Annotated in this window: 57 protein-coding genes (2 of these 57 cut by a window edge); 42 read left to right on the forward strand and 15 right to left on the reverse strand. The window is 36.4% G+C overall.

Annotated features, from left to right (window positions below):
• From MHH95_RS11455 to MHH95_RS11480, 6 genes are all read left to right on the forward strand, one after another.
• Window positions 1-622, forward strand: the 3' end of a protein-coding gene (locus MHH95_RS11455) for an AMP-binding protein (protein ID WP_340727659.1). It extends 1,022 nt beyond the left edge of the window; the window shows 622 of its 1,644 coding nt (coding positions 1,023-1,644); its start codon lies off the left edge, out of view; it ends in the stop codon at window positions 620-622.
• A gap of 12 nt (window positions 623-634) precedes the next feature.
• The gene (locus MHH95_RS11460) at window positions 635-1,996 is read left to right on the forward strand and encodes an acetyl-CoA carboxylase biotin carboxylase subunit (protein WP_340727660.1); all 1,362 of its coding nucleotides are present in this window, start codon (window positions 635-637) and stop codon (window positions 1,994-1,996) included.
• 92 nt (window positions 1,997-2,088) lie between these two features.
• Window positions 2,089-2,301: an acetyl-CoA carboxylase biotin carboxyl carrier protein subunit gene (locus MHH95_RS11465; protein ID WP_191699255.1), complete on the forward strand. Its 213-nt coding sequence runs from the start codon at window positions 2,089-2,091 to the stop codon at window positions 2,299-2,301.
• A 13-nt stretch (window positions 2,302-2,314) separates the two neighbouring features.
• Entirely contained in the window at window positions 2,315-3,235 is a 921-nt protein-coding gene (locus MHH95_RS11470; RefSeq protein ID WP_340727661.1) for a hydroxymethylglutaryl-CoA lyase, read from the forward strand.
• The gene (locus MHH95_RS11475) at window positions 3,220-3,999 is read left to right on the forward strand and encodes an enoyl-CoA hydratase (RefSeq protein WP_340727662.1); all 780 of its coding nucleotides are present in this window, start codon (window positions 3,220-3,222) and stop codon (window positions 3,997-3,999) included. Before MHH95_RS11470 ends, MHH95_RS11475 begins: the two co-directional genes overlap by 16 nt.
• 16 nt (window positions 4,000-4,015) lie before the next feature.
• Window positions 4,016-5,554: an acyl-CoA carboxylase subunit beta gene (locus MHH95_RS11480; protein WP_340727663.1), complete on the forward strand. Its 1,539-nt coding sequence runs from the start codon at window positions 4,016-4,018 to the stop codon at window positions 5,552-5,554.
• A gap of 232 nt (window positions 5,555-5,786) precedes the next feature.
• Here the strand turns inward: MHH95_RS11480 and MHH95_RS11485 are convergent, their stop codons facing one another.
• The 3 genes from MHH95_RS11485 to MHH95_RS11495 are packed head-to-tail and all read right to left on the reverse strand — an operon-like array spanning window position 5,787 to window position 8,174.
• Window positions 5,787-6,527 (reverse strand): DUF4097 family beta strand repeat-containing protein, encoded by a 741-nt coding sequence (locus MHH95_RS11485; RefSeq protein WP_340727664.1) that lies wholly within the window; start codon window positions 6,525-6,527, stop codon window positions 5,787-5,789.
• A gap of 41 nt (window positions 6,528-6,568) precedes the next feature.
• Window positions 6,569-7,267, reverse strand: coding sequence for an ABC transporter permease (locus tag MHH95_RS11490; RefSeq protein WP_340727665.1), 699 nt, complete (start codon window positions 7,265-7,267; stop codon window positions 6,569-6,571).
• A 1-nt stretch (window position 7,268) separates the two neighbouring features.
• Window positions 7,269-8,174: an ATP-binding cassette domain-containing protein gene (locus MHH95_RS11495; protein WP_340727666.1), complete on the reverse strand. Its 906-nt coding sequence runs from the start codon at window positions 8,172-8,174 to the stop codon at window positions 7,269-7,271.
• Window positions 8,175-8,326: 152 nt separating this feature from the next.
• Between MHH95_RS11495 and MHH95_RS11500 the strand changes: the two genes are divergently transcribed.
• From MHH95_RS11500 to MHH95_RS11565, 14 genes are all read left to right on the forward strand, one after another.
• Window positions 8,327-9,043 carry a response regulator transcription factor gene (locus MHH95_RS11500; RefSeq protein WP_340727667.1) on the forward strand — a complete coding sequence of 239 codons (717 nt, stop codon included), beginning with the start codon at window positions 8,327-8,329 and terminating at the stop codon, window positions 9,041-9,043.
• Complete coding sequence (locus MHH95_RS11505; protein ID WP_340727668.1) at window positions 9,040-10,140, forward strand: sensor histidine kinase; 1,101 nt, start codon at window positions 9,040-9,042, stop codon at window positions 10,138-10,140. The genes MHH95_RS11500 and MHH95_RS11505 overlap by 4 nt, the downstream gene beginning before the upstream one ends.
• 149 nt (window positions 10,141-10,289) lie before the next feature.
• Window positions 10,290-10,718, forward strand: a complete 429-nt coding sequence (locus MHH95_RS11510) for a helix-turn-helix transcriptional regulator (RefSeq protein ID WP_340727669.1) — start codon at window positions 10,290-10,292, stop codon at window positions 10,716-10,718.
• 2 nt (window positions 10,719-10,720) lie between these two features.
• On the forward strand, window positions 10,721-11,452 hold the full coding sequence (locus MHH95_RS11515) for an ABC transporter ATP-binding protein (RefSeq protein ID WP_445683008.1): 732 nt from the start codon (window positions 10,721-10,723) through the stop codon (window positions 11,450-11,452).
• Entirely contained in the window at window positions 11,452-12,183 is a 732-nt protein-coding gene (locus tag MHH95_RS11520) for an ABC transporter permease (protein ID WP_340727671.1), read from the forward strand. Before MHH95_RS11515 ends, MHH95_RS11520 begins: the two co-directional genes overlap by 1 nt.
• Window positions 12,184-12,434: 251 nt before the next feature.
• The gene (locus MHH95_RS11525) at window positions 12,435-14,126 is read left to right on the forward strand and encodes an FAD-dependent oxidoreductase (protein ID WP_340727672.1); all 1,692 of its coding nucleotides are present in this window, start codon (window positions 12,435-12,437) and stop codon (window positions 14,124-14,126) included.
• Between the two features lie 37 nt (window positions 14,127-14,163).
• Complete coding sequence (locus MHH95_RS11530) at window positions 14,164-15,210, forward strand: TlpA family protein disulfide reductase (protein WP_340727673.1); 1,047 nt, start codon at window positions 14,164-14,166, stop codon at window positions 15,208-15,210.
• Window positions 15,211-15,505: 295 nt separating this feature from the next.
• Complete coding sequence (locus MHH95_RS11535; RefSeq protein ID WP_340727674.1) at window positions 15,506-16,144, forward strand: nitrous oxide reductase accessory protein NosL; 639 nt, start codon at window positions 15,506-15,508, stop codon at window positions 16,142-16,144.
• Window positions 16,145-16,213: 69 nt separating this feature from the next.
• The gene (locus tag MHH95_RS11540; RefSeq protein WP_340727675.1) at window positions 16,214-17,488 is read left to right on the forward strand and encodes a right-handed parallel beta-helix repeat-containing protein; all 1,275 of its coding nucleotides are present in this window, start codon (window positions 16,214-16,216) and stop codon (window positions 17,486-17,488) included.
• Window positions 17,485-17,946 carry a nitrous oxide reductase accessory protein NosL gene (locus MHH95_RS11545; RefSeq protein WP_340727676.1) on the forward strand — a complete coding sequence of 154 codons (462 nt, stop codon included), beginning with the start codon at window positions 17,485-17,487 and terminating at the stop codon, window positions 17,944-17,946. The genes MHH95_RS11540 and MHH95_RS11545 overlap by 4 nt, the downstream gene beginning before the upstream one ends.
• Complete coding sequence (locus MHH95_RS11550) at window positions 17,922-18,740, forward strand: ABC transporter permease (RefSeq protein WP_340727677.1); 819 nt, start codon at window positions 17,922-17,924, stop codon at window positions 18,738-18,740. The genes MHH95_RS11545 and MHH95_RS11550 overlap by 25 nt, the downstream gene beginning before the upstream one ends.
• A 7-nt stretch (window positions 18,741-18,747) precedes the next feature.
• Window positions 18,748-19,434 (forward strand): ABC transporter ATP-binding protein, encoded by a 687-nt coding sequence (locus MHH95_RS11555; RefSeq protein WP_340727678.1) that lies wholly within the window; start codon window positions 18,748-18,750, stop codon window positions 19,432-19,434.
• A complete protein-coding gene (locus tag MHH95_RS11560; RefSeq protein ID WP_340727679.1) occupies window positions 19,434-19,958 on the forward strand; it encodes a TlpA family protein disulfide reductase in 525 nt (174 codons plus the stop codon). Before MHH95_RS11555 ends, MHH95_RS11560 begins: the two co-directional genes overlap by 1 nt.
• Before the next feature lie 598 nt (window positions 19,959-20,556).
• On the forward strand, window positions 20,557-21,231 hold the full coding sequence (locus tag MHH95_RS11565) for a metal-dependent hydrolase (RefSeq protein ID WP_340727680.1): 675 nt from the start codon (window positions 20,557-20,559) through the stop codon (window positions 21,229-21,231).
• A gap of 262 nt (window positions 21,232-21,493) precedes the next feature.
• Here the strand turns inward: MHH95_RS11565 and MHH95_RS11570 are convergent, their stop codons facing one another.
• Window positions 21,494-22,351 (reverse strand): XRE family transcriptional regulator, encoded by an 858-nt coding sequence (locus MHH95_RS11570; RefSeq protein ID WP_340727681.1) that lies wholly within the window; start codon window positions 22,349-22,351, stop codon window positions 21,494-21,496.
• A gap of 508 nt (window positions 22,352-22,859) precedes the next feature.
• Here MHH95_RS11570 and MHH95_RS11575 point away from each other — a divergent pair.
• The 8 genes from MHH95_RS11575 (at window position 22,860) to MHH95_RS11610 (ending at window position 30,771) form a co-directional block, all read left to right on the forward strand.
• A complete protein-coding gene (locus MHH95_RS11575) occupies window positions 22,860-23,411 on the forward strand; it encodes a sigma factor-like helix-turn-helix DNA-binding protein (RefSeq protein ID WP_340727682.1) in 552 nt (183 codons plus the stop codon).
• Window positions 23,404-23,571 carry a YvrJ family protein gene (locus tag MHH95_RS11580; protein ID WP_340727683.1) on the forward strand — a complete coding sequence of 56 codons (168 nt, stop codon included), beginning with the start codon at window positions 23,404-23,406 and terminating at the stop codon, window positions 23,569-23,571. The genes MHH95_RS11575 and MHH95_RS11580 overlap by 8 nt, the downstream gene beginning before the upstream one ends.
• Before the next feature lie 14 nt (window positions 23,572-23,585).
• Window positions 23,586-23,771, forward strand: a complete 186-nt coding sequence (locus tag MHH95_RS11585) for a hypothetical protein (protein WP_191699239.1) — start codon at window positions 23,586-23,588, stop codon at window positions 23,769-23,771.
• A 594-nt stretch (window positions 23,772-24,365) separates the two neighbouring features.
• Complete coding sequence (locus MHH95_RS11590; protein ID WP_340727684.1) at window positions 24,366-25,949, forward strand: hypothetical protein; 1,584 nt, start codon at window positions 24,366-24,368, stop codon at window positions 25,947-25,949.
• Window positions 25,950-26,075: 126 nt separating this feature from the next.
• The gene (locus MHH95_RS11595) at window positions 26,076-27,062 is read left to right on the forward strand and encodes an NADPH:quinone reductase (protein WP_340727685.1); all 987 of its coding nucleotides are present in this window, start codon (window positions 26,076-26,078) and stop codon (window positions 27,060-27,062) included.
• Between the two features lie 352 nt (window positions 27,063-27,414).
• A complete protein-coding gene (locus tag MHH95_RS11600) occupies window positions 27,415-29,244 on the forward strand; it encodes a hypothetical protein (RefSeq protein ID WP_340727686.1) in 1,830 nt (609 codons plus the stop codon).
• 303 nt (window positions 29,245-29,547) lie between these two features.
• A complete protein-coding gene (locus tag MHH95_RS11605) occupies window positions 29,548-30,201 on the forward strand; it encodes a hypothetical protein (RefSeq protein ID WP_340727687.1) in 654 nt (217 codons plus the stop codon).
• Window positions 30,202-30,225: 24 nt separating this feature from the next.
• The gene (locus MHH95_RS11610; RefSeq protein WP_340727688.1) at window positions 30,226-30,771 is read left to right on the forward strand and encodes a hypothetical protein; all 546 of its coding nucleotides are present in this window, start codon (window positions 30,226-30,228) and stop codon (window positions 30,769-30,771) included.
• 51 nt (window positions 30,772-30,822) lie between these two features.
• Here MHH95_RS11610 and MHH95_RS11615 read toward each other — a convergent pair whose 3' ends face one another.
• The 5 genes from MHH95_RS11615 to MHH95_RS11635 form a co-directional block, all read right to left on the reverse strand.
• Complete coding sequence (locus MHH95_RS11615; protein WP_340727689.1) at window positions 30,823-31,689, reverse strand: ABC transporter permease; 867 nt, start codon at window positions 31,687-31,689, stop codon at window positions 30,823-30,825.
• On the reverse strand, window positions 31,679-32,608 hold the full coding sequence (locus MHH95_RS11620; RefSeq protein WP_340727690.1) for an ABC transporter ATP-binding protein: 930 nt from the start codon (window positions 32,606-32,608) through the stop codon (window positions 31,679-31,681). The genes MHH95_RS11615 and MHH95_RS11620 overlap by 11 nt, the downstream gene beginning before the upstream one ends.
• 2 nt (window positions 32,609-32,610) lie before the next feature.
• The gene (locus MHH95_RS11625) at window positions 32,611-33,021 is read right to left on the reverse strand and encodes a DUF3021 domain-containing protein (protein ID WP_340727691.1); all 411 of its coding nucleotides are present in this window, start codon (window positions 33,019-33,021) and stop codon (window positions 32,611-32,613) included.
• The gene (locus tag MHH95_RS11630) at window positions 33,018-33,470 is read right to left on the reverse strand and encodes a LytTR family DNA-binding domain-containing protein (protein ID WP_340727692.1); all 453 of its coding nucleotides are present in this window, start codon (window positions 33,468-33,470) and stop codon (window positions 33,018-33,020) included. The genes MHH95_RS11625 and MHH95_RS11630 overlap by 4 nt, the downstream gene beginning before the upstream one ends.
• A 161-nt stretch (window positions 33,471-33,631) precedes the next feature.
• Window positions 33,632-34,414 carry a helix-turn-helix domain-containing protein gene (locus tag MHH95_RS11635; protein WP_340727693.1) on the reverse strand — a complete coding sequence of 261 codons (783 nt, stop codon included), beginning with the start codon at window positions 34,412-34,414 and terminating at the stop codon, window positions 33,632-33,634.
• Window positions 34,415-35,127: 713 nt separating this feature from the next.
• On the opposite strand from MHH95_RS11635, the gene MHH95_RS11640 reads away from it, so the two are divergent.
• Both MHH95_RS11640 and MHH95_RS11645 read left to right on the forward strand, forming a co-directional pair.
• Entirely contained in the window at window positions 35,128-36,357 is a 1,230-nt protein-coding gene (locus tag MHH95_RS11640; protein WP_339216083.1) for a dicarboxylate/amino acid:cation symporter, read from the forward strand.
• A 187-nt stretch (window positions 36,358-36,544) separates the two neighbouring features.
• Entirely contained in the window at window positions 36,545-38,770 is a 2,226-nt protein-coding gene (locus MHH95_RS11645) for an S-layer homology domain-containing protein (protein ID WP_339216085.1), read from the forward strand.
• Between the two features lie 371 nt (window positions 38,771-39,141).
• On the opposite strand, the gene MHH95_RS11650 is transcribed toward MHH95_RS11645, so the two are convergent.
• Entirely contained in the window at window positions 39,142-39,669 is a 528-nt protein-coding gene (locus tag MHH95_RS11650; protein WP_339216087.1) for a hypothetical protein, read from the reverse strand.
• Window positions 39,666-40,454 carry a hypothetical protein gene (locus MHH95_RS11655; protein WP_340727694.1) on the reverse strand — a complete coding sequence of 263 codons (789 nt, stop codon included), beginning with the start codon at window positions 40,452-40,454 and terminating at the stop codon, window positions 39,666-39,668. Before MHH95_RS11655 ends, MHH95_RS11650 begins: the two co-directional genes overlap by 4 nt.
• A gap of 527 nt (window positions 40,455-40,981) precedes the next feature.
• On the opposite strand from MHH95_RS11655, the gene MHH95_RS11660 reads away from it, so the two are divergent.
• Window positions 40,982-41,494: a GNAT family N-acetyltransferase gene (locus MHH95_RS11660; RefSeq protein ID WP_340727695.1), complete on the forward strand. Its 513-nt coding sequence runs from the start codon at window positions 40,982-40,984 to the stop codon at window positions 41,492-41,494.
• A gap of 365 nt (window positions 41,495-41,859) precedes the next feature.
• Here MHH95_RS11660 and MHH95_RS11665 read toward each other — a convergent pair whose 3' ends face one another.
• The gene (locus MHH95_RS11665; protein WP_340727696.1) at window positions 41,860-42,804 is read right to left on the reverse strand and encodes a bile acid:sodium symporter family protein; all 945 of its coding nucleotides are present in this window, start codon (window positions 42,802-42,804) and stop codon (window positions 41,860-41,862) included.
• 485 nt (window positions 42,805-43,289) lie between these two features.
• On the opposite strand from MHH95_RS11665, the gene MHH95_RS11670 reads away from it, so the two are divergent.
• Genes MHH95_RS11670 through MHH95_RS11680 form a run of 3 tightly spaced genes read left to right on the forward strand, consistent with a single transcriptional unit; the run spans window position 43,290 to window position 46,294 of the window.
• On the forward strand, window positions 43,290-44,540 hold the full coding sequence (locus MHH95_RS11670; protein WP_191699222.1) for an ABC transporter substrate-binding protein: 1,251 nt from the start codon (window positions 43,290-43,292) through the stop codon (window positions 44,538-44,540).
• A 50-nt stretch (window positions 44,541-44,590) separates the two neighbouring features.
• Entirely contained in the window at window positions 44,591-45,472 is an 882-nt protein-coding gene (locus tag MHH95_RS11675) for a carbohydrate ABC transporter permease (protein WP_339216095.1), read from the forward strand.
• A gap of 12 nt (window positions 45,473-45,484) precedes the next feature.
• On the forward strand, window positions 45,485-46,294 hold the full coding sequence (locus MHH95_RS11680) for a carbohydrate ABC transporter permease (RefSeq protein ID WP_340727697.1): 810 nt from the start codon (window positions 45,485-45,487) through the stop codon (window positions 46,292-46,294).
• A 128-nt stretch (window positions 46,295-46,422) separates the two neighbouring features.
• On the opposite strand, the gene MHH95_RS11685 is transcribed toward MHH95_RS11680, so the two are convergent.
• Window positions 46,423-46,851, reverse strand: coding sequence for a hypothetical protein (locus MHH95_RS11685; protein WP_340727698.1), 429 nt, complete (start codon window positions 46,849-46,851; stop codon window positions 46,423-46,425).
• A gap of 401 nt (window positions 46,852-47,252) precedes the next feature.
• Here MHH95_RS11685 and MHH95_RS11690 point away from each other — a divergent pair, with 401 nt between their 5' ends.
• The 5 genes from MHH95_RS11690 to MHH95_RS11710 all read left to right on the forward strand — a co-directional run bounded on the left by MHH95_RS11690 (window position 47,253) and on the right by MHH95_RS11710 (window position 52,741).
• Window positions 47,253-47,852 carry a DedA family protein gene (locus MHH95_RS11690; RefSeq protein ID WP_191699434.1) on the forward strand — a complete coding sequence of 200 codons (600 nt, stop codon included), beginning with the start codon at window positions 47,253-47,255 and terminating at the stop codon, window positions 47,850-47,852.
• Window positions 47,853-48,233: 381 nt separating this feature from the next.
• Window positions 48,234-50,717, forward strand: coding sequence for a hypothetical protein (locus tag MHH95_RS11695; protein ID WP_340727699.1), 2,484 nt, complete (start codon window positions 48,234-48,236; stop codon window positions 50,715-50,717).
• Window positions 50,717-51,583 carry an ABC transporter ATP-binding protein gene (locus tag MHH95_RS11700; RefSeq protein ID WP_340727700.1) on the forward strand — a complete coding sequence of 289 codons (867 nt, stop codon included), beginning with the start codon at window positions 50,717-50,719 and terminating at the stop codon, window positions 51,581-51,583. Before MHH95_RS11695 ends, MHH95_RS11700 begins: the two co-directional genes overlap by 1 nt.
• Before the next feature lie 467 nt (window positions 51,584-52,050).
• Window positions 52,051-52,491 (forward strand): hypothetical protein, encoded by a 441-nt coding sequence (locus MHH95_RS11705; protein ID WP_340727701.1) that lies wholly within the window; start codon window positions 52,051-52,053, stop codon window positions 52,489-52,491.
• 52 nt (window positions 52,492-52,543) lie between these two features.
• On the forward strand, window positions 52,544-52,741 hold the full coding sequence (locus MHH95_RS11710) for a hypothetical protein (protein WP_340727702.1): 198 nt from the start codon (window positions 52,544-52,546) through the stop codon (window positions 52,739-52,741).
• Between the two features lie 445 nt (window positions 52,742-53,186).
• Here the strand turns inward: MHH95_RS11710 and MHH95_RS11715 are convergent, their stop codons facing one another.
• Window positions 53,187-53,369 (reverse strand): transposase, encoded by a 183-nt coding sequence (locus tag MHH95_RS11715; protein WP_340727703.1) that lies wholly within the window; start codon window positions 53,367-53,369, stop codon window positions 53,187-53,189.
• Window positions 53,348-53,905: a GNAT family N-acetyltransferase gene (locus tag MHH95_RS11720; protein ID WP_445683009.1), complete on the reverse strand. Its 558-nt coding sequence runs from the start codon at window positions 53,903-53,905 to the stop codon at window positions 53,348-53,350. Before MHH95_RS11720 ends, MHH95_RS11715 begins: the two co-directional genes overlap by 22 nt.
• A 507-nt stretch (window positions 53,906-54,412) precedes the next feature.
• Here MHH95_RS11720 and MHH95_RS11725 point away from each other — a divergent pair.
• The 3 genes in view from MHH95_RS11725 to MHH95_RS11735 are tightly spaced (at most 6 nt apart) and all read left to right on the forward strand, a layout consistent with a single transcriptional unit that may run on beyond the window.
• Complete coding sequence (locus MHH95_RS11725) at window positions 54,413-55,132, forward strand: ABC transporter ATP-binding protein (RefSeq protein ID WP_340727705.1); 720 nt, start codon at window positions 54,413-54,415, stop codon at window positions 55,130-55,132.
• Entirely contained in the window at window positions 55,101-57,566 is a 2,466-nt protein-coding gene (locus MHH95_RS11730; protein ID WP_340728752.1) for an FtsX-like permease family protein, read from the forward strand. Before MHH95_RS11725 ends, MHH95_RS11730 begins: the two co-directional genes overlap by 32 nt.
• Window positions 57,567-57,572: 6 nt before the next feature.
• On the forward strand, window positions 57,573-57,671 hold the 5' end (the start) of the coding sequence (locus MHH95_RS11735; protein WP_340727706.1) for a PadR family transcriptional regulator. 408 nt of this gene lie beyond the right edge of the window; only the first 99 of its 507 coding nucleotides appear in the window; its start codon is at window positions 57,573-57,575; the stop codon falls past the right edge of the window.

Here is a 57,671-nt window from a genome sequence, read left to right on the forward strand (position 1 = left end):
CGAGTCTTCACCAGTGTTAACACAAACACGAGTAGATGACCCACTGAATCTGAAAGTAGAGACAGTTGGGCGCGCTTTACCAAATGTGGAAGTGAAAATTATGAAGCCAGGTACAAATGAAGAGGTTCCTCGAGGGGAGCAAGGAGAAATTTGTGCTCGGGGCTATGTCGTCATGAAAGGTTATTACAATAATCCGGATGCGACAAAAGAAGCGATCGACACCGATAACTGGCTGCACACGGGCGATCTAGGAACGATGGATGAAAATGGCTATGTCCGCGTTACAGGACGATTGAAGGATATGATTATTAGAGGTGGAGAGAACGTGTATCCTCGTGAAATAGAAGAATTCCTTTATCAACATCCAAAAGTGCTAGATGTACAAGTGACCGGCGTTCCGGATGAGAAGTACGGCGAGGAAGTAGCGGCATGGATTATCCTGAAAGAAGGGCAGACAGCGGTGGAAGAAGAAATAAGGGATTTCTGCAAAGGGAAAATATCGAGGCATAAAATACCGCGCTATATCTTTTTTGTCGACAGTTACCCAATGACCGCGTCAGGAAAAATACAGAAGTTCAAAATTCGTGAACAGTTTGCAAGTTTAGTGAAAACAATGCATTAGGGAGGTTGAAATATGTTCAAAAAGGTACTCATTGCCAATCGAGGCGAAATCGCGCGCCGCATTATCAGAACGTGTAACCGATTAGGCATCGAAACGGTGGCAATTTATTCGGAGGCTGATGCGAACAGTCTGCATGTAAAAGAGGCAACAGAAAGCTTCTGTATTGGTAAACCACCAGTAACACAAAGCTATTTAAATATAGATTCCATTTTAGATGTGGCAAAGCAAACAGGTGCTGATGCCATTCATCCAGGCTATGGCTTATTATCTGAAAATGCAACATTTGCCAAACGTGTAGAGGAAGCAGGATTAACGTTTATCGGACCAAAATTTGAGGTCATTCAATCAATGGGCAGCAAAATAGAGGCACGAAAAACGATGCAGCAAGCTGGAGTGCCAATTGTGCAGGGGGTTAATGAACCAATCGCTGATACAGATGAAGCTGCAAAAATTGCAGAGCACATTGGGTATCCGGTCATGTTAAAAGCATCTGCAGGTGGCGGTGGAATCGGTATGCAGCTGGTCAACAATGAACAGGAGCTGCGTAAGGCATTCGAAGGAAATCAAAAACGTGCGCAAAGCTTCTTTGGTGACGGGACGATGTTTATCGAAAAATTCATTGCAGAACCCCATCATATTGAAGTGCAGGTGCTAGCTGATGCATTTGGCAACGTTATTCCAGTCTATGAGCGTGAATGTTCTATACAGCGTCGCAATCAGAAAGTGGTAGAGGAAGCTCCTTCTCCGTTCATATCAGAAGAGACACGTAAGAAAATGTTAGATGCCGCAGTGAATGCAGCAAAACATATTGGCTACACAAATGCTGGCACGATTGAGTTTTTAGTGGACTGTGATCAAAACTTCTACTTCCTAGAGATGAATACCCGCTTACAGGTGGAACATCCGGTAACAGAAGAGATTACAGGACTGGATCTTGTTGAGCAGCAGTTGAAGATAGCAAATGGCGAAAAGCTTGCCTTTACAAGAGAGGATATTCAGCAAAAAGGGCACGCGATTGAGGTGCGTATTTATGCGGAACATCCAATAACCTTCTTCCCGTCACCAGGGAAAATTACGAAACTAGTATTACCTGAAGGAGAAGGGATTCGACATGAGGTAGCTGTGGAAACAGGAAGCGAGGTAACTCCTTTTTATGATCCGATGATTGGAAAGCTTGTTGTGTTTGGATCAACAAGAGAGGAAGCATGTGTAAGGTTAGCCGATGCATTGCGCAGTTATGTAGTGGAAGGTATTCAAACGAATATACCGATGCTGCTTGAAACTGTCACACAGGAGCAATTTTTAGCAGGTAGCACTACAACTAAGTTTGTAGAGGAATACTATTTACCAAAAACAAAAGCAGTCGGTAAATAAGTGGAGAAGAGGCGCAAAAGATTGAACTTTGGCGAGATCGTATCTACTGCGTGCCACTTCTCTACACTTTATATTAAATGGAGGAATAATATATGACAATAGTAAAAGCGAGTATGGCAGGAACAGTATGGAAGATTTTGGTGAAAGAAGGCGAACAAGTAACAGCAGGTCAAGATGTTGCTATTTTGGAATCTATGAAAATGGAGATTCCTATTGTAACTGAAGAAGCAGGGACAGTGAAACGAATCATTGTAGCTGAAGGCGATTTTATCGATGAAGCAAACGATTTAGTTGAAATCGGATAAGGGAGTGTAGTCTATGCAACTGCCGAAACAAGTGCAAATAAAAGAAGTAGGGCCACGCGACGGGTTACAAAATGAAACGACTTTTATACCGACGGAAGAGAAAATCCAGCTCATTAATCGTTTAAGCGAGTCCGGGCTCAATTACATCGAAGTCACAAGTTTCGTACATCCGAAATGGATTCCACAGCTGGCAGACGCTGTAGAGGTTCTAAAAGAAATTAAGCGAAATAGCGCTATTACGTATGCTGCACTTGTGCCGAACAGTAAAGGGCTAGCACGAGCACTTGACGTCGGTGTCGATGAAGTAAGTATTTTTATGTCAGCAAGTGAGGGCCACAACAAATCGAATATAAACAAATCCATTGATGAGACGTTTCCTATATTAAAGGAAGTTGTGGATGGTGCACTAGCAGCAGGCAAGACCGTACGAGGGTATATCTCTACGGTCATTGCATGCCCCTATGACGGATATACAAAGCCGGAACAGGTCGTAAATGTGGCAGAAAAATTGTTTGATATGGGCATTTCAGAACTATCGCTTGGAGATACGACAGGCGTGGGTGTACCGACACAGGTAGATGCGTTACTTCATGAAATGCTGCGTCACTTCAAAGCTGAAAAGCTAGCGATGCATTTTCATGACACACGTGGCACAGCCATCGCGAATGTCATGACAAGTCTGGCACATGGGATTACGAAATTTGATAGTGCAATTGGTGGGCTTGGCGGATGTCCGTATGCTCATGGTGCATCGGGCAATGTAGCAACCGAGGATTTATTGTATTTCTTGCATGAGATGGGCATCGAAACAGGTGTCAGCATGGAAAAAATCCAGCAAACAGCCCTTTATGTCGAAGGATTAATCGGCAAAACACTATCTTCAAAGCTAGTTGCTATTGCACGAGAGGAGGGAAAATCATGCCAAATTTCGTAAAAGTAGAGGTGCAGGACGGCGTAGCAGTGGTCACGTTTATGAGGGCAGAGGCCGCTAATGCGCTATCTGTTCAAATGTTACATGAAATTAACGAGGCACTAGAAGCAATTCACGATGATCGTTCTATCCGTGTCGTTATTGTTACTGGGGACGGAGAAAAAGCCTTCTGTGCTGGAGCCGACCTAAAGGAACGTAAAGGGATGAATGAGGGAGAAACTCGAAAAACCATTGCACTAATTGGAAAAACGATGAATCATTTTGAAGCGCTCGCTCAACCAGTTATCGCTGCTATTAATGGTGTAGCATTTGGAGGAGGTCTGGAGCTTGCACTTGCATGTGATATTCGTATAGCTAGCAATACGGCAAAAATGGGCTTAACTGAAACAGCACTTGGCATCATTCCAGGAGCAGGTGGGACACAGCGTCTTCCTCGTCTAATTGGTATAGGAAAGGCAAAAGAGCTAATTTACACTGCCCGCCGTCTATCAGCGGAGGAAGCGTATCAGTACGGGATGATCGAGCATATTGTACAGCCAGAAAGATTGCTTGAACAGGCAAAGGAGCTTGCGTACGAAATTGCTAAAAATGCACCACTTTCACTCATACAGGCAAAAACGGCGATTAATCAAGGAATGCAGACAGATATTTCTACCGGACTCCAAATCGAATCATTGGCATATAGCCGATTACTGCAAACGGAAGACCGGCTAGAAGGATTGAAGGCTTTCCAAGAAAAACGGCCACCAGTTTACAGTGGCAAATAAAAGGAGGATGGAAGAAATGACAAAATTGACAGTTGAAAACAAACACCAAGAAATGAAGAATACTGTGTTAAAGGGCGGTCATGAAAAGTATCATGAAAAAAATCAGGAACAGGGGAAATTATTCGTTCGAGAGCGTTTGGAGCTCCTCTTTGATGAAGGGTTACAGGCAGAGGATGGAACGTTTGCTAATGTACTTGCAGGTGACCTCCCTGCAGACGGCGTTGTCACAGGTATCGGGAAAATTCATGGACGAACTGTATGTGTAATGGCAAATGACTCAACAGTAAAAGCAGGCTCTTGGGGAAAGCTAACGGTTGAGAAAATTATCCGTATCCAGGAGACGGCTGAAAAGCTTAACGTTCCACTACTTTATTTAGTTGATTCATCTGGTGCCCGTATTACGGATCAACTGGAGATGTTCCCCGGACGCCGAGGAGCAGGTCGCATCTTTTATAATCAGGTAAAATTATCTGGCCGTATCCCGCAAATTTGTCTATTATTCGGACCTTCAGCAGCAGGTGGCGCGTATATTCCTGCTTTCTGTGATGTTGTAGTTATGGTGGAAGGGAATGCTTCCATGTACTTAGGCTCACCGCGTATGGCGGAGATGGTAATCGGGGAAAAGGTCGACCTTGAAACGATGGGTGGGGCAAAAATGCACTGTTCAGTTTCAGGCTGTGGTGATGTACTGGCGAAAACAGAGGAAGAGGCAATTGCCTACGCAAGACAATACATCAGCTACTTCCCAGATAACTTTAAAAACAAGCCGAATGTGGAAGAGCCAAAACTGCCAAAAACGTTTGAAAAGTCGATTGAGGAAATTATCCCAGCTAACCAAAATGCACCGTTCAATATGTACGATTTAATTGACCGTATTATTGACGAAGGCTCATTCTGTGAGGTGAAAAAGCTATTTGCTGCTGAAATCATTACAGGTTTTGCGCGTATAAATGGCCAATCTGTCGGCATTATCGCCAATCAACCGCGGGTTAAAGGTGGCGTGTTATTCCATGATTCAGCAGATAAGGCAGCAAAATTCATCAGTCTATGTGATGCGTTCCACATTCCGTTAATTTTCCTAGCAGACGTTCCTGGATTTATGATAGGAACAAATGTAGAGAAGATGGGGATTATACGCCATGGCGCGAAAATGATTTATGCGATGAGTGAGGCGACAGTACCGAAAATTACGGTTATTGTCCGCAAGGCATATGGTGCTGGACTTTATGCAATGGCAGGCCCAGCATTTGAACCAGATGTTTGCATTGCATTAACAGGTGCACAAATTGCTGTAATGGGGCCGGAAGCAGCTATTAATGCGGTATATGCAAATAAAATCGCTGCCTTGCCAAAAGAAGAGCAGGCCGCATTTATCGATCAGAAGCGGGAAGAGTATCAGGAGGAAATCGATGTGTATCGTCTGGCATCGGAGCTAATCATTGATGAAGTGATTGAACCGAACGAACTGCGCAACACACTAGAGATTCGTCTCGATGCATACAAATCAAAAGAACTGACATTCACAGAACGCAAGCATGGTGTCAGTCCAGTATAATCCTATAACGGAACTAAAAAGGGCTAGCTTCGCTGTTAATAGCAATGTTAGCCTTTTGTATTTTAAAAAATAAACATCAAGAGCAACAAATTGGGAATACAAACACGCTTATTTTTAGTTATTAACGAAATAATGAAGAAAGCAGCGACTATAATCATCGCTACTTTTAAAAAGCTTCATTTCCGATATTGACTAATTTGGTTTGAATTTCTAAAAATAAAGACAAAATAAATTACTTTATATTTACTGAAATATCGCCTGTTTTCGTATACAATTCAATGTGAGTTTGACCTTCACCCCAAATGGCACTACTTAACTGTTCGTTATAAATCGCTATTTTTCCAGAATCAGTTTTTCCAGTTATCACGGCATCATTTGGTTTTTTCTTTGTTTGAAGCTGAATGTCACCACTATCTGAACTGATAGTTAGTGGATGTAGAATTTCATCCAATTCCATTTTAATATTGCCTGTCGCGGTAGCAATTATATAGGCGCCAACTGTATCCTTAAAGTGAATGTTTCCTACATCTATTTGAATGAGAAATTCTCCAGCCTTTACATCTTCTATCATTAAATTGCCAGTATCACTTTTACTTTCAATCGTTTGAATGAATTGTTCAGGCACCGTAATAACTAATTTATTGGCGCTAGGTGTAAAGCTAGCATTAATCCAATTTGATTTTTGACCTTCCTGAACTTCTATATTTAGTTGATCTTCGCTTGTTAATGTAACTAATTTCGGTGTAGTTTTTTGTTTTTTATTGCCAATTAATTCAACATGCACAGCAGAGTCTTTCGATGCTTTAATTTCTACATTAATTGTCGAAGTGTTAACAGATAGATGCTCAATGTTTTCAAATGTCTCCTCGTCGATTACTTTTGTCTCAACTGTTAATACTTGATACATATAAAATCCGCCTATCGCCCCGATGATGAGGATGAAAAAGACAGAATATAAAATTGTTTTACGCATAAAGTTCCCGCTCCTTTTTTTAGATTAACTTCTGAAATTAATTAATCAATATCCTGTAAATCAATTTTTCGGAATGCAAAGTATGCAATCAGCATACCAATCCCCCCTAAAATGAACGGGATCCCAATTAGGTCCATTAAGTTAAGCGATTCGCTACTAGAGTTAAATGTAGAGTTGATTAAAAATGCAATTAGGGTTGCGGAAGTAATCGTTGTTGCAGTCGATTTTTTACGCATACCGAATAATAGTGGAATCAACGCAATTGCCCCCATACATAAGGCATTCGTGATTGTTTTTGGCATCGAAGCTAGTAACTCACTCGCATTAACGCTCTCTTCAAAAAGCCCTAGCCAAGACTGTAAAAAGAATGTCAATCCTTGAGTAAACCAAATACAAATAAATAAACTAGCTGCTGTATAGAAAAAGACAATACTTAATTTTGCGCGTATTATTTTTTTACGTGCGATTGGATACGTAAACATCGCTTGCATCGTCTTTGTTTTAAACTCTGAAATGATGAGGCGAGAGAGTAAGACGCCACCAAAAACAATAAAGATGATATTAGATGAAATATAGGCAATGGCCATAAAGTCAGGAAACAGAAGGGATTCACCACTATGTTTACTATCGAAGGCCATTAAAATGACAAAACCGTAAATCCCGATGCAGCAAATAAGCAAAGGAATGATATAACGAGATAGCTGATGTTTCATCCATTCGAGCTTCATTAGCTTAAACATTTTAAAAACCTCCTTCGATACGATCGACAAAGTATTGTTCTAACGTCTGGTGATGGCTTTCTACCTTTTCTACTTCAATTTTGTGCTCCACTAAAAACTTTACGATGGTAGACGGCTTGCCAGAAAAATGCTCGATATAGAGTGTGTCATCTTGAGTATGAATCGATAGTGAGAATACTTCTTCTAATAGCTGTTTCGCTTCATTCCCATCATTTACGATTATTTCAAGCGATGTAGCATTTTTCTTTGTTAATGCTTTCATCGAGACCTCTTCGATTAGCTGACCATCTTTTAAAATGCCAATCGTATCTGCAATCGATTCAATTTCAGCGACGATATGACTTGAAATTAAAATCGTCATTCCTTGTTGTTTTAATTGCAGCAATAATTCACGCATTTCTTTAATACCGATTGGATCTAATCCATTGATTGGTTCATCCAATATTAAAATATCTGGCTTCGTCACAATCGCTTTGGCAATCGCTAAGCGTTGTCTCATCCCGAGCGAATAGGACTTCACTTTTTTAGCACCAACATCCTTTAAACCAACGAGTACTAGTACTTCTGGAATGTTGGAAATATGCTGTTCACCCATGTACATACAGTGCAGCTCTAAATTTTTTAGTGCACTTTGCTCCTCATATAAAATGGGATATTCAATTAAATTACCGATATTTTTTAAATAATTATAAGAAGTAGCTTGAACTGACTGGCCTTGTATGAAAATTTCTCCTGAAGTAGGCTTTAATAGGTTGAGTAGCATCTTCATGACCGTCGTTTTGCCAGAACCATTGGGCCCTAAAAACCCGTATATTTCCCCTTTTTGAATCGTCATTGTGACATTTTGTATAACAATGTCTTGTGCAAAATGTTTTGTTAAGTTATTCGTTTGAATAATTGCTGTCATCACTGTTCCTCCTGTTTCACTTGCTATCCATAGTGTAAAGATTGAAAGTAAAAATAAAGTAAACAGAGAGCAAAAGCGCAGTAACATTTATAGGTAAATTAAGTCCTTAAGAAAAAATATTGTTAAAATGGATGTAGAAATGAGGGGGATTTATGAATGATCAAGCAAAAATATTAATTGTAGACGATGAAGTAGGGATCTTAAAGCTACTTGAAATAACCTTAAAAAAAGAACATTTTACACAGATTACGACAGCTACGACAAAAGCAGAGGCACTCGCTCATATAGCAAACACGACTTTTGATATTATCCTGCTAGATGTGATGCTTCCGGACGGTGACGGGTTTTCGTTATGTAGCGCGATTCGCCAACAGTCTACAGCACCGATTTTGTTTATAAGTGCACGTACAAGTGACTTCGACAAATTAACTGGACTAAGCATGGGTGGGGATGATTATATTAAGAAACCATTTAATCCACTTGAGGTCGTAGCGAGGATTCGTGCAATTTTAAGAAGACAGCGCGAATATGGACAAAAAAATCAAACAAGCACAGCATTTGAATATGCGACATTTGTCTTTCATCCAGAGCAAGCCTTATTAATGGTTAAAGGGAAGCCTGTGCACGCAACGGCGAAAGAGCAAGAATTACTGCGTTTTTTTTGTGAGCATCCGAATTATGTATTTACGACAGACCAAATTTATGAGCGTGTATGGGGCGAAGATGTGTATGGTGAGGAAAAGACGGTAACCATTCATATTGCCAAACTAAGAAAAAAATTAGGGGATGACACGAAAAATCCGAAAGTTCTTGTTAATTTACGTGGCATTGGCTATAAATTTATTCCGCCAGCAGGTGATAATTCATGAAAATTCAGCAACGTATTTTACTGCATTTATTCATCGCAATTGCGGTGTATGTACTTATTTTAACCATTACGATTCCGTTTGCTTTAGAAATAGTGCTGCCAAAGCTAGGAATAGCTGAATCTGAGCAAGAGCTATTTATTGTGCTATTATTCGGTCTCGATACAGTACTGATGATGACATGGCTAGCATGGTATATAGGGAGCCCAATCCTTATTATTTTAAAATGGATTGCGCAATTAGCAGCTGAAAACTTTGAGCCATTTGCAAACTATGAAAAGATCTTTAACCGAAAAGGGAAACGAAAATTCCGATTTCGTTTGTATGAAGAAGTTTTGACGCAGCTAGAGACAATGCGTTTGCAATTGATGGAAGCGAAGGTTGAACGAGGGAAAGTCGACCAGGCCAAACGCGATTGGATTGCAGGAATTTCGCATGATTTAAAAACGCCCCTCACATATATAAAAGGTTATACGACTTTACTATTAAAGCGGGAATATACTTGGTCTCCGTCTGAGCAACGTGAATTTATTGAAGAAATTGATACAAAGGGCAAGCATATGGAGCAGCTTATAAGTGACTTAAATTTAGCGATGCAAATTGAGCATTCTACAACCATTCCAATGTATAAAACAACACAAAATATTGTCCCGTTAATCCAGCAAATGATAGCTGATATTAGTAATGATTCCCGTGCAAAGGAGCATACGTTTTCGTTAGAAACCATGCAAGAAACGTATGCAATCGAATTGGATCCAGAATTATTTAAACGGGCATTACAAAACATTTATATGAATGCAGTTTTACATAATTCATCAGCTGTTCACATTGAAACGTCACTTGAACAGCGAGAAGATTATTTAATTATTTGTATTCGTGATAATGGGGTTGGCATGGATAAAGAAACACTGCAGGTTTTATTTAAGCGTTATTACCGCGGAACGACGACTGAAAAACATTCGGATGGAACGGGGCTTGGTATGGCGATTACAAAAAGCTTGATTGAAGCACATAGAGGAACGATTGAAGTAGAAAGCGAACAAGGTGAGGGGACAAGATTTACAGTATCTTTACCTGTGACTTGTAAAAATAAAAAATGAATATAAACCGTTGATTTTTCATTCAGGGGCCGATGCTTTCCTCGGGCACGGCTCTTTAATTTTGCCACGAATTATAACATCCATGTCATGTAACATAGGTAGATTATTGATATAATGTGCCTATAATAATACATAGAGGTGTAGTTAATATGATTAATATGAATTTGAAAATGTTACGTTTACAGCATAAATTGACACAGGAACAGGTAGCTCTTGAATTAAATGTTTCTCGCCAAGTCATTGCTAAATGGGAAAAAGGAGACTCTGTACCTGATTTAAATTTCAGTATGGCCCTCGCTAAATTTTACAATGTCACATTAGATAATTTAGTCAATTATAAAGATGACACAACGTCAATAGCGCTTCCTCCAAAGGGAAAGCATTTTTTCGGTATAACAAAAGTAAGCGAACGTGGACAAATTGTCATTCCTAAAAAGGCACGTGAAATATTTCAGATTAAATCTGGTGATTCCCTCGTCATTTTAGGTGATGAAGAACGAGGGCTAGCTATTGTCCCTAAGGAGATGCTCCAACAGTTTATGAATATGGTAAATGATCCATTTGATCAGGAGGAATGAAATTGACTAATGCAATTGAGATTCAGCAATTATCCAAACAATATAAAACGAAAGTAGCCTTACACCCGTTGACACTCTCCATACCAGAAGGACAGTTATTTGGTTTACTTGGTGTCAATGGTGCAGGTAAAACAACTTTAATCAAAATTCTTACAGGTCTTCTAAAACCCTCTTCTGGAAACGCGCTTATACTTGGCCATTCTCTTTCTAAAGAAGATTCAGCTATCCATTCAATAATCGCTGTCTCACCTCAAGAAACTGCAATTGCTCCAAACTTAACGGTACGTGAAAATTTGCTCTTAATGGCGCGTATTCACGGTTTTTCAAAATTACAAGCTACAGCTAAAGTAGATGAGATGATTGCACAATTTTCACTCGAACCTTTCGAAAAACAACGAGGAAAGACCTTATCTGGTGGATGGCAACGTAAACTGAGCATCGCAATGGCCTTAATTTTAGAACCACGTATATTATTTTTAGACGAACCCACACTTGGACTGGATATTATTAGTAGACATGAGCTCTGGACGATGATAAAGAAACTAAAAAGCTCTACAACGATAATATTAACCACACACTATTTAGAAGAAGCCGAAGAACTTTGCGATCGGATATGCATCTTAAAAGACGGTTATATGAAGGCAGTTGGTACAGTAGATGAACTCATAGATCAATCGAAGCAACCTAACTTTGAACGTGCGTTTGTCCATTTTGTCACTGGAGGTGAATCATAATGCGGTCCTATATATTTGCTGGTCGTGTTACAAAAGAAGTTTTACGTGACCCGATTTCTCTCTTTTTCGGTATTGTGTTTCCCATTATTTTATTACTACTTCTGAATACGATTAACCGGAATGTACCAGAAAATTTATTTAGCATCGAAGTACTCACACCTGGTATAGCCGTATTTAGTTTATCTTTTATTGCACTATTTGCAGCACAAACGTTATCAAAGGATCGCACAAGTGCCTATTTAGCACGGTTACTTACAACACCGATGACCGCAACCGATTTTATTCTCGGATATTCCATTCCGCTTGCAGCAATCGCTTTTATACAAAGTATTATTTGTTTCATTACAGCCTATTTTATGGGCTTTACCATTACACTACACATCTTGCTCGCATTAATCAGCCTTCTATTCGCATCTTTTATCTTCATAGGAATTGGTTTAATATGCGGGATTTTACTAAGTGAAAAGGCAGCAGTAGGGTTATGTGGAGCACTATTAACAAACTTAACAGCATTGTTATCTGGCGCCTGGTTTGATTTAAGTCTAATTGGTGGTACATTTGAAAAAATTGCCTACATCCTTCCATTTGTCCATATCGTTGACTTGGTAAGGGCGCTTTTGGCAAACGATTATAGTGCCACATTACCTCATCTTTACATTGTCATTGTCTATACGGTTATTATTTACGGATTAGCCATTTTCTTTTTCCGTCGACAAACAATTAAAGATTAATCTATCTATTCTATCATTATTAAAAACTTACATGTTCCTGCTAAGCATCTAATTAAATTTAAAAAAATTTGGACGATCGACAATCAACTTGTCGGTCGTCTTTTTATTTAGGTGTGTGATTGGAACATCTATTAAAAAGCTACAAGTAAGGTAATATTAGTCACTAAAAAAATTGACATTATACCTATAGGGGTATATTATATAAAGAAGAAGAAAAAAATATTTTTTTGTAATTTATGGGAGGGTTCAAGATGAAAAAAGTAGTCATTATTGGTGGGGTTGCAGGCGGTGCTTCTGCAGCAGCAAGAATTCGTCGTTTAGACGAGCAAGCAGAAATTGTGATGTTTGAAAAAGGACCACACGTATCATTTTCGAATTGTTCATTACCGTTTTATTTAAGTGGAGTTGTTGCAGATAGCAAGAAGCTGTTAATGATGACACCGGATTCATTTGAAGCTAAGCATAACATTGATGCGCGTATTAATAGTGAGGTTATTGCCATTAATCGTGAGGACAAGACGGTGACAGTAAAAAATACCGTTACAGGCGAACGAACAACAGAAAGCTACGATCAATTAGTGTTATCTCCGGGTGCGAGTCCAATCGTACCGAAATTGCCGGGTAACGACTTGCCTCATGTATTTACCGTAAGAAATGTTGTGGATATTGAGCGTTTACATAATGCAATTGTAGAAAATGACGCCCAAAACATTGCGGTAATTGGTGGAGGCTTTATCGGAGTTGAAGTAGCGGAAAATCTACGTTTAGCAGGCAGAAATGTATCGCTTGTCGAATTTGCACCACAAATTTTAACACCATTTGATGACGACATGGCGCAAATTTTACACAAAGAAATGGTTGATCAAGGTGTCGAGTTAATCGTCGGTGATGGCTTAGCAGAAATTACGCCGAATTTGATTAAGTTAAATTCAGGTAAAGAAGTCGCTGCTGACATTGTCGTTTTAGCAATTGGTGTACGCCCGGAAACTACTTTAGCGACAGAAGCAGGCTTAGAAATTGGAGAAACGGGTGCAATTAAAGTTAATCAAAATTACCAAACAAGCGACCCGGATATTTATGCAGTTGGCGATGCCATCGAGGTGTATCACCGTCTGATGAACAAACAAACGCGTTTAGCGCTCGCTGGTCCTGCTCAACGTCAGGCTCGTGCGGTAGCAGATCATATGTACGGAATTCCGGTCTTGAATAAAGGTGTCATCGGATCATCAAGCATTCAAGTTTTTGACTATGCAGCAGCGTCTACGGGATTAAATGAGCGTACTGCAAAGGAAATGGGTTTATTAGTGGAGGCCGTGTATATTATTGCACCGGATAAAGTCGGTTTAATGCCTTCAAGTAACCCCCTTCATTTCAAGTTAGTTTATGAGTTGCCTACGGGTCGCATTGTCGGCGCGCAAGCAATCGGAAAAGGCAATGCAGATAAGCGAATTGATGTTATTGCGACATTGATTACAATGAACGGGACAATTGAAGACTTAAAAGAATTGGAGCTTTCGTATTCGCCTATGTTTAGTACAGCAAAAGACGTTGTGAATTTAGCTGCATTAGTAGCAACAAATTTAATGGCTGGTCGTTTCAAGCAAGTGCGTGTGAGCGATGTACGCCGTTTAGTAGAAGAAGGTGCTTTTATTGTCGATGTGCGTGAAGCAAATGAGTTTGCGCAAGGGGCGTTAAAAGGGGCTGTAAACATTCCACTGAGCGAATTACGTGGGCGTATGGAGGAAATTCCGACAGATGTTCCTGTTTATGTACATTGCCGTTCATCACAGCGTAGCTATAATGCGGTGATGGCACTCAATAATAGTGGCTATACAAATGTAGCGAATATCTCGGGTTCATTTTTAGGTATTTCCTTATATGAATACTATCAAGATCAAGTGAACAATCGTGAACCAATTGTCACGGCTTATAATTTTAAGTAACGTTTTGGGAGCTCTGCGATTGGAAAGGACATAAAAAATGACATATTTAACATTGGGACAAGTGAATATTCCGATCGCATGGCTCGCATTGATCATTGCCATCCTTTATAGCGATTTTCGTAGTCGCCATTCGGATGGAGCAACAACTAAACTAATTGAACATTTGCTTTATACTTATATTTTCATTTGGAAGTTCAGTTATATTCTTTTTTCAAGCTCAGATTTCTTTCAGGCACCATTATCACTAATTTATTTTGATGGTGGTTTAAAAGGCCATCTGTTAGCACTGGCAGTTGTTGCTTTCCTATTGTATAGAAAACGGGAATTGTTTGATTGGGAAGTTGGCTGGATGTATTGGGTAAGACTTGTCGCCGTTTATCAGCTTATTTTTTACAGTTTTCAGGAACAGTGGTTTGTTGCAGGTATGTGGATTTTTACCCTTATTTTAATTGAACGAATAAAAAGTCAGCATGTGTTGCTCGTTCAATTTTTCCTGCTCATGTGGTTAGACGGCTTTATTTCTAGCTTTACGCTTTTTCATGTCGCCGTATTACTAACAGTTTATTTTAGAACGAAGCATACTCAATATATAGCAGGTGCAGGACTTTTAAGCTTAGTTGCAATCATGTTAATGGATGTTGAAGAAAACATAAGGGCAACGACCCGTGCAGCAATTGATTTACCAGCTACGACGGGTGAACAATATCGTCTGTCTGAACAGGAACAATCTTTAACGGTTGTTAATTTCTTTGCAACGTGGTGCCCGCCATGTAAAGCAGAGATGCCCCATTTGCAAAGTTTTGCTGAAAACTTGCCTAAGGGTGTTGCTTTACTCGGTATCAATTTAACAGCACGTGACAACGGTGAAGAAGAACTCGCAGATTTTATGGAAACTTACAACGTGACATATCCAATCTTAAGGGATGAAGATGATGCAGTAGGAAAAGCTTTCCAAGTAAAATCCATTCCTACAACGGTAGTGCTCAATGCACAGGGTGAAGAGCTTGAACGGATTGTGGGACCAGTAAGTGAAGAACGATTACGCCAATTAATCAGAAAGTATCAACCATTATTGAGTGAATAACTGATGTCGATTGTATAAGCTCACACCAATCTATCATTCGAAAAGAAATTTCAATTGGCTATCATGAAAGATCTCGCGAAATAAAGGTAGATAAATATATTAATATAACAAACAAAAAATCCCATAAATAAAAGCCGCGAAATTTAGCGGCTTTTATTTATGGGATTTTTTATACCTGTATGGGTATTATAAAAATTTCACAATTAGCACAAAATATTGTGATTACTTTGTCAAATATAATATTCTAACCAAGTGTTATCATAGGAAGCGAAATAAAAATAATGGAGTGATGTACGTGATTAAAAAGATATTATTAGCAGGAACTATCACAATGTTACTAACAGCTTGCAACCAAACTGAAGAGAACAATGAGTCAACAGTTTCCAATCAGGAATCCGCACAGCAGCAGGATGTTGAACAAATCGCCGAGAAGGATTGGACGCAGGATGCACGTTTGCAAGAGCCTACAGAAGATACAGTATGCGTCATGTGTAATATGAAAGTTTATACAAAAGATCATGAAATGGGCGTCTTCTCAGCTCAGGCGATTAAAGAGGACGGCTCCATTGCATTTTATGATGATATCGGTTGTTTACTGAATGCTGAGTTTGCCAACGTAGAAGTAAATGAAAAATTTGTACGTGATTACAAAACATTAAATTGGTTTAATGTAGAGCAAGCATATATTGTGAAAACAAAGTTAAAATCACCGATGAACTGGGGTTATATTTTCTTTAAATATGAAGATGATGCAAAAACGTATATGGATGAGAATGAAGGATCGGAATTGACATCCTATACAAAAGTACGTCAACAAGCTTTGGAGCGCCGTAAAGCAAAAATGAAAGCGGGAGAGAATGTGGATAAACATGATCCTGAAGACGGTCATGTGCATCATGAAGGGGAAGAAAAACAGCACAATGCTGGTGATTAATGAGCGGATGATATGTCTGAAAGCGACTTATCTCTGTAAATACACCATAAATAGAGGTGCATAGGGCTTATGAATAAATTGATGAGATGGGCTGTTCTTTCGCTGCTATTAACCTTCTTTCCCCTCGTTTCACATAGCGTAGCAGCAGAAAGTTTACAGCAATTAATAGACGAAACTGAACCACATAGTACGCTTTATTTAAAAAACCAAACGTACGAAGGATCAGTTACCATTACAAAACCTATTACAATCATTGGCGATAAAAAAACAAAAATCACATCATTAACTACAGGAATTAAGATTAAGGACACTACTGATATTACGCTTGTATCACTCCAATTTGAAACGAAACAAACACCTATTCGTGTTGAAGATAGTAAAGATCTTGTCTTTAAAAATTTGAACCTTGATATTGATGAAAAAGGTGTGGAGTTTTACCGTGTTCAAAATGTCACTCTTTCCTCTTTGAAAATAGAGGGAAAAAAAGAAGGCCACTTTTCCAAAAAGCCAAACGCGGTGAGTCTATTTGAAGGGGATCAAATTATTGTCAAAAATCTGTTTGCTAAAAACATTCAGGATGGCATGTACTTTGAGAAAACAAAAAATGTAGACGTCCAACATACGGTAGTTGAAGATGGGCGGTATGGATTGCATTTCATGTACGGTACTAATATACAGCTACAACACAATGCGGTTAAGAATAATGTATCGGGCATGACGATAATGGTCGTTGAAAATGCTCGTATTGCCCACAACCAAATCGAAAGACAGCTTCAATTAAATAGTAACGGCATGTATTTATATGATATTGAAGAAGCGCAAATCACGAATAATATATTTAAGGAAAATACGACTGCGACGATTTGGAATCAAGTAAAGAATACAGCATTTACCCAAAATATGTTTCAGTCAAATGGAACGGTCATTCACAGTAGAAGGTCACCAACCGTAACAGTTACTGAAAATGAGTTTCAAGGTAATATATTAACGGCTCGGTCAGACGAAATTGGCTTTGTGTTAAATCGAAACCATTATGACGATTATAACGGTTATGACTTCAATGCTGATGGATTAGGCGATACAGACTACCATTCATTCACAAGTTTTGGACAATGGATGGTGCGTAAGCCCGTGTATCAGTATTATGTAGAATCCCCGAGTGTCACATTACTTAATAAATTGGATCAGCAACTCTCCGATACACAAAATATGGTCTTAGTTGATAAAAATCCACTTATGATGACGGAGAATAAAGAACAAAGCATTCAACTGAACTGGCTACATCTATTGGGAAGTACGGCAAGTTTATTCGTATTATTTAGTATTTGGAGGAAATTAAGATGAAACGGCTATTAGTTATAAGTACTATTATTGCAATGATGTTATTAGCAGGCTGTGGCAATAAAGAATACAAGCCGAAAGAGATTTCTGCAGAAACAGATGTTTGTGAAATTTGTAATATGACAATTTCGCATATAGATTACGCGGGTCAAATAGTGTTTAAAAATAATGATCATCTCGTTTTTGATGATTTAGGCTGTTTGATGGAATACATTATCGCTAATGGCGAGAGCGAGATTGGGGCAGCATATATTAAAGATGAATCAACAAATAAATGGATTAATGTTAAAGAGGCCGTGTACATCTACGAAGCGAACTATTGGACACCTATGAACTACGGCGTACTCGCATTTGCATCACAGGAAAGTGTGGATGCTTATATGAATGAAAATGGACAAGGTAAACAGCTTAAATATGATGATTTATTAACATTTGAATGGGGAATCCATACGCACGAATGATAAAGTTTATTCAACTTGAGATGAAGCAATTAATCCGTAGTAAATGGCTTCAAATCGTTACCGTATTATTTGTTGTTACCTTTACATCCGTGTTAATGATTCAACAAATTGCAATGCCTGATGCAGAAGGGTTTACGCGTCAATCAGCAGCAATGTTAAACGTATTATTATTTTTACTTCCGTTATTTATATTGACAATTGGTTCAATGAGTCTAGCGGCCGACCGTGAATCAGGTTGGTTAAATTTACTGAAAACCTATCCGATGTCTAATGGTAAGTATATTTTTACGAAGTGGATCGGCTTATTTAATGTATTTTTATTCATTACACTATTAGCCATTACACTTTCCTATATGATGGGGAGCTTTTTTGGCGGCATTTCACTAAATGGTCCGTTCATCTTATTTATTCTTATTTTGCTGTTACTTTTCACATCACTTAGTATTTTCGTAGGTGTGATAGCAAAAAACAGGCTTCACGCACTGGCGCTTGCTTTAGGTGTTTGGTCAATGATTACACTGATTTTATCGTATGTGTTAATGGCGGTAGGAACCATTATTTCGGAAAATTTATTGAAAACTTTCATTTCGTTATCCATCCATATTAATCCACTTGAATGGATGCGCTTTAGTTATTTTATATTTACGGATCAGTCAGCTGTTTTAGGACCGGCCTTCTATGAGCTGGTGAAATTTTATGATTCAACAGTCGGACTATTTTATTACAGCTTATTTACAGCACTATGGGGAGTTAGCCCACTTTTATTAGCTACATATTTATTAAAAAGAAGGTGATAAATATATGACCGTGGAATTGTTGAACATTACGAAAACATATAAGAAAAACCGGGGCGTGCACAATATTGAGGTAACAATTGATGCTGGTGAGATTACGGCACTTGTCGGAGCAAATGGCGCAGGGAAAAGTACTATTATAAAATTGTTAACCGGGCAACTCGTGCAAAATGAAGGGGAAATCATTGGTTTTTCAAAAGAGGCACTTCGATATATGCCGGATGATTTAAACTTTCCGGATACATTAACGGCTGCTGAAATATTAGCCTTATTAGCCAATTTGAAAAAGGTGCCCTCCGATAAAATCCCGAAACTTCTTGAACAAGTTGGACTAGCTGATAAAGGTCATTTACGGGTTTCGGAGTATTCCAAAGGGATGCGCCAACGTTTAAATTTAGCGCAAAGTTTAATAGGCGATGGAGATTTATATATATTAGATGAACCGACGAATGGCTTAGACCCCTTTTGGATTGCAACATTGAAAAAAATGCTTGTAGATGAAAAGGAAAAAGGGACTCATGTCTTGTTTTCTACCCATTTACTTTCCTTTGCTGAAGAAATTGCGGACCAAGTGATTATGCTTCATGAAGGTGAAGTAATTGCCAAAGGGAAAATAAGCACGCTTCTAACTACTTACCATTGTCAAACGTTAGAACAACTGTGGTTAACTTTAACAATGAGGGAGAATAGCTAGTGAAGAAATATATTGGACTTGTTATTATCACATTATTAATCGGAATTCTTATATGGGAAAATAGCATGACCACTAATGAGAGACCTTTAAATAAAGCTAAGAATGAGGAAAGCTCTCGTGTTGTTAAAGCAAGTGATTTTACATTGCAAGCACTAGATCAGCAACAATATTCACTGTCGGATTCTCAAGGGAAATGGACGATTGTGAATTTTTGGGCTTCGTGGTGTGAACCTTGTAAAATGGAAGCACCGCATTTGCAACGTTTATATGAGGAATATAATGACCAGCTAGAAATATTGGCAGTGAACATGACAACGAAAGACAGGCAGGACGATGTGCAAAAGTTTGTTAATGAGTACGGGCTGACATTTCCGGTTTTGTTGGATGAGCAGGGGGACGTGAGTATGACGTATGGTGCCTTTACGATTCCAACTACAATTTTTATCGACGAGAAAGGCAATATTATCCATGAATTTGCTGGTCCTATGGAAGAATCATTTATAATTGACCTTTTATCTTTGTGAATTTCATTTTATACGAATGAAAAAGACGCGGTGCCTTAAGGAAGGGCACTGAAAAACCTATATTTTTTATCACGTAAGGCACTTTCTATTCGAGATTGAATGGAAGGTGCCTTCTCTGCGAATAGGGTGTGGCACCTTGAATTGCGAATGAGTAAATAGAGGAATGAATTTCCCTTATTTCGAAAATAAAATAAAAAATAGTAAAAATAAGGGTAGGAATTTCCGTTATTGACCTGAAAAAACATGAAATTCAGGTATTTTATTTAAAATAACGGTAAAACGTTCCCTTATTTAGCCCCAAAATGAGCAACATCATTTAAATAACGGTAAAATCTTCCCTTATTTCTTTGCCTATTCCTCCCTTCGCTTCAGATTCACAGTTCGAATATCTTACGTCTTTTTAAAATTAGTAAAACTTGATTAATCAAATTAGTTTCAGTACAATGAAATCTTTGAATACATAACTAGTGATAGGGAAACCCGTGAAACCATATTCTAATAGAAGGTAATCGCTTTTTTAAGAAATGAAGATGGAAACTCAGCTACAATTTCATCGGTTAACGTTAAGTAAGAGACATCACAACAAAGAGGTGGCAACATGAAAGGTCGAACACATTTAACAATAGGGTTGGGTATAGGGGCAGTGGCGTCTGTCAGCCAAACACCTGAAATGATTCCAATCGTTTTAGCTGCAACCGCTGTAGCTTCCCTTGCTCCAGATTTAGACGGAAATAATTTGTTAAACAAGCATGTGACAAAAACGGCGAAACAAATAAAAAAGGGCGGACAATTTGTCGGTGGGGCGTTGATTGTTCTGTCGTTATTCTCCTACATATTTAATATTAATTTCCTACCCTTTTTAGAGGAGGGATGGCTTACACAACAAAATAAACTCCTCTTTTTAGGGTTGGGTGCAATCATTATTGCATTGTCCATGAGAAGCCAGGAAACGTTGAAAAATATTTTGATGAGCATTTTAGGTTTATTCCTACTGTACTATGCCATTACGGATGAACTGTGGTGGCTCGTTATGTTCGCTCTATACATTGGGGCAGCAGGATGGTTCCCACATAGAGGGCAAACCCATACAATTTGGGCAGTAATTTATTGGGGCTATATGTCTTATCTGTTGGAAATGAGTACGGGGGTTGAACATTTAGCGATCATCTCAACTATGGCCTACCTTTCTCATATTCTAGGAGATATGATGACGATAAAAGGAGTTAAATTTCTTTCTCCAATTACAAGCAAAGTATTTAAAATAAGAATATAAATTTGAAGTATGAGGCTGGACATAAGTAGAAATTTTTTTGTATAAGGGAATACTCTTATTAAAAATTGATATTTGAATTGATTGGAGTGAAGGGGCGACTCCTGGGGGAACAGCGCGACGCCTGAGACGTTCGTGTAAGGCCGTGCCCCCGGAAAGCGTCCCCGTAACGGAAATCAATTCTAGAAGAAGCAGAAAAATATGCATTTTTTCTTTGGAAAAATGCATATTTTTTGTTTTGTCTCAGGCTCATTTAAAATGTACATTAAATTGAGTATTTTTTAACTTCTGCGTCTAATATAGATAACAAATCGAACTGATCTAAAACTTCTAACATATTCTTTCCTTTATTAATCCAATATAATCCGCAAGTGCCCATATTACTTAAACAAACACCCTTCCGTATATAACATATTGATAAGTTAATAAACTGCTTCTCTATTTTACATAGTTCAATGGAGCTCTCTAATTGTTTTAAAGCCATATTGTAATCGTTATTTTTCAAATATAACAAGGATAGATTAATTAAAAAGTTTATTTTTATCCGATTTATATTTTGGAAATTTTTATACTTCTCAATATGACGAAAAGCGAATTTTTTCATTTCTTCAGCCGTTTCAACCGGAAAAATATAAAGGATAGCATTTAACAAAAAGATATCGGATAAGTACAAGTTGTCCCTACGAGATAATTCTGTCCAAATGGGCTCAGCAAGTAATTTTGCATGATGAATATCGTTCGTATTGGCTAATATTGAGAGGCTTTTTATAATGATATTTATTTTATTAATCAGTTTGTCTTCAGGACATTCTTTTAAATATGAAATACAACTTTGCTGTAACTGCAATAAATCATCCGAATTATTATACGTTTGATTATAAAAGTTGTTAATAATTTCATCTCTTAAAGGCATTGAATATCCATTATTTATATATTTAAATTCGTCATAAGAAGTTTCTATACGGACCAGAAATTCACTAAGAGTAGAATGTTTAATATCTTTATTTTCCCCTAGCTCAAATTTGGAGAAATTACCTTGAGTACAGATGTTAGATGATACATATTTTTGCGAAAATCCTTTGCCGACTCTTATTTTTTTTACTGTTTCTCCATAATTATTCATAAGATCCTCCATTTTATTCTTTTACTAATATTATAAGATAAAATTGTATAATTTATGTAAAATAAGAAAAAAGGGGGGGTGAGAAAATGATTGATATGATTATTATCGCTCTAGATTTATGGCTGATAGGAATTGGGGGAGGTTAATAAGTTTTTCGGAAAGTTACCTTAGATGCAGTTAAAAGGTGGCGCCAGTAGTAGTAAAGTCCTTAAATACTACGACTGGTGTCTATCTTGTATATCTAATGTAATCTTCAATGTATAAAATGCATAAATAGAGCTACCGTTTTACATAGTAGAAGGTAAAAATAGTAATAATATACTAATATTTAGATGAAACAAATAAAAATATTAAAATATTATTATAACTAATCGTTTTTGGTTGTATTTTTCGATAGAAATTCCCCTATATATAGTAAGAAGGTTAGCAAAAATTCTATTCGGTCTTTTTTAATTAAAAACGAACGGAAGTTCATGTTTTATGACTAAAAAGATAAGGGGTATGACGAATGAAGATTTTAAATCCTGATGTTGTGAATAGTAATGTATTTAAAAGATTTTTAGAGATAGAAGAGTATAACAAACTGTACACTGCCTATTTAGAGGATCCGAATAGTACTAATGCTGATACCTTAAATGAACATTTCAAGTATTTTGAAAAACAGATCATACGTATCGCCTATATAAAAAAAGCAGTTATATATGAATCCAGAAAATTTGATTCAATGTTAAGAGAGCACAATAGAAAGTATGAATTGAATTTGGATGCACCAATTAATGAAAGCCTCGAAATGGTAGATACTGTTCAAGATGAAAATTCTTTTCTCCAATTCGAAAACATTTTTGAGAATGACTTAGAAAGTTTGTTAAGTGATGAATTGTTAATCACCTTATTAAGACGTTTAAATACTAAGCAAAAACAAGTTTTATATTATCGGTATGTAAACGAGTTAACTGAGAAGGAAATTGCGATGATTTACAACGTATCACAACAAGCTATTTCTAAGATGATTCATAGATCGATAAATATATTAAGAGAAGGGAGGGAAGAGAATGATTGAGGGGCAGCTGTTTCAAATATTGGGAAATTTCGGGTTTCCGATAACCATTGCGATTTATTTATTAATGAGATTCGAGGGCAAAATTGATTCTTTACGAAGTTCTATTGACGTATTATCAAACGACCTCACTAAAGTGAACCATGAAAGGACTAAAAAATAGGGGGGAGGTTAACTATGGTCGAGCATCTTGATCCAAATGAAATTGTTCAATTATTAAAAAGGATTGAACCTGTTATTTCATATTCATCACGGCAAACTAGGATAGAAAATCGGGATGACCTGAAGCAGCACCTTTATGAAGTTACTATTAAAACTTTAAAAAATACGGTTTTTGTACAACCAAAAGGATTGTTTAAATGAATATAATAGTCGGTGAGGCATTTTGATATCTAAGGAGTAGTTGCACCTTTGGATTATTAAAATGTCTCTTTTAATATGTTTATGATTCAAGAAGTCCTTTGTATTTCAACGATGTAATAATGCATGATACATAATAAATAAGGTCAAACACCATAAAATCAACACTTAGGGAGATTATATAATTTTTTTAACTTTAATTCGGTAATAATAGCGGATTAAATGACTTTTTATGTTTAGACAATTTTTACTGTAACGTTATATATGTAAAATAATTTTCCTCAGTATAGTATAGAGGAAATAACTCGAAAAATCATAGAGAGACAATATGAAAGCGCAATCAATCTTTGGAAAATGGAATGACTTGGGCTGTTTTTATTATTTCGTATATTGCAAAAACCGAGGAATTCGTAATGGTAGCCTCAATTCTTTTAACCTGAGTAAAACAATATTGTAATATAATTTTGGTATATTCTAAACAGGCAGTAGATGGTGCTGCCGAAACTCGATTTGATCAGAGGTGAAACGATAAATACCGGAACAAATGAAAAATCCATCCTATCAGTAGAAAAAATACGAATTAGGAGCGATCAAGTAATGAATAAAAAACAAATGGACTCTAAAACAGCAAATAAAAATATATCTAAGAAGGTAGCGCCACTAGTGATGTCAACATCATTTATAGCTGCATCATTTTTAGCGGCTGGAGCACCTATTTCTGCATCTGAGCTAGATTCAAAAGATGTAAATCCGGAAATTATTGAACACGCAAAAAATCATGGACAGAAAGTATCTGCATACGCAAAAAGCCTACCAGGATCACCTGGAAAAGGGGAGCTTGTTAGTCAGGTAGCTCAAACTAACTCCGAAAAAGCAGATAATGAATTAGATAATAACGATAATATAGATGAAACGGATAATGATGGTATAGACGAAGGTGCAACGGAAGTGCCGGAAACACCGGTAAATGAAGACGACCAGAATGAAGGTGTAGTTGTAGAACCGGAAACACCAGTGTCTGAAGAAGAACCAATTGAAGACGAAGTAGTAGAAGAACCGGAAACACCGGTATCGGAAGAAGAACCAGCTGAAGAAGTAGTAGAAGAACCGGAAACACCAGTGTCTGAAGAAGAACCAGCTGAAAATGAGGTAGTAGAAGAACCGGAAACACCGGTATCGGAAGAGGACCCAGCTGAAGAAGAGATAGTTGTAGAACCAGAAACACCAGTATCGGAAGAAGAACCGGTTGAAGAAGATGGAGCTGAAGAACCAGAAACACCAGTGTTGGAAGAAGAACCAGCTGAAGAAGAGGTAGTAGAAGAGCCGGAAGCACCAGTATCTGAAGAGGAACCAACTGAAGAAGGTGGCACTGAAGAATCAGAAACACCAGTAACAGAAGAAGAACCAGCTGAAGAAGAGGTAGTTGTTGAACCGGAAACACCGGTATCTGAAGAAGAACCAGTTGAAGAAGAGGTAGTTGTTGAACCGGAAACACCGGTATCAGAAGAAGAACCAGTTGAAGAAGATGGAGCTGAAGAGCCAGAAACACCGGTATCAGAAGAAGAACCAGCTGAAGAAGAGGTAGTAGAAGAGCCGGAAACACCAGTTTCTGAAGAGGAACCAACTGAAGAAGGCACAGCAGAAGATGACTTTATAAATTGGTTAGATGAATCTTATCAATTTATCGATAATAGTTATCAAAGCTTAATTAGCTACTACCAAATTCATATTGAGCAATATTTAAGTGACTTAGAATCTGATCAAACAAACGAAGAAACTGAAAATGTTCCAGTAGTTGATGAGGTAACTGATGATTCTGCAGATGCTGATGAAACAGATACAACAGATACAACAGATACGACAGATACAACTTTAGAGGAAGATGCATCTCAAGATGAGGCTGTTGATAATACAGAACTACCAACTGAGACTGATGAGAATCTGGAAACTCCAGCTGTTGTAGAAGATGAAGAACAACCTTCTACTGTAGAAACTCCTGAGCAAGAAGTTGAAGAAGTGGAGAATATCGTATCTGAACCAGTAGAAGAAACTGAAACGGAAGAAATTAGTGTAGATACAGACCAAAAGCAAGCTGAGAAAATCGCATTAAAAGACAAAGTGATTGGCTACTATCAAAACTTAGTAACATCATTCTCTAACTTTTTAAACTTCCTAAAATAAGAGTAATAAACACTTAAAAAGTAGCACAGACCAACAAAATGGTTTGTGCTACTTTTATTTTTAATGAGGCAATCGCTATACAAAAAGTAAAATTTCTAATATTCTTAAAATACTATATATTTCGAGGTGAGGTTATTGAAAGCGATACGAATCAATCAATTTGGTAAATCAGAAAACTTATTGGTAGAGCAAACCGAAATACAGGGGCCAGCTGAAAATGAAGTGCTTATAAAACTTTATGCAGCTGGAGTAAACCCAAGTGATGTCTATACATCAACAGGTACATATGCGATAAAACCTCAATTACCATATACACCAGGGTTAGATGGTGCAGGTATTGTGGAAGTGGTTGGGAAGCAAGTAACAAATGTAAAAGTGGGAGATCGAGTATTTATTGCAAGTTTACCAAATGGCCAAGCGACTGGAACGATTGCTGAAAAAATTGTTTGTGATAGCCGCTTCGTTCATCTGATACCAGCACATATTTCATTTGAAGAAGGCGCGGCGTTAGGTATTCCAGCTTTAACAGCCTATCGGGCAGTAGTAGGGAGAGCGAATGTTCAGGCAGGGCAAACTGTATTCATTCATGGGGCAAGTGGCGCCGTTGGTTTACAGGCTGTTCAAATTGCAAAAGCATTAGGCGCAAAAGTAATTGGAACAGCAAGTCGGGAATCCGGAAAACAGCTTGTAAAAGAGGCAGGAGCAGATATTGTTCTTGATCATATTACAGAGCAAACGATTGATGCCGTATTAGAACAAACAAATGGAAAAGGACCAAATGTTATTATTGAATTTTTGGCAAACGAGAATTTACAAACAGATTTGCAAATGATTGCAAAGCAAGGTGTCATCGTTATTGTAGGAAACCGTGGGGAAATTAATATTAATCCCCGTCTTATGATGCAAAAAGAGTGTGATGTGCGAGGCATGGTATTATTTAATGTTACGACCGAAGAACATCAGCAGCTTATTCAAGAAGTAGCAAAACTGCTTGAAAAACAGCTACTTAAACCAGTAGTCGGCTATAGCTATCCTTTAGAAGAGGCGAGCATTGCATTTGATGCCGTTATTAATGGTGAGCATAACGGAAAAGTCGTTGTACGAACACAATAGTGAAATTTTGGACTAGTAAATATGCTAGTCCTTTTTTGTGGCTCATCACCATAACATAGGGTTGCCTTTATTGCCGTTTGCGAGACCCACCATCCCAAAATTTTGCCCTCGTTATAAAGTGAAGTAAAAAACACCTAATCAAGCCGCTTGCGCTATCGCGAGGCGGCATTTTGTCATCCCCAACTAATAGTGATGAATCTTTTTTTATGTTTGATTTTGGGAATATTGACATTAAAGTGAAGAAATTCTAATACTTTTGCTATTATTTTGTCTGTTTAGTGCTATTTACTAAAATAATAGAAAAAATTGTTATGATATACGAGTAATATATAAGAAATTAGGGAGCGTAACAATGGGATTTAAAGAAGAGTTTAAGCGAGAAATGCGCAATGTACAAAATGATGTAGCAAAAGAGGTAGAAAAATATTGGGTCCTCGATTTTGAAGGACATAAAATAGAGATTATTAATGAGATGATGGAGGAAGTATTAAAGGTTGATGGTGAAATTATTGCCCAAAATGTTCGGAAATCCATCTGGTCACATATTGTGCCGTTTTCAACATTGAAAGGAACATTTCAATCTAGTAGCGGGAAGAAACATAAAGTATTTGTCAAAATAGGCGGATTTGTAAAACTGAACGTAACGGTCAAAGTAGACGGAAAAGAGCTTTTACATGATGCGATGAAATTACAATTTTTACCCTGGTCCAATAAGGAATTTATCGTGCCATATATTGAACAGCAATTTCATACAAATCAAAAGTTAATAACAAAAGATTTACCGGATGATGCGTTTTTATATGATGAATTTCATCCAAAACATGCACCTGGATTTGCAGATCAGCTTCATACGGAAGAAGTAACGCCTTTTTATACAAAAAAGCTGATCAAACTGTTTTTAGAACAGATAAACAATCCAACTGATGAAACTCGGAAAGCTACTTACGAAAAAATAAAAGATGAAAAAGTAATAAGTTATTATTATGAGTTTTTAGAACAGTTTTCTGAAATCGAAAAAGAAGAAAGTCGGGTAAAGGAAGAAGCAATTTGGTTACTTGAGCACGCTGCACATCGAGAAGTGGTGAAATTTGCGCTTGTTATTTTAGGGACAGGAAATTGCGAAGAACTGAAAGAGCGTCTTAAAATAATCGCACTTCACGAAGAATTTACAGGGGTAGCACTTTTCGCCTTAACAAACGGAACGTCAAGCAGCAATGAAGCGGTTTGGTATATAGCAAAAAATGTAACAGGATGGGGTAAGTTAGAGGCGTTGAACTTTTTAGATGCAACTAATGAGGACATCCGTCAGTGGATACTCCTTGAAGGATTAAAGGATACAGTTCCAGGCAATGCATCTGCTTTAATGTGTGCCAATAAAGGGAAGCTTGATATCGAATTGCATGAGTCCGCCATTTCTGAAAAAGTATTTCAAGGTGCCGGTACCATTATTTTAGCATTGCTATATGAAGGTTCTTATCAAACAATGGATGATTATGAATATGCAGGTCAAGTTCTGATGCGCTACACATATCATGCAAAAACACATTGCCGCACACTTAAGGAGTTTTATGTACTTACGCAAATTCATGAATATTTACAATATGATGAAGAAACATGGGATGATCGTTTCTCAACAAACTGGAAGCCCCATGAAAAACGAGCAGTAGAAGAAAATATAGAGGATATAGCAAAAAATCCGGAGTATTTGCAACAGGCAATTGATACATTAAATAATGGGGTAGAAGATGAGGATTATGCAATCGCAACAGCACAATACTATCATGCTGATATTACTAATATAATGTTTGAGAAAATAAAAGATAACCCGGAAAACTATAAGTATTACATGGCATTATTCACTACTGAAAATGAACAAATTATCGAACAGCTTATTAAATTTACAGATTCATTTGGGGATTTCAATGACCTAACAGAGAATCAAAAGATGGTCGTATTAGTCCTGTTGGAGGAATTGGATCAGTATGACGGAGCTGGTTTAGAATTTTTAATTAAAACTTTAAAAACGGCTGACTACCACCTGCAATATATTGCGATGCAAACATTATGTAGATATAATAAATCTTCTTGGCAAGGTACGGAGATTGAACAGCTTGCTTTGCGTTATACAAAAGAGTCCAAGGATAAAGATGTTAAAGAAATTGCTAAGCAGCTGCTGGCATAAGTGAAAATAAGGGGAGAATTTCCTCTTATTTTTTATTTTGAGTTAAAAACAGCCGAAATAAGGGGAGAAATTCCCTTTATTGCCCCCGAAAACAGGGTATCGGGTTGAATTCCCATGCAATAAGGGGAAAACTTCCTTTTATTTTCGCCCTAAACTGATGCTCTATTGCAAATAGCGGTAAAAACTCCGCTTATTTCTGTAAAGATATTCTTGACCGTACATATTTTAAAACAATAATTCGGAATAACTGGTAGATAATGTGTTAAAATAGGTATTTAATTTTATAAAGAGGGGGCAATGTGGATGATTAAAAATAAATTAGCAATTGCTATTTCCTTCATTCTTTTAGTAATTTGTATGTCTATTTATTTTCCGTTTCCAAATAACGAAATGATAAAAGCCCGTTCATCATTTATGACGTTTCCTATACGAAATGAAGAAGGCTATGTATTTCTTGGGATTTTCACTTCAGTGTTATTCGTAATTTCGCTAGTTTTATTGCAGATTGGATTGAAAAAATATCATTTTAGAACATTGGTATTGGTAATATTAGCTTTTGCCTTAATACCTATGGCACTTATTACCGTTTATCAAGAAACGTTTGCAGAAGGTATTTATGCTATTAAGTATGATGGTAACGGCAAATGTAATTTTGACTATATGGGTGAAGACTTAATGAATGGGGAATGTAGTCTTATCCTACACAATCGGAGTAATGAAGCGGTATCTTTTCAGCTAGAGTTTTTAGATTCATTTTTCCATGAGGACGGGGTGAGAATGGAGTCCTTAATGAATGTTGCCGGGCCGTATAATGTAACACTAGAAGCAAACTCGAAAAGCTCGATTTATTTAAAGGAATTATTGGATGTGACAGGTATTCCTAAGCATATTGATGGTGGAAGTTCGTCTAATGTCCATATAAAACTTACAGAAGGACAGCGTTCAAGAAATCTATAAACTACTATAGGGGTGTTGCTACATATGAAAAGATTATTACTAGTAATATTATTATGTCTACCACTAGTAGGATGTTCGGATGAAGCTGAAATAGGTGAAGACATCTTATCGAGTGCCGCTGAGTTTAATCTTCAACAAGCATTTGATCTGAAAGAAAAACAAAGTGTCACGATGTTTGTAGAAGTTTATGAAAACGGTCAATTTATGGGTGATAGAGAAATTTATTTTGGCAACAACTTCGAAGGGAACGGCAAAGTTCAGTTTTCTATGTTTAGAGCAGAAAATTCAGCGGAGTTGTTTTTAGTAGGAGCAATTCAAGATAAGAATCATGCCGTATCTAAAAAAATGTTCGTGGAAACGTCTGAATGGGGCGTAATTTTTAAAGCGGCAGAAAATGATGTGATAACAAAAAAAGGGCAATACCGAATTGGCATGTATGGTTCATTGTCTGAAGAAGATTCAACAACCTACACAGAGCCTTTAAATTTATCTGTTGAAGAGAAAAAAGAGTTCATCGAAGCATACGAACGTTATCCGGTTGTTAATGTTGTAGTGGTTGAAGTAAATTAAAAAGGATATTCAAAAGAGTATTGCGGAGAAGGGTGCAATACTCTTTTTTTGCTATTTATACTTCCTTCTAAACAATAAGGTGGACAAAGTACCAAGCACAATAATCGTAGTAAGTACAAATAGTAAACTCATCATACTTGAAAGAATGGAGCCGTTTATTTCATACATGACACCATAATCAACTTTGTACGTTCTAGCATAAACGTCATTTCCGGCAAATACTTTTTCAACGGATTGTGCAGTAAATACATCGCGTAGTAATACAGTTATATGGCTTACCGGGAAGAGGTGGATGACAGATTGGACGGCACTTGGTAATACTGCCATCGGAACGTATATACCGCATAGAAACCCTAATAATGTTCCACTAATTGTGCTCACTGTAGAAAATGCCGTTTCCGTATTAATAAATAACACGATAAATAAATTGATCATACTACTCATGACCACCGCTAAAATTAAAATACCGATTGCTTTTAACATTGCGATGGGAGAAAGCCATTCACCGCCAATGGAAACGATGAAAATTTCACAGCAAATAAATCCGATAAAAGTCATGGAAAACCCAATAATAAAAGAACTGATTACATAGCTTAACTGTATTTTATATCGCGAAGCAGCAGTTACTAAAAAATCTGCTGTCGTTTTTGACTCTAAATCTTTTATATAAATCCCAAATACCCCGAGAGTTGCCGACATGGCGATTATTGATAAAAGTCCAGCGACCATCCATTCACTGACTAGTACTTCAATTTCAGGTGTGACAGCAACATATTCCGCGATGGAGTTAACCTGAAGATTCTGCAAAAAAATAGCGTAAAGACCAATTAAAATAAGTACCGAAAGCAAAGAGAAGAAAACGAGCAATTTATTTCTGAGGAATACTTTGTTATTTCGGCTGACTAAACTAAGAAGCATTCATGTCACCTACTTCCTCATTAATCTGAATAAATACTTGATCAATCGAGCCTTTAATCACCTCAAATGATGCAAGGGAAGGTTGAATCCGTTCGATAATCGGAATCGCATGTAAAGTAGAGGGGATATTCACTTTATAAACATCACCGAATTGCACCATTTCACAGCCAATTTTTTCGGAAATAAGTTCAATATCCGTCTCTTTTTTAAAGGAAAGCACCAGTTGATCAGATGCAAAGCGTTCTTTCAATTCATTTGGTGTGCCTTGAGCGACAATTTCCCCTTTTTTAATGACAACTATTTGATCCGCATTTGTTGCTTCCTCCATGTAATGGGTTGTTAAAAATATCGTCATACCAATCTCTTTCCTTAGTCGTTCAACCGTTTCCCATACGAATTTTCGGGTGTGAGGATCGAGTCCAGTAGTCGGTTCGTCTAGAAATAAAATCGGAGGCTTATGGATTATTGCGCGGGCAATATCGGCTCGTCTACGCTGGCCACCAGACAATTGGCCATATTTTTTATTCTCTATTTCACCAAGCTTTAAATATTGCCAAACGAAACGATAATTCTCTATTAACTGTGCTTTCGTTAATTGATAAAAGCGACCACGATGGATAATATTTTCCTTCACAGTCAGTTCTTTATCAAGCAGGCTTTGCTGAAAAACAATCCCAATTGATTGCCTGATCCGATCATTATCCTTCATCGTTCCAAGTCGGTGCCCATTAATCGTTACATCCCCGCTAGTTTTTTCAAGCAATGTACATAATATTTCAATCGTCGTCGATTTACCGGCTCCGTTACTACCTAAAAATGCGAATAAAGAGCCTTTTTTTACTTGGAAATCAATCCCTTTAACCGCTTCGATCGAACCAAAATGCTTTTTTAAGTCCGAGACTTCAATGGCATAAGTCAATGTTATTCACCTCGATTTTGTTTTAAAACATCATTCATTCGTTTAATATCGCGTTTAATCGAAAAGAAAATAAAGCACCAAACGATAATATAAATGACCGTTGACTGAATAAATAAAAGGATGAATGTAGACGGTTCATCAAAAGAAAACCAATTTCCAAAAAGTCCGACTGTAAATACAGAGCATAGAACTATCCCATAATGAAGTGTTAAAACCGCTATATAAGGCCAATGTTTAATTAAAAATAAACTGTTTGCACAACCAATGATGACCCCTAATGAAAGGGCTAATAAAAATTGATTTAACAACTCTGCACCAGACCAGGTTATGGATGTGTCATTGTACGTAATGAGTGCGATGATGAAATAAGACATAAAAACACTGACAAAGCAGCTAATTAAAAAGTTTTTCACTTGCCAGCACCTCCTAACCCGAGCGCTTCCTTTAGTAGTTTGAAATAATTACGGCTGACAGGAACAACTGTTTCATTTGCTAAAATGACTTGGGGGTTGCCAAGCACTTTTGATTGGATGGAAACAATTTTATCGATGTTTACGAGCATGGATTTATTGACTCGGATAAAGCTAGAATGAAAACGTTCTTCTAATTCATAAAGTTTATTCTTTGCTTCAAATTCTTCTTCATCTGTTTGTAAAAATACTTTTCCATTTTCGGTAAAAATCGAATAAATTTCACGAGATTTTAGTAAATGAATGTCTCCATTGGAATAGCCGGCAATACTTTCAGGTGTTGAGCTATTAATTTTTTTCATTAATTGTTCGACTGTTTCATCAAATTTTGGTGCATGGATATGAACTTCGATTTCTGTGCGGTCATTTTCAATATGTAAGTGGATTTTCATACACTGCTCCTTTCATGATTTCATTGTAGCATTGGAATTTTTATATACTTGATTTTGCCAGTAACAGGTAGAAAAAACGCGTTGACAGGTAATTTTAAGCGTATGAAGAAGGACTCTTATCTTATTGTACTTCGAAAATGAATAGTTGAAGAGGTTTTCTTTCAACGCTCTGTCAGCCAGTCATAAAAAGGGACAGGTCTTGTTTTTGGATATTGTTGCTGCTCTTTGCTCTCCGGTAAAACAGGGCGTGCTACTGCCTTGTCATACGCTCCTTTATAAATTGCACGTAAAGTTGTTCGAATAGTTAATTTCCCATCATGAATGTCTTGAATTATTCGCCACATTGCATCTTTCGCAATCGTAAACTCCCGCATATTTTGAATCGGTGTTGCTAAAATAGCTGATCGTAGCCCGTCCTTTAATTCATCATTTAACGGCAGGCTCATTAAAAACTCATACAATGTTTTTTGCCATTCATTCATCTGTGTGAGCGTATTATTATATATGTCTTTTAAAGAGCTTGTTTTAAAAAGATTAAAAGAAATAGTTTCGTTACACGAAAAATCTTCGCTATCCTCAATTTCATGCACTTCTTTAGCTGAGACCCGATCGGACATTTCCGATGGGACATGTAAAATTTTATAAATGTTAGCTCCTTTAATTCCATTTAGTTTCGTGCTTGCTACGACACATAAAATCCCAAGATCTGCTGCTTTTTTTACAGCACGATACACTGTTTTCGTGCTAATCCCGATACTATCGGCAATTGTTTTTGCCTTTAAATGCGCGGCGCCAGGATAGGCAAGTGCAGACTGTGCAATACGTAAAATGACATTGCGCTCACTTTCGGTTAATTCATGTTCAGCTAGGTGAGCCGCTACTGCCTCGTCCATTTCTTTAATTGAGTTAAATGTTTGATATGTTTTTAAATATTCGAATACCATTATTTGCATCTCCCTTCATCATACATATGTCAAAAATGAAAGAAGTAAGGGACATCTTTTTTGATTATTTTTGAATTTAGGTTATTCCATTCTAAAATAAGGGGAGATTTTACCGTTAATTGAATGATGTAGCTCATTTTTAGGATAAATAAGGGAACGTTTTACCGCTATTTTAAATAAAAACCTGAAATATCACGTTTTTTAGGTTAATAACGGAAATTTCTTCCCTTATTTTTACTATTTTTTATTTTATTTTCGAAATAAGGGAAATTCATTCCTCTATTTATCTCATTACTCTCGAAGCCGTCCAACTTCAAGTGGGCAAGCCTCAGAGCATTTCATCGCAAAGGTATCCATTACGATATTTTATTTGTTCAAATTTGTCATCCTCCGACACATGGTGATGAACCAATAAAAAATATTTTTCATAGTAGTTTTATTTTTATGAATAATTTGGGTAAAGAGATAGGAAAGTTGAGTTCGGCAAACCAAAAACAGCTTAAGAGATTTATACTAAAATGTTGGCTTCCTAATACTCAAGTGAAATTTTATTTTTAATAAAAATTGTAGGTCATGCTTTATTTTTTTTAGAATAATGTCAAAAATCAAACAGAAAAAGCTAGTTTTGTGGTTCGGATTTCAATTCTGTTCTACAATAAGTATCTATTATTCTAAAATACGTAAAAATTATCTAAGTAAGAGGAAGTGAGTTTATGAAACTAGCAACGAAAATTTTATGGGCGTTAGGGTTAGGGGCAATTGTAGGTATAGGATTAAACCTTGCAGCGCCTTCATTCTTTACTGAAGCAGACCGATTTTTCTTCACACCATTAGGGACGATCTTTTTAAACTTAATTAAAATGCTTATCGTACCGTTAGTGTTTTTCTCCATTGTAGTAGGGGTTGCAAATATAGGTGATCCGAAAGCATTAGGTCGAATGGGAAGTAAAGCGATGCTGTTCTTCTTAACAACGACAGCTATTGCTATTACAATTGGTATTGCTTTAGCGGTGATTTTCCAACCAGGTAATAAAGGTCAATTCGATGTACAGGAAGCAAGCTATGAGGCTGCAGAAGCACCACCTGTATCTGAAACGTTGCTTGGAATTATTCCGGCGAACCCGATTGATGCAATGGCAAGTGGCGATATGCTGCAAATTATATTCTTTGCGATCTTTATTGGATTAGGTATAAGTTATTTAGCTTCAAAAGTAGATTTAGTAAAACGCTTTATGGAACAGGGAAATGACCTTATGATGTTCCTTGTAACATTAGTTATGAAATTTGCACCGTACGGAACGTTTGGATTGATTGCATCAGCGGTAGGTAAGCAAGGGTTTGATGCATTACAGGCGATGTTCTGGTATATGATGGTCGTATTATTGGCTTTATTTATACATTTCTTACTGATTTATGGAAGTGCGTTAAAAGTATTAGCAAAACGTAATCCAATCGATGTTATTAAAGCTTATCTTCCTGCAATGACTGTTGCATTTAGTACATCAAGCAGTAGTGCTACACTACCTATTTCGATGGAAATTGCACAAAATAAATTAAATGTACCAAAAGGGATTAGTAGTTTCGTACAGCCACTTGGTGCCACAATCAATATGGACGGTACAGCTATCATGCAAGGTGTTGCAACGATTTTCATTGCACAAGTGTATGGGATCGACTTATCGTTTTCTCAAATGATAATTGTTGTTATGACAGCCGTATTAGCATCTATCGGTACAGCAGCAGTTCCAGGTGCAGGTATGATCATGCTTGCGATGGTATTGGAATCAGTAGGTTTACCGGTAGAAGGTATTGCATTAATTATTGGTATTGACCGCTTACTGGATATGACACGTACAATGGTCAACTGTTTTGGCGATTTAACATGTGCCCTTTATATCACAGAAAGTGAAAAGGATAAAGAAAAGACAGCAGTAGCTGAATAATAGTATAAATAATAATTTAAGGCATCGAGTTTAATATCACTCGGTGTCTTTTTATTTGTCTTCATCTCTAAAATAGAAACTACACTTTTTATTGGTAAATAATTGAATATCTGAAACTTTATAGTTGTTTGTAAAGTATAATGTAAGTGTAAACAAATGTTTACGCAAAGAGATAGGGGGATGAAGAATGGTAACTTTTAAAAAGGCAGGAGCAATGTTATCTGCAACAGCGCTATCTGTAGGTTTATTAGCACCAATGGCAAGCGCTTCAACGTTAGGAAATGAACGTATGGATACATTGCCAATTCAAGTCGCACAAATGAATACAACGGTAACAAAAGAGGATTTAATGAAGCGTTTTCGAGAATTATTTCCAAATGAGTTTCCGAATGTAACCGAAAAAGATTTTCGTATGGGATCGGGTTTCTCACATCCTAAAGATTCCACGTTGCGTTATGAACTTCGCTTTATGAAGCAAATTGATAATCAACATGTGAGTGGATATTTTACTTTTGTAGGAGAAGCATTAGAGTTAGAACAATTTTATTATCAACCAGTAAACTCTAAGGATGTATTATTCCCAGCGAAGTATTCTAAAGAGGAAGCGCAAAAAGTAGCGAATACGTTTCTTGAAAAGTTCAATGAAGGTGAAGGGTATGAACTAGTACCAAATGAATATGATTATTATTCATCTTCTATTTTGACTGAACCCGTTCAATACTCGTTTATGTATGCAAAGAAAAAATCAGGTATTCCGATTTTAGACCAATCGATCAATATTAGGGTGTTAGGAGATGGCACAGTATCCTCTTTTTATAGAACAACAAGTGAAAAAAATAATTTTACGTTTGATGATCCTTCCAAAAAACAAAGTGAATCGGTCATTGCCAACCGTTTACAGGATGCATTAAAGGCACAGTTGTCATATAAAATTGTCACAGATTATTCTACAGGTGATTACAAAGTAAAGCTAGTTTATCAACCGAATAGCCAGGTGGTTTCAGGTGTACATGCTCAAAGTGGAGAATGGCTTACAACGGATGGGCTATCCTCAACGTTATCAGCTCAAGCGATTACACCAATTGTGACGGCACCATTAGCAGCAAAACAGCCGAACTTAACATCAGAACAGGCGCAGGCGATGGCGCAAAAGTTGCTCGCAACAGATCAAAAAGGTGTTAAATTAACGGTTGAGTCAGTTGAAGAAATAACAGAGGCTGGTAAGGAAGTATATAGCATTCATTATATGTATCACTATAGAAACAGTGGGACAGGCACTACACTTACAATTGATAAAGCTACAGGAGAGGTAATTAATTATAGTGATATCAAAAATAGCCTTGAATTAGAAGATGAAGATAATGATACGGAAGTAAAATTCACGAAGCAACAGACATTAGATAAGGCGATTGCATATGTGAAAGAATGGGTACCATCTTATGCTCACCAGTATGCATTACCAGTAGATGAGGGACAGCACGAAAGTTATAATGATAGTTATTATTTTACGTTCCCACGTATTGTAAATGGGTTAATGGTTGTAGGTGATAATATCTCAGTTAATGTCGATGCCAAAACAGGCGCTTTAGTAAGCTTGCGTGTAAACGGATTTGATGATGTAGAGTGGCCTGCCGCAACAGAAGTTTTAACAGAGCAGGAAGCAACAAAGCTGTTGAAAAATGAGTTGAAACTGAAGCTGCAATATGTAAATCATTCAAATGTGGAAAATGATCAGCATTATAGCTTAGCATATCAACCGGTCTTCAAAGAAGGTTCGTCTGCTACCATTGATGCAAAAACAGGGGAATGGTTAGATGTTTATGGTATGGCTAGTTCAAACAAGCCGAAAATCAAGCATCCAACAGCTGCAGAGGAATTAAATTATTTAATTCATGCAGGGATTTTAGAGGTAGATGGAACATTTAATCCAGATGCATCCGTTACTAAAGAGGAAGCGTTAAAAGTATTACTGAAATCTGTAACCTATATGTATTACAGCTCTAGATATAATGAATATGAAACGTCAAATCAATCGTTTAACGATATAACGTCTGATCATCCATTATATTCATTTGTAACACATGCCTTAAGTATGGGGATGCTTGATACGTCTTCTAAAACGTTTAATCCGACTGGAACTCTTTCAAATCAGGAACTGGCAAAATGGGTAATCGGTATGTTGAAGCTTGATAAACCAGCGCAGCTTAGCGATATATATGAACTGAAATACAGTGATGCAGCACAAGTTAGCCAGGAACTACGTGGCCATGTAGCATTAGCTCATGGATTAGGACTACTTGAGGCGGAAAATAATCAGTTAAAGCCAAATAGTGAAGTAACGTATGCGCAATTAGCACAAGCAACTATTCGTTTAGCTCATAAAATGAACGAATATGAGATTAGAAACTATTAATGAGTGACTGTTCAAATCAAAAATAAATTAAAAAAAGACAAGTGCTGTATATAATAGCATTTGTCTTTTTTAGATACAGTTGCTCGCTATTTTCAGTGCCCACACAAAATAAGGGTATATTTTACCGTTATTTGAATGATGGAGCTCAATTTTAGGATAAATAAGGGAACGTTTTACCGTTATTTTAAATAAAACCGTGTAATTTCATCTTTTTTAGGTCAATAACGGAAATTTCGTCCTTTATTTTTATTGTTTTTTAAGTTTTTTTAAAAATAACGGAAATTCATTCCTCTATTTATCTGACTACGCATTTCAATCTACAAAGCTTTAGAACCACGCAGCTGGGAAAGCCTGTTTTCAATAGTTCTAAACTATATTACCTCATCCAAAAGTGCGTATTCCTTATTTTTACGCTTCCATAAAAATATAATGAAATAAATATAGAAGACAAATAACAATGCAGCACTTGAAAGGCCAAGGATCTCGTAAACTTCCACTGGAAAGTGCATGCCGACAGAACTAAACAGCAGAAAGATTAATTGTAAGTTAATATAGAGCGTCGGGAACATACTCTCTTCACCACGTAAAATTTCATTTGATACAGAAAAAATACAGGCAAGATAGAGAATTGTAAGAAGTCCATTTAATATAGCAACGATTTGAAGCGCTAAATTTGCAGATGGCACGAACATCTCAGGCAGCCATATTCCCATTAATGACGTTACGGCAAGTACCGTAGCACAGAGATTACCTAGTTTGGCATACTGGGCCTCCACTTTTGAAAACGCATAAACAATAATAATGAAGCCGATAAAATCCGGAAAAATATCAAAATTGCCAAAATTGATGTCAAAAAACTGAAACAAAACCCCGATTATAATAAGTTTGTGAAAGTTCATAGCTCGCCACGCTCCTTCACTATACTGTTTACCCAGTCCTCACTTGGTCTCGTATTTAAAAATTGGGTTAATGTCAAAATCTTATCTTTTTCTGCATTATCCACAATATGTAGTTCCAGTTTAAACAGTTCCATTTCATATTGTGCCTCGCCGTCTGTCGTCTCAATATATAGTTTATCTTCGTTGTTTATTTGAAGTGGGACAGTTAGTGGAAGCTGTACATCCTTACCATTTATTTTGAAATTTAGCAGGTCAACCCGATTGTCTACGACATTTACTTGTTTTAACGTAAAAGGTTCTAATACTTTATAAAAACCGGATGTGCCATCTGTCCCGACAGAACTAGATAAGAACTCTAGCTGCGGGATCTCCTCATACTCATAAGTTGTAAGTGAGATCGGTGTTGTCATTCTATCCTTAAAATGAATTGTCCCTTTTGTAACACCATCTAAAGGAGTTAAATCTTCATTGTCATTTAGCCATATAACCGGTGAAATCATACTGTAATAAGTATATTTAACATATGTTTCAAGCGTAGTCTGTGGCTGCGGGTTAAACATCGAAAATGGCTGTTCCGGATAATAATGGTGCCCGTTAAATTCTATCGATTGAAATTCATGCGGATCTATTGAATTCGTTATATATGAAAATTTAATCGTTTTGTTTGCAAAATCAATCGTACCGGCCACAGGAATCGGCTCATCCAGCATCTTTGCATCATAGTAAAGCGTACTCGTTATTTGTATAACACCAACTATGACAAGTATCAGTAATAATTTTTTCATTTAATTCTCCTAACTAGATCCTTTAAGATAGTAAATCTAATAAAATTCCTCTTGATTGGTGGGTTACGGCAAGACAGCGCTCAAACCACGTGATACGTGTCTTTATCACTGCCTTTATTGCCGTTTGAGAGGCCCACCAATCCAAAAATTTTGCCCTCGTTATAAAGTGAATTAAAAAACACCCATTCATGCCGCTTGCGCTATCGCGAGGCGACAGAGAGCGGAAATGTTATGTTTTATAATCTTTATTTTTGCAGATATTCACTTTATGCCAAAGCAGAGTGACGTGGAGCGAAGGGTGAGCCGTCCAAAAACTTGCTTAACGCGTTTTCCCCGTAGCGCAGCAGAACGCAATTCATTAGAAAACCTTATTTTTTAATTTTGTCATCCCCAACTTATGGTGATGAATCTAATTATTACAGAAACAGTATACCCTATGCTATTCTAAAATGAATGGGCTATTGTAAGTATTTTCCATGAATGCATACGATTCGTTACGACAAAAAGAATAATTTTGAGGTGAAATAATGGTTTTTAATCCAAATGAAATTTATTTTAGGCAGTTAAAACTAGAGGATTTTCATACTGTATTAATCTGGAGTAAGGATGAACGTTTTTGTGAAGCAAATGGCTGGCAGAAAAATAGAGATCCTATTGAATTACTTCGATGGTGGGAACATTGTGTAATAAATCAACAAAAGGAGTTTATTCGTCTTGGAATAGAATATAATAATAAGTTGATTGGTTATGCAGATTTAGCAGAGATAACGAATAATAGTGCTGAAATAGGCATTGCTATTGGAGAAAGTAACCTATGGAATGTTGGAATTGGTACACAGACGGTAAAAAAATTAATAAATTATGCAACTGAACAATTAGGAATTACTATATTTTATGGTGAGACACACGAAACAAATCATCGTTCAAGAAAAATGATGGAGAAGTTAGGATTTACGGAAGAAAGCAGCAATGGAAGTGAAATCTATATTGGGAAGGAAGTTAAGTTAGTGCAATATAAATTTGAGTGTGGCAGTGTATGATTGTATGCGGATAAGGCTTTGTAATATTCATGAGACTCTCTTGAAATTACCGAAATAAAAAACAGGCTGGGACATAAGTAGAAATTTCTTTGTAAAAGGAAAATAGTCTTATTAAGAAATTGATATTATATGAATTGATTGGAGTGAAGGGGCGACTCCTGGGGGGACAGCAAAATTTATTTTGCGACGAGTAACCGCAGGAGCACCGACGCCTGAGACTACAGGCTCAGGCCGTGCCCCCGGAAAGCGTCCCCGTAACGGAAATCAATTCTGGCAGAAGCAGAAAAACATCTATTTTTTCTTTGAAAAAATAGATGTTTTTCGTTTTGTCCCAAGCTCTCTTCAAGTTTTTTTAGCTCGAGTATCTATCTATTTTTAGCTATTTTATCCGCCTTTGAACCCCAATACGTCGCAAGAATTGGTCCGGAAATATTGTGCCAGAAACTGAAGATGGCACTCGGAACGGCTGATACTGGATCGAAGTGGGCCATTGCTAATTGTGCGCCTAAGCCTGAATTTTGCATACCGACTTCAATTGAGACAGCTTTTTGATCATCGTACTGAAGTTTAAATAGTTTTGCTACTAAGAATCCAAATAAGTACCCTAACCCATTATGTAATATTACGATTGCAAAAATAATTAATCCTGTTTCCAAAATTTTATCCCGGCTTCCGCTTACTACGGCTGCAACAATCATAACAATGGCAACAACGGATACGGTAGGAAGGATATCGATACTTTTCTCAACGATTGGTTTAAATAAAAACTGAGCAATGATTCCTAAAATAATCGGAATTAATACTACTTTGATTACTGACATAAACATCGCCATAAAAGAAACTGGTAACCATTCACTTGCTAATAAGTAAATAAGAGCCGGTGTTACAAATGGTGCCAGTAATGTCGTACATGATGTAATCGTAACAGACAATGCTGTATTTCCTTTTGCCAGGAATGTCATAACGTTAGAGGAAGTACCTCCAGGACAACAGCCTACTAATATAACCCCAACCGCAATTTCCGGTGGTAAATTGAAAATTTTGGCTAATGCAAATGCTAGCAACGGCATTATTACAAATTGTGAAACAATCCCGATAATGACGCCTTTAGGGTGCTGAAGAATCAATTTAAAATCATCTATTTTTAACGTCATCCCCATACCAAACATCACAATTCCAAGTAAGATTGTGATATAACTGCCGATCCAAGTGAAATATTCTGGTATCCAAATGGCTAAACCAGCTGCAACCAGTACCCAAAGAGCAAATGTATTCCCCGCAAACTTACCTATTTTCTGTAAAACTCCCATAATGATGTGACCTCAGCTTTCTATTGAATTCTAGTTATTGTAATATATTAAATTTTTAATTGCAATAAAATTCAGAAAATTTTGTTTATCAATATTGGAAATAATGATTAATAGTCCATGTTCCAAAACATATCAATATCGTAATTTTTAATTAATCAAAAAATATTACAAAAATAGGTTTACTTAACTTTTTATAGTGGTATATAAAATTATTGGTTTTGTCTCAACCAGTAAATTTCCCCATGTGTAACATCTCCAATTTTAAGTGCAATCCTGTTACAACCACCATTAGTAAGCTAAAAAATAATAAATAAAGAGTAGGAGTGAGAGCTAAATAAATAATATTCTTTTTATTATGCAGTCATTTAATAAGTTCTTAAACGGACATTAAAAAGATAGCTAATAACTGCATGTTACATAGTTAACCGATTTTGTTGTCATGTAAATTTTAATTGAATAATGGAAGAAGAAGGGGGACTTCAAGTATGAAAAGGATGTTTTTAATTAGTATTTTAATATTGTCAGTTGTTTTATCTGGTTGTGTAGGAAGTACAAGTAGTAATTCTGATAGTGGAACAGGCGATGGTAAAACGAAAATTAGCTTCATTCATTGGCGAGGCGAAGATAAAGCGGCTTTTGATAGTTTAATAGCTGATTTCGAAGAACAAAATCAAGACATTGAAGTCGACATGACAATTTATCCATCAGAACAATATCAATCTACAGCGCAAACGTTATTACGTGACGGCTCAACAGGGGATGTCTTTACAAGCTACCCGGGTTCTCATTTTGAGATCATTAAACAGGCAGGTTTATTTGAGGATTTATCCAATGAAGATTTTCTTGAAAACTATAATGAACGATTAATTTTGGCTGGTCAGGCAGATGACAAGCAATATGCAGTACCATTGCAACTTGTATTTAATCAGCCTGTATACAACGCTACATTATTTGAAGAATTAGGATTAGATCCAAACCCTAAAAGCTGGGAAGAATTTTTAGCCCTTTGCCAAGCGATAGCCGATGCAGGACATACTCCGATTGCCTTCCCAGGTGCAGATATTGGTCCGGGACAGTTCATGAATTCTATGATGATGAACAATGCTCCTGAAGAAGATATTTTTGACAAGCTAATAGCTGGGGAAGCTAAGCTTACAGATGAATGGTGGGTAAAAACACTTACACAATTTAAAGAGTTAAACGACAAAGGCTATTTAGGAAATGGTGCTCTAGGAACAAATCATCCAGGTGCTATTGCCATGATTGCAAACGGTGATGCAGCTATGCTTGCAACTGGTTCATTTGCAGTAGCCGGCATTAAAGAGATTAATCCAGATATTGAATTAGGTTTACTTGCACCAATTACAGTTTCAGAAAGTGAAGCTGTGTGGGAAGGGATTCATACAACTACATTCATGCTTGCAGTAAATGCGAAATCGAGTAAAAAAGAAGCAGCTAAAAAGTTTGTATCTTTCTTATCTGAAAAAGAAAACGCCGAGGAATATGCAAACAAAACAAGTCAGCACGTAACAGTTAACGATGTTGAGTATACATCTGAAGAATTAAAATCAGCAGAAGAATGGTTTGAAAAAAATACCCGCTTCCAACCACGTTATTTAATTCCGAATGCTGATGTAGAAAAAGCTGTTATTGCTTCAATACAAGCTGTATTAAATGGAACGGATCCGGTAAAAGCAGCTGAAGACTCTCAAAAAATTGTAGATCAAAATATTTGATAGAAGGGGGATTTTTTCCCCCACTCTATTTAATGTAAAGGGATGATTGGATGAACTTAAAAAGGAATAAGGTCTTACTATTATTTTTAATTCCAGGTTTAATTTTATATTCTACTTTCTTTATCATTCCTACTATTAATGCTGTAATATACTCTTTTACAGATTGGGACGGACTTTCGCCAGACTTTAACATAGTTGGATTTGATAACTACATAAATATACTTACAAATGATTCTATATTCTTGAAGGCTATGGGCAATAACTTGAAATTTATGCTATTTGTCTTGATTTTCCAAACGGGCTTTTCATTGCTGTTTGCACTGTTTTTAATTAAAAATACAAAAACAAATGTATTTTTACGTGCATTATATTTTTTCCCGACAATTTTAAGTTCAGTTTCTGTAGCGTTTATTTGGTCATTTGTTTATGACCCAAATATCGGCATATTAAACACGATTCTAGGTTATTTAAATCTTGAGTTTTTACAGCAAAGTTGGTTAGGTAATCAAAATATAGCTATTTATTCAGTTGCTGTAACACAAGTTTGGTTCCATACAGGTCAAATGTTAGTCATTTTTGTAGCAGGATTACAAGCGATTCCTGAAGATTTATATGAGGTGGCTAATATTGAAGGCGCAAGTCGTTGGCAGCGTTTTAGGTATGTTACTTGGCCGATGATTGCCCCATCAGCGACTATTGTTATGGCATATACGACCATTCAGTCCTTTAAAGCATTCGACTTGATTTTCGCAATGACGCGTGGTGGCCCTAATTATTCAACGGAAATTTTGGCAACGCTCATTTATACGACTGCATTTAGAAGCTTTGAGTTCGGATATGCTTCAGCTGAATCGGTCTTATTCATGATTATTATTGCTATTATCACAGTACTGCAATTTAGAATGTTGAGAGCTAGTAAGGTACAGGAATAGGGGGGAAGTGACATGCGTTTTATAAGGTTCATACTTTTAACATTATTTGCTTTAGTCGTCATTATACCTATGTTGATTGTCGTTCTTACAACATTTAAATCTACATCAGAGGTATTTTCAAATATATTAGGATTACCGAGCAGCCTTAGCTTTAAAAACTACGTATCCATTTTTACGGAACAACCAATGTCCCGTTATTTCATGAACAGTGTAATTGTTACGTTTTTCTCTGTAACGCTTACTCTATTGTTTGCAAGTTTGATTGCATATAGTGTAACGAGAATGTTTGGATGGATTGGGGTCATTATCTTTTCGTTATTTACGCTGGGAATGATGGTGCCTGCTCAAGTAAATATGATACCGCTTTATCAGCTAGTATATAACTTAGGCTTAACAAATAGTTTGCTAGGTTTAATTTTAGTAAATATTGCTGTCACAATGCCCGTTGCTATATTTATAATAACTGGATTTATGAAATCTATTCCTAAATCATTATTTGAAGCAGCTACAATTGACGGAGCCAGTGAATTTAAAATGTATTATAAGATTGCCTTGCCTTTATCATTGCCTTCAATTGCAGCGACAGCAATTTTCTTATGCGTAATGCACTGGAACGATTTATTGTATCCATTATTATTTATTACGAATAATGATTATAAAACGCTTCCGCTTGCATTGCTGGAATTCCAAGGAGAATATGCGACGAACTATCCACTATTATTTACTGGAGTCTTAATAGCATCAGCTCCAATGATTCTTGCATATTTATTCCTGCAACGCTACTTCATTGCAGGGATTACAGCAGGTTCTGTTAAAGGATAATTAATTGTCTTATAGCCGAATATATAATCGGATTTGGAAAATTAATCGTTTTCCAGATCCGTTTTAATTTTATAGGAGAGTAAATTTTGTATGGATTTATATGTAGAATAGTTATAATTTCTATGATACTAATTTTTAGAAATAAATATTTTTGTTATTACAGCACTTAATAAAGTAATTATAAGCAGTAGTATTCCATCAGAATGAAAGAAATTGAAACCATAAATAAGGATCCCACAAAGTACACAACTAATTGTGTTCAATCCAAAAAGAATACCCCATATAGTCTTTTTAAATTTTTGATACGCTTTACTTCCCATTAAAAACTTATTGTAAAAAAAGCAAATGATTGCTAGTCCTATTACAAATGACAAAGAAAAAATAAATGATGATGTAAAAATAAGTGGTTCTTCCCAAGGCATGTCGACAGTAATAATATTCACTAAATTAATCATATTTAAAGTAGCAATGCAAAGAGCAACAAATAAGAAAAGAAACCATTCAGCTAAATAAATAATAGGCACAAAAAATTTTCTTAACGTAGGTTGATTATTCATTTGAAACCTCCAATATATGTAAGACTAATAATATATACGTTAAAAGGATAACTAAAGTTTCCTGAATTTTACTGTTTTCTCTCTAATACTCTAGCCTGTTAAGAAAAGGAAAATGTCAAAGTGGTTGTGACATATCGCTTTTTGCATATACATACACTACTCTAATAGGGCAATATCATGAATAAGGCAACATTATTGGCGGGACGGCGTTCTATTATAAAGGAGAACATACATAAAAGTGGTAGGTTTTCGGAATTTCTATTGTGAAACGTTCCAAGTTTTTGTATGCTATATGAATGTAGAAGTGGACTAAAGGGGTAAAATCGGTTTCTGTCGATTTTGACTTTGGAGATTGCAAATGATTGGAGTTGTTTTTGTTGTTAGATACAATCATTTTACCAATGATTGAGTTTTTTAAAGGGTTAGGCTATTTGGGTGTATTATTAGCACTCTGCTTTGAATTTATTCCGGCAGAAGTCATCTTACCGATGGCCGGGTTTTGGATATCTCAGGGAGAATATAAATATTGGCTAATGGTGCTTGCAGGTACTGTAGGTGGAACAATTGGGCCATTGACATTATACGCGGTAGGTCGCTATGGTGGTCGTCCGATTGTACTGAAGTATGGGAAGTTCTTCTTGATTAATGAAAAGCAAGTAAATGCAGCGGACAAGTTTTTCGCAAAATATGGTGCTGGTGTCGCCTTTTTCGGACGCTTTATGCCAATCGTCCGTACAGCGATTTCCGTTCCGTGCGGGATGACAAAAATGAATGTATGGAAGTTTTCAATTTACACGTTTTTAGCAATGTTTCCAATTACCGCGCTTTATGTGTATTTAGGTATTAAGCTAGGTGAAAATTGGGAACAGGCAGGAGAGCTGTTTAAGCAATACCTACAACCATTTGTTATTCTCATTATAATTTTAGCAGTAATTTATGCGATTTATAAATACCGCATCAAGTTATTGGAGCGTAAAATGAATTTACCAAATAAGAAATAGTTTGAAAAGGTAGCCTAGGTTAATAGGCTACCTTTTTTATTACCCATTACTAAATGTTTTTACCCCTCTTTCGCCCACCAATCCAAAATTTTGCCCTTGTTATTGAGTGGAGTAAATAACCCCAGTCAAGCCACGCTATCGCGAGGCGGCGGGGAAATACTCTATTATATCTCTTCATTTTTGCAGAAATTCATTTTATGTCTAATCAGGACAGGCTTCAATAGAAAATTTTATTATTTCAATTTTGTCACCCCCAACTTACGGAAGGGTATTTAACCACTTTATACATATTTTGGATTTTAAATGTTAAAATGAAAAAAGAACAATAGCTTAATAAGATTTAAATTTAGTAGTTGCAAAATTATGAGTGGAGGGGGATATATGAAAGAAATAATCCATTTTCTTATGAAGGGATGGCTAAAAAGTAAGTATATTTTCCTGTTTCCGATTGCAATGGGGCTTCTTGTTTGTATACTGCTGGGCATTAATAGTACGCAGTCGGGTGCAACGAAGAACGAGTTGCAGGAAACATTCGACAATCGTGAAGAAACTGTTCGTCTTTTAATTTCCAGTATGCTAACGAAAGACCGCGTTATTGGTCTAACACCTGATGAACGGGAATCGTTGGACATTCTTTTGGTGAAAGAAGAGCATATAAAAGAGATATTGGCAAAGATTAATGAAGGGGATCTCCAGATTGCACAACAACAGCTTGCCTATATAAATGAGTACGAAACATATACCGCCACAACCAAATTTATACCTTACCTAAATCAAGATACATTAAAGTTTGAGCGACTTATGGCCGAACATTTACTTGAATATGATCTCCCATATACAGAGCAGATCACTCCCTATAAAACGGCCCTCTTTACAAAGCAGTTATTCCAGATTTTTTTTAGCCCAATTACTATATTTATGCTCCTGCTTGTATTTTGTTTTAAATATATGGCTGACAAAGAAAAATGGCTATTTGATTTCTTTAAAATAAACTCATTATCCAATACATCCATTTATTACGGATACTTAGTTCCATTACTAAGTATCGTATTTATGTATATTTTAATAGCAAGTATTCTATCATTTTTACCTCCCTTATTAACTGGGAATGTCAATACAATCTTTTACCCGCTGGAAGTAGCCGTCGGTTCAGAAATGATTTTGGTACCTGTATGGAAGTGGCTAGTTTTTATTCCGATTGGCTGGGGGATTTTCATTTCATTTCTATTGCTTATAACAATTTGCCTGTTCAAGCAGCAAGCCAATTTAGGCGTCCTGTTCTTTGTCATTAGTATGCTGGTTTTCATCAGCTACATGATTTCATTAAAGACTGGATTCCAAATAGGCAACCCGATTCACTTGATTGCTTCATATGAACCGCACTTGTTGACTTCAAATCGTTTTGTTCTGTATTTACTTGGCATGCTATTGCTGCTCATTATTAGTAGTATCATTGCGTATGTTATTATTCGAACAAAAAATATCAAGTTTACAGTACCTCAACTTAATACAACAAAAAAGCAGTATCGATCAACACAGAAGTTTAAGCTTCTGCAATTCGAGCATTTAAAAAAGAATCGCAAAGGACATATTCTTTTTACTATCATTTTATTATTCGGAATGATTGGCGGCGTCGTTATTGCAGTGAATGAGCAGTATCAAACATTCCCTGACAAAGCATTAAAAGCGATTGAAAGTTATCAAAATCAAATTATTCAAGATCAGGCACATTGGAAAATGGTCGCGGAAGAATTTGAACTCGAACAGGCATTACAACAGCAAATGGCGGAGCAAGCCGGAGAAGAAATGGAAATACTGGATCAAAACCCGTTCCAATTGATGATAAAACAATTGGAAAATCGGTATGATGCAGTGGAAAGTTTAAAAGGCGAGATTAATTCCCCTGACTTTTCCGAAACTTTTCGTAAAGTTATGAAGTCGCTGGAGCCAGGTTCATATAAAGACAGTGAAAGCACAAGCACTTTGACAGATATGGCATCTGAAGAGCAGCAAATGATTCTGGAAGACAAGGGGATTACCCCATGGCCACTTGGACATAAATGGGTTTCTAATTTTCATGATCCGAGTCGTGCTGTTGATAATGACCATTTTAAAAGGTTAAAGCTTTTCCAGGAACAAAATACTAAATATGACAACAGCAGTTTGTTCACTGTCTACAAATTTATGGATTGGAATATGATGCTGTTTGTATTGCTTCTATTTGTATTACTGTTATGGACAACGATGGCTGAGGAGCGCAGCCCTAATCCAACGATTAACTTTTTAGCAACGAAGCCGATTCGACTTACATCTGTTTATATAACGAAATGGCTCTATAATTTCGTGATTGCCTGTAGTTTACTCCTTATTAGCAGTACGATCGTTTTCCTCGTTGCCATACTTATTGGGGGCTTTGGGGAAGCGAATTACCCGATTTTGATTTATGCGAGGGAAAGGATAGAGGGACATTTTTTCCTTTCAACAGCCGATAATGCGTATTTTTACTTTGATAGCCTGGCTGCACTTCTTGTGAAAAGCGGAATTCTTATTATCGCTCAAATTTACTTTTTGAATAGCCTGTTTAGTTTCATAGGAAAAATGATGAAAAACCATTACGCAGCTATTATTGTGACGTTCTTGATTGTCATTGCAGGCTATACTGCTGGAAACTATTATATTGAATTAACGAGCAGTTTTTATAATCCGTTTGTCTATTTTGATACTTGGAATGTGATAGATGGCTGGAAATCTATTGAAGCAAACAACGGGAAAGTAAATTTTCTAAGTGGCACAGTCATTTTATTCATTAGCGGAAGCTTCTTGTTCGTTATCGGTTTTTTATTTAGAAGGAGGGTGGCATCTTAATGGTATTGCACGTACATCAGCTCGAAAAAAAGTATAAAAATAAATCGGTTCTCGAAAATATTAATTTTTCGATTGGAGGCGGGGAAATTATCGGCCTTGTAGGACCAAATGGGGCAGGGAAATCAACGTTAATGCGCTCAGTATTAGGGCTGGAAGAAATAAATGGCGGCTCAGTTCAAATAAATAACATTTCTCATAATAGCCCTGAATTTTTTAAATATATCTCTTTTTTACCGAGTGATAATTACTTGTATATGCAACTAACAGGTTATGATCATCTGTCGTTTATTGCCAATGTCTATAAAATTCCCCCTAATGATATCGAGGATATTATAGATCTAGTCGGAATTCGCTCCTATGTGAATCAGCCTGTGAAATCCTATTCTTACGGGATGCGCCAACATTTATTTATTGCGGTAAGTATTTTGACAAAGCCGCTCATTATTTTAATGGACGAACCGTTTAACGGATTGGACCCAACAAGCACTATTGAATTAAAACAATTGATCCGCACACTGCATGGACAGGGAATCAGCATTGTCATTTCCACACATAACCTCGATATACTAGAGGATTTGACTGATACAATCTGGTTTATTAAAGAGGGAAACCTTCATACGAATCAACTCGAATCAAAGGTTGATGTACCTTATGAGATTCAATGTGATCCTAATCATGACCTTGCTCATATAATGCAAGGTAGTGAACTTCCATTTCAAATAAATGAAAATCGACTGATTACAGATGCGGCATACTCGATTGAAATCTATCTGCAATGGTTACTTAAGCACAATATACAAATTCAGTCGGTAAATCCGTTAAAACGTAATTTGGAAGAGTTGTATCGTGATTTTTATGAAGTGTAGTTTCAAGGACAATGGGACATAACCCAAATATGCCATTACTCTCCTTGAAAGAAATAGCGTTTTTTTGCTGGTGAAAAAATTGATTTCCATTCCGGGACGCTTTCCGCAGGCACGGCTCCAGCGAACTAAATTGTGCCAAGAAGGCAGGCACAATTTAGTTCCACGCGTGCTTGTTCCTTGTGGAGTCACGGTCCCTCCATTCCAATCAGCTTATTCATCGCTTTAAGGTTGAAGCTGCACTTGCACTTTGCATATTATACATACAACGGTAAAAAACAAAAAAAGATAATTTTGGTTATTATATTTTAAAATATATAAAGGGTTTTTTTCGTGAAATTATTGAAAAAGTAGTTTGATATATAGAATTAAAATGTTTGGCTATGGTTTACAATTAACCGAACGCAGCAGGTTAGTTAAGTGTGAAAACTGTAGCAGTAGGGTGATGATTAATAAGGGGGGGGTATTAAATGGTAAGTGAAATAGGTAAACGAATATTAGTGGGAGTTATTGCAACATTCATATTTTGTGTTGCGCTTGCTATAATTGCATACACACCAGTTTCTAACAGAGAACCGAATACAGCATATATTTCTCTAACAGGACTTTTTATTATCTACGCTATATACTCTGGTCCTGTCTTTATTATTGCAGGTGTTATTTGGTCATTTGTAATAGATAAAATAAGCGTAAAACATGAAAATTACTCAAGAAGTAAAAAATACTTGAGTAAATTCATTTGTTATATTTTAGCGGGGATAGTTAGTACTTTAATTTTTTTGTTTATTATTACAACTGGTGATATCAGTTATAATTCGGATACGCTTGGTATTTTAGCTGTTGGAATAATTGCGTCACTCCTTTACTATCATTTGCAGCTTATGGGGCAGTATTTAGCCACTCAATATTAAAAGATTGCTATACTTGTCTGCATTGCGATTCTAAACTGAAGGAAGTGAAACTGTGAAGAAATTATTATTTACGTTTATTTTACTATTTGCATTTTTAATTGTAAGCGGATGTAACAATAACTCTGTAAATCAAATTAAAGCGGATTACATTAATATTGGCTATGGACAGAGCTGGTATGAGGGATTTAACAAAGTAGATAAAGAAACTGTTCAGTCACTTGTGAAGGCTTACAATCAAATAGAATATTAGTGGACAAACCAACCAACAAATTAATTATGAAAAGGCGATAACGATACAATTTATCTATGATGGACAAATTTCAGGCATTTTAGTATTAGATGATAAGGGGGTTTTTCATCTAAGAAATAGTTCGGGAAATTATCAAATTGAACCAAATAATGCTATTTATGAACAAACAATGGAAATATATAACGATGTCAAAAACAATATGAGCCTGTGACAAAACGAAAAACATCTATTTTCAAAGAAAAAATAGATGTTTTTCTGCTTCTGCCAGAATTGATTTCAGTTACGGGGACGCTTTCCGGGGGCACCGCCTTACACGAACGTCTTAGGTGTCGGTGCTTCTGCGGTTACTCGGCGCAAAATAAATTTCGCTGTTCCTCAGGAAGCTTTGCTTGTAGCCGTCAGCTACACTGGCCCTTCACTCCAATCAATATATAATATCAATTTCTTAATAAGAGTATTTCGCTTTTACAAAGGCCTCTACACCGGTATGTTCATATTGTTTCACCCAAGTTAATAGGTAACGATGGGATACCCCTATATCAGCCGCTACTTTCCTTGAACTTTCTTTTCCATTTACATATCTTTGAACCGCTGCTATACCAATATTTAACCCTGTAAATTCACCCAATCTTTTCTTAGTAACCCCATGTAATAAATATCGTGGAATTTCCCAAACCTAAATAGCTCTTCTTTTAAAGTCCCTTCTAAAGAAAATCCACATTTTTCATAAGAGGTTAATGCTCTTTTATTGAAACTAAATACCTGAAGCTTTATTTTATTTAAATTCATATAATTAAATATAAAGTTGATCAATATTTTCATAGAATCTGTTCCAAAGCCTTTTCCTTGGTAGTCGGGGCCAATAGAAACACCAACATGACAAGTACTGTTTTTCCAATTCACTGAGTATACAGATATTGTCCCAATAAAGATTTTTTTATCTTTCAACTCAATTCCGAATATATATTCATCCTTTTCAGGATTTACTTCACTTAGAAACTTTTCATGGTCACTTTTAGTTGGTGGAAATGGAATCTCATCATTCATTAACAATCTACTTTCCATAACATCTTCAATTGCATAGAAATTCTCATAATCATCTTTTGAAATTTTACGTAAAGTGATTCTCTCACCTGTTAAAAATTTTTCAATATAATGCTTCATCATTTTTCCCTCCAATTAATTAGCAGGGAACAGCAGTAAGGATTATTCTACTGAACCCTTGCGGAATTTTTGCTCTTGTTACTGTGAAAACGTCTAATGCAATACATGCCATCATGAGTTCAACTCCCTTTACTTATGATAGTTAAAGTGTATATAAAGTTAACAATTTTTTCAATTGAGTTATTTAGCAATTCTCAACCTTTAACTAAAGTTTGTTGAAAAATTAAATAGTTACAGTACTGCTTTATCAAAAATTACAAAAAATTCCTTAACAATATAGATGCTAAATTTAAACAGATACCTTAGAATTGATATTTCAAGCATTGTATTACAGTCAAATTTAATGATAGAATAAAAACCCCTAAACATAATGTATACTAAGTATATATTATGTTTAGGGGTTTTTTATAGATAGATCATATTTATTAATGTAATTTAAAGAAATTTACTTTTATGTATTATATACTTAGTATATAATGTTTTTGAAAGGATGGGAGGAATTAAAACATGATTAAGGTTAGCAATTTGAAAAAGGAATTTATACAGGGGCAAGAAAGAACGGAAGTCTTGAAGGGAATTGATTTGAACGTTGAAGAAGGCGAATTTGTAGCTATAATGGGTCCAAGTGGTTCTGGAAAGAGCACATTACTTCAACTTTTAGGGGGGCTTGATGTCCCTACTGAAGGAGAGATAGTAATAAATCAAAATAATTTAAGTAATATGACGGAAAAAGAAAGAACGATATTTCGTAGAAAGTATATGGGTTTTATATTCCAAAATTATCAGCTACTCCCTACATTAAGTGTAGAAGAAAATATAGCTTTCCCTCTTCATGCAGATGGCAGTTTAACTAAAAAGAAGAACCAAATTATTATAGAACTGCTTGATGCTGTCGGATTGAAAGGACTTGGTCGGAAACGTGCTAATTTATTGAGTGGCGGTCAACAACAACGAGTTGCTATAGCCAGGGCATTAGTTAATAACCCTTCCGTTCTATTAGCAGACGAACTAACAGGGAATTTAGATAGAGTTAAAGCCGAAGAAATACTCGTTTTATTATCTAGATTCAATCGAGAAAACAATCAAACAATCATTATGGTAACGCATGATATTTTCGCAGCTGGATTTGCTGATCGAATCATTCTATTTAAGGATGGTGTTATTGATCAAGTGATTTCTAGAAAGGATGACAATTATGCTAAATATGTGGCGAATTTCATGGCGTAATATAACACAAAATAAAAAAAGATTTTTTATTTCCCTACTTGGGATAATCTTAGGGATAGCTTTTGTAACATCTATGCTTATTGCAGATAAAACAACAAATGATGTTTTCAATTATTATGAAGAAATGTATGTAGCAAATGCGGACTATTGGATTCTAAGTGATGAGCATACTTACTCTGAGGATGTGGTTTCTTCAGTTTTAACTAGTCCAATTGCGACGAAAACTATGCTTGCACTTGATAAACAAGCTTTTTTTGAACTGGAGGGTGACCAATCTCTAAATCAAAGATCCGTCCGAATTACAGGCGTGAATGATCAAAACAGCTCTTTATTGAAACTTCCTGTAATTGAAGGAAGTTTGAATAATGAAGGTTTGGTAATACCAAAAGCTGTTGCAAATCTGTTAAATAAAAATGTAGGAGATACAATTAGGTTTACCGATTTGGGAGAAGCTAAGGTTTCCGCCATTGTTGAATATACACCGTTACTTGCAAGTCCGAATAACTGGGAACATGCTGAATCAACCAGCTTCCGAATCATGGCTCCATTAGAATTATTACAAGAATGGACTGCTATGGAGGACAAACTTTCCTATGTTAGATTTCAAACAAATGAAGATGGAGAGAAGCTTTTTCAATCTCTCCAAGAAGAATTACGTAATACAAATGCATATGTACAACCAGTTGTAGCGGATGATCGGCAAAGTAACGATATAGGAGGACTATACACATTCTTTTACTTAATTGCTGGGTTATCTATGTTTATTAGTGCATTTATTGTTTTTAATATGATTTATACAAGTGTTATGGAGAGAAAAAAGGAATTTGCAATCATGAAAAGTTTTGGATATCTACAAAGTTCTGTTTCCAGACTTATTCTTATTGAAGTACTACTGTTGGGGCTAATAGGTACAGTTGTTGGGGTGCCTATAGGAATTTGGCTTGGAGATTTGTTCATGCAAACTTTACTAAGCGTATTTGAATTTGACATGGTTTACACATTAAATTGGAAAATACCTGCATTAATAGCGGTAATAATCGGAATTTTATTTCCTGTTGTATCTTCATTATTTCCTATTTACAATGCGGGGAAAACCTCTGTGTTAGTGACATTAAAAACGGCAAATCAAACTCAATCATCGAGAAGCCTATACAAAGTTAGGGCAGTTCTGGGTGTTAGCTTGCTTGCTTTTGTATTTATCAATAATCCCATTTCTTATTTAGCGATTTTGGCAAGCATCATTTTGTTGTTTCCATTTTTGTTACTTGGTATGAGCAGAGTATTTAAACCTGTTTTAAAATTATTTTTCGGTTACTCTGGTAGTTTGGCAACGCAAAACCTTACAAAACAATTAAATCGAAATGCTAATACTGCTGCCATTCTTGCTGTGGGGATTGCAGTAATATTATTACTAAGTGCTGTTATTGAATCCGCACCTGAAAGTTATGAAAATGAAATCAGGAAGACGTATGGAGGAGACCTCAGAGTTTCATCAGAAGCACCTTGGTCTAATCTGGATAGAGAAAAATTATTATCGTATGACGCTGTTGTAAATGTGAATCCTTTAACGGAAGCTACGCCAATTACATGGGTAACTACTGATGGGGAGAAGAGACAGTTTTCTATCTTTGCTGTAGGTGAAGAAGGACCCACATTGTTTGAGAGTTCTAAAAAGGAGAATTTATATGATGAACTGGCAAAGGAACCTTCTGTTGTACTCGGCGAAAGGGCTTTTGATGAATGGGGTGGAAGTATAGGAGAATATATTTCCATTAATACACCTTCAGGTAAACAACAACTTGAAGTCCTTGAGGTAGTGAAGACATCGAATTACTCAGGCTATGTTGCATTTATGGATAAGAATCATTTAGATAATGAATTTGGTGGGGCGAATCATTTCGACATGTTAATAACTTTAAATGACGGATATAATGGTGAACGATTACGTAATGAGTTATGGTCGGATTTCAGTACTCATCTCTCAAAAGTAGAAACGGTGGAAGATAAAATTAAATCAACTACTTCAGCATTAATCGGTATGAATGAGTTGATTTTAATCATGTTAGTTTTAATCATTGGACTAGCTAGTATCGGTACAGCCAACACTTTATTAATGAATACGTTGGAGCGCACCAATGAGATAGGGACAATGCGAGCGCTTGGTTTTACAAAACAGCAAGTTAAAAAGATGATCATTGGCGAAGGCTTACTTATAGGATTGTCGGGGGTTATTGGTGGTATAATTTCAGGAGTAGTTTTACTTTATACAAGTAGCCAATCCGAACTGTTGGGAGGGTTTATATCTTTTCAATTACCTTTAGGGAATATTATTCTGGCACTAATTGCTGGTGTTTCTCTAAGTCTCCTTGCTTCTTGGATTTCCAGTACTACAGCTAGTAAAATAAATATTATATCATCACTAAAAGAAGGTTAAGCAATTATGTCGGTTAAGTACGGAATATTAACACTGCTGTTACTAAAAAAAAATCATGGATATGAATTAAAACTAGAGCTAGAATCCCTTTTGGGAATTAAAGAA

Origin of the sequence: Solibacillus sp. FSL K6-4121, assembly GCF_038002585.1 — a bacterium.
GTDB lineage: Bacteria > Bacillota > Bacilli > Bacillales_A > Planococcaceae > Solibacillus > Solibacillus faecavium.

What these genes read in the sequence shown, in the direction of transcription:
- MHH95_RS11460 (WP_340727660.1), top strand. Translation starts at nt 635, where the DNA reads ATGTTCAAAAAGGTACTCATTGCCAATCGAGGCGAAATCGCGCGCCGC.
- MHH95_RS11465 (WP_191699255.1), top strand. Translation starts at nt 2,089, where the DNA reads ATGACAATAGTAAAAGCGAGTATGGCAGGAACAGTATGGAAGATTTTG.
- MHH95_RS11470 (WP_340727661.1), top strand. Translation starts at nt 2,315, where the DNA reads ATGCAACTGCCGAAACAAGTGCAAATAAAAGAAGTAGGGCCACGCGAC.
- MHH95_RS11475 (WP_340727662.1), top strand. Translation starts at nt 3,220, where the DNA reads ATGCCAAATTTCGTAAAAGTAGAGGTGCAGGACGGCGTAGCAGTGGTC.
- MHH95_RS11480 (WP_340727663.1), top strand. Translation starts at nt 4,016, where the DNA reads ATGACAAAATTGACAGTTGAAAACAAACACCAAGAAATGAAGAATACT.
- MHH95_RS11485 (WP_340727664.1), bottom strand. Translation starts at nt 6,527, where the DNA reads ATGCGTAAAACAATTTTATATTCTGTCTTTTTCATCCTCATCATCGGG.
- MHH95_RS11490 (WP_340727665.1), bottom strand. Translation starts at nt 7,267, where the DNA reads ATGTTTAAGCTAATGAAGCTCGAATGGATGAAACATCAGCTATCTCGT.
- MHH95_RS11495 (WP_340727666.1), bottom strand. Translation starts at nt 8,174, where the DNA reads ATGACAGCAATTATTCAAACGAATAACTTAACAAAACATTTTGCACAA.
- MHH95_RS11500 (WP_340727667.1), top strand. Translation starts at nt 8,327, where the DNA reads ATGAATGATCAAGCAAAAATATTAATTGTAGACGATGAAGTAGGGATC.
- MHH95_RS11505 (WP_340727668.1), top strand. Translation starts at nt 9,040, where the DNA reads ATGAAAATTCAGCAACGTATTTTACTGCATTTATTCATCGCAATTGCG.
- MHH95_RS11510 (WP_340727669.1), top strand. Translation starts at nt 10,290, where the DNA reads ATGATTAATATGAATTTGAAAATGTTACGTTTACAGCATAAATTGACA.
- MHH95_RS11520 (WP_340727671.1), top strand. Translation starts at nt 11,452, where the DNA reads ATGCGGTCCTATATATTTGCTGGTCGTGTTACAAAAGAAGTTTTACGT.
- MHH95_RS11525 (WP_340727672.1), top strand. Translation starts at nt 12,435, where the DNA reads ATGAAAAAAGTAGTCATTATTGGTGGGGTTGCAGGCGGTGCTTCTGCA.
- MHH95_RS11530 (WP_340727673.1), top strand. Translation starts at nt 14,164, where the DNA reads ATGACATATTTAACATTGGGACAAGTGAATATTCCGATCGCATGGCTC.
- MHH95_RS11540 (WP_340727675.1), top strand. Translation starts at nt 16,214, where the DNA reads ATGAATAAATTGATGAGATGGGCTGTTCTTTCGCTGCTATTAACCTTC.
- MHH95_RS11545 (WP_340727676.1), top strand. Translation starts at nt 17,485, where the DNA reads ATGAAACGGCTATTAGTTATAAGTACTATTATTGCAATGATGTTATTA.
- MHH95_RS11550 (WP_340727677.1), top strand. Translation starts at nt 17,922, where the DNA reads ATGGGGAATCCATACGCACGAATGATAAAGTTTATTCAACTTGAGATG.
- MHH95_RS11555 (WP_340727678.1), top strand. Translation starts at nt 18,748, where the DNA reads ATGACCGTGGAATTGTTGAACATTACGAAAACATATAAGAAAAACCGG.
- MHH95_RS11565 (WP_340727680.1), top strand. Translation starts at nt 20,557, where the DNA reads ATGAAAGGTCGAACACATTTAACAATAGGGTTGGGTATAGGGGCAGTG.
- MHH95_RS11570 (WP_340727681.1), bottom strand. Translation starts at nt 22,351, where the DNA reads ATGAATAATTATGGAGAAACAGTAAAAAAAATAAGAGTCGGCAAAGGA.
- MHH95_RS11575 (WP_340727682.1), top strand. Translation starts at nt 22,860, where the DNA reads ATGAAGATTTTAAATCCTGATGTTGTGAATAGTAATGTATTTAAAAGA.
- MHH95_RS11580 (WP_340727683.1), top strand. Translation starts at nt 23,404, where the DNA reads ATGATTGAGGGGCAGCTGTTTCAAATATTGGGAAATTTCGGGTTTCCG.
- MHH95_RS11585 (WP_191699239.1), top strand. Translation starts at nt 23,586, where the DNA reads ATGGTCGAGCATCTTGATCCAAATGAAATTGTTCAATTATTAAAAAGG.
- MHH95_RS11590 (WP_340727684.1), top strand. Translation starts at nt 24,366, where the DNA reads ATGAATAAAAAACAAATGGACTCTAAAACAGCAAATAAAAATATATCT.
- MHH95_RS11600 (WP_340727686.1), top strand. Translation starts at nt 27,415, where the DNA reads ATGGGATTTAAAGAAGAGTTTAAGCGAGAAATGCGCAATGTACAAAAT.
- MHH95_RS11605 (WP_340727687.1), top strand. Translation starts at nt 29,548, where the DNA reads ATGATTAAAAATAAATTAGCAATTGCTATTTCCTTCATTCTTTTAGTA.
- MHH95_RS11610 (WP_340727688.1), top strand. Translation starts at nt 30,226, where the DNA reads ATGAAAAGATTATTACTAGTAATATTATTATGTCTACCACTAGTAGGA.
- MHH95_RS11615 (WP_340727689.1), bottom strand. Translation starts at nt 31,689, where the DNA reads ATGCTTCTTAGTTTAGTCAGCCGAAATAACAAAGTATTCCTCAGAAAT.
- MHH95_RS11630 (WP_340727692.1), bottom strand. Translation starts at nt 33,470, where the DNA reads ATGAAAATCCACTTACATATTGAAAATGACCGCACAGAAATCGAAGTT.
- MHH95_RS11635 (WP_340727693.1), bottom strand. Translation starts at nt 34,414, where the DNA reads ATGGTATTCGAATATTTAAAAACATATCAAACATTTAACTCAATTAAA.
- MHH95_RS11640 (WP_339216083.1), top strand. Translation starts at nt 35,128, where the DNA reads ATGAAACTAGCAACGAAAATTTTATGGGCGTTAGGGTTAGGGGCAATT.
- MHH95_RS11645 (WP_339216085.1), top strand. Translation starts at nt 36,545, where the DNA reads ATGGTAACTTTTAAAAAGGCAGGAGCAATGTTATCTGCAACAGCGCTA.
- MHH95_RS11650 (WP_339216087.1), bottom strand. Translation starts at nt 39,669, where the DNA reads ATGAACTTTCACAAACTTATTATAATCGGGGTTTTGTTTCAGTTTTTT.
- MHH95_RS11655 (WP_340727694.1), bottom strand. Translation starts at nt 40,454, where the DNA reads ATGAAAAAATTATTACTGATACTTGTCATAGTTGGTGTTATACAAATA.
- MHH95_RS11660 (WP_340727695.1), top strand. Translation starts at nt 40,982, where the DNA reads ATGGTTTTTAATCCAAATGAAATTTATTTTAGGCAGTTAAAACTAGAG.
- MHH95_RS11665 (WP_340727696.1), bottom strand. Translation starts at nt 42,804, where the DNA reads ATGGGAGTTTTACAGAAAATAGGTAAGTTTGCGGGGAATACATTTGCT.
- MHH95_RS11670 (WP_191699222.1), top strand. Translation starts at nt 43,290, where the DNA reads ATGAAAAGGATGTTTTTAATTAGTATTTTAATATTGTCAGTTGTTTTA.
- MHH95_RS11675 (WP_339216095.1), top strand. Translation starts at nt 44,591, where the DNA reads ATGAACTTAAAAAGGAATAAGGTCTTACTATTATTTTTAATTCCAGGT.
- MHH95_RS11680 (WP_340727697.1), top strand. Translation starts at nt 45,485, where the DNA reads ATGCGTTTTATAAGGTTCATACTTTTAACATTATTTGCTTTAGTCGTC.
- MHH95_RS11685 (WP_340727698.1), bottom strand. Translation starts at nt 46,851, where the DNA reads ATGAATAATCAACCTACGTTAAGAAAATTTTTTGTGCCTATTATTTAT.
- MHH95_RS11690 (WP_191699434.1), top strand. Translation starts at nt 47,253, where the DNA reads ATGATTGAGTTTTTTAAAGGGTTAGGCTATTTGGGTGTATTATTAGCA.
- MHH95_RS11695 (WP_340727699.1), top strand. Translation starts at nt 48,234, where the DNA reads ATGAAAGAAATAATCCATTTTCTTATGAAGGGATGGCTAAAAAGTAAG.
- MHH95_RS11700 (WP_340727700.1), top strand. Translation starts at nt 50,717, where the DNA reads ATGGTATTGCACGTACATCAGCTCGAAAAAAAGTATAAAAATAAATCG.
- MHH95_RS11705 (WP_340727701.1), top strand. Translation starts at nt 52,051, where the DNA reads ATGGTAAGTGAAATAGGTAAACGAATATTAGTGGGAGTTATTGCAACA.
- MHH95_RS11720 (WP_445683009.1), bottom strand. Translation starts at nt 53,905, where the DNA reads ATGAAGCATTATATTGAAAAATTTTTAACAGGTGAGAGAATCACTTTA.
- MHH95_RS11725 (WP_340727705.1), top strand. Translation starts at nt 54,413, where the DNA reads ATGATTAAGGTTAGCAATTTGAAAAAGGAATTTATACAGGGGCAAGAA.
- MHH95_RS11730 (WP_340728752.1), top strand. Translation starts at nt 55,101, where the DNA reads ATGCTAAATATGTGGCGAATTTCATGGCGTAATATAACACAAAATAAA.